This window comes from Exiguobacterium sp. s50 (genome assembly GCF_018618175.1).
Taxonomy (GTDB): Bacteria; Bacillota; Bacilli; order Exiguobacteriales; family Exiguobacteriaceae; genus Exiguobacterium; species Exiguobacterium chiriqhucha.
In genome coordinates, this window is record NZ_JACSLP010000003.1 from 56,626 (window position 1) to 113,947 (window position 57,322).

Genomic DNA, 57,322 nt, shown 5'->3' on the forward strand with positions numbered 1-57,322 from the left:
GAAATTGGTGCTTCTCGCCATTCCGCCTCTCGCGCTGATTGTGACGCAACCAGACTTAGGCACAGGGCTCGTGTTGATCACGATGCTCGGAGCGATTATCATCGTGTCTGGTATCGGGTGGAAGTGGTTGCTCGGATTGTTCAGCGCCGCTGCCTTAACGATCGGTGGCTTCATGTATTTGTTCTTCTCGCATTTCGAGTTGTTACAAAGTTTCGTGCCAGGCCACGCCTTGAATCGATTCCAAGCTTGGATTTACCCGTATGAGTATTCCGATGACCTGGCGTTCCAGTTAATCAAATCGCTTCAAGCGATTGGGTCTGGCCAAATGTTCGGGGCCGGCTATGGACAAGGGCTCGTCTATCTTCCTGAGTCGCAAACCGACTTCATCTTCGCCGTCATCGCCGAGCATTATGGCTTTATCGGGGCAGCGATCGTGATTATCGTTTTCTTCTTGTTCTTGTACCGAATGATTCATATCGCCCTCGAAGCGAGCAGTCCGTTCGGAAGCTACATCGTCACGGCCGTCATCGCCATGTTCACGTTCCAAATTTTCCAAAACATCGGGATGACGATCGGCGTCCTCCCGATCACCGGTCTGACGTTACCGTTCATCAGTTATGGTGGGACCGGGATCATCATGAACATGATCGCCATCGGGCTCGTCATGAACGTCGCCTCTAAATCAAAAACGTATATGTTCGACGACGACTAAACAATAGTCCCGCACTCATCCGAGTGCGGGACTATTGTTGTTACAGGATGAATTGGAAATCAGTCGGGTCAGGGGCTTGGATGAACAGCTTCTCGCCGGTCAATGGATGATTAAACGCCGCCGAAGCGCTATGGAGCGCATGACGGTCGAGAACAGTCTTGCCACCGTACATCGTATCCCCGAGCAACGGATGGCCGATATGGCGCAGATGGACCCGGATTTGATGCGTCCGACCGGTCTCAAGGGCAATCGATAGTGCCGTATATGCGCCATGCGCCTCCGCTTCGAGAATATGTGTGACAGCATGCTGTCCGTCCGCTGTCACGATTCGCTCCATAATCGAATCGGGGGCGCGGCCGATTGGGGCATCGATCGTCTGTGGTTCAAGCGGCCCTTCGACTAACGCGAGATACGTCCGCGACAAGCCGCCAGTCTGTTGCAACTCGCTAAAGCGATGATGCACGTATGCATATTTTGCGAACAGGACGACCCCGCTTGTGTCACGGTCGAGCCGGTTGATGACGTGAATCGCCGACTGCAATCCAATCTGTTCATAATAGCCGAGCACGGCGTTGGCGAGTGTATCATCCGGATGGAGCCGGGACGGGATTGTCGCAATGCCTGCCGGTTTGTCGACCGCGAGCAAATAGTCATCCTCAAATAGGATCGTGAGCGGCCGCTTGGAACGGACCATCGTCTCTGCGGGCTGTTCGACCGGGAAGTGGACGGTCACTGCCTCCCCTGCTCGGATGTCATAGCGGACGGTGCGAGGCTTGCCATCGACGAGGATGAGGCCACCTTGTTTGATTTGGGTCAACATCTTTCGTGAGATGCCACAGTCTGTCATTAAAAAGTCGCGCAACGGGACGGTTGTCTCCGCGACGCGACGCAATGTAAATCCGTACATCGGTTACTTCCCTTCTTCAATGAACGATTCGCGGACCCGTCGCCAAAATGGGAACGGCCGGAACCGGGCAAACGTCACTTTTTCTTTCGCGACCGCACAGCGGATGGAGCGCACGTTCGACCACGACAACGCTTCTTGATGATCGAACGCAAGTTCAAACTCGGTTTTCGTGTGCGGAGCAATCTTCACTTGATGATGTTTCGGCAATAAGAGCGGTGACCCGATCGTGCGGTACACCAAGTTGTTAATCGACGCCATCTCCGTCACTTGAATTGCCTCGATGGACGGATGGACGATGGCCCCGCCGAGCGCTTTGTTATAGGCCGTCGACCCGGACGGCGTCGAGATACACAACCCGTCGCCCCGGAACGTCTCGAAGTAATCATCGCGAATCGATAAGTCACAGACGAGTGTGCGCTTATAGTTTTTAATCGTACATTCGTTCATGGCGAGCTGTCGATCGGTCGTCCCATCCTCGTAATCGATGAGTACCTCGACAAGCGGGTATGACACCGGTTCGAACGACTCGCTTGTAATCATCTCCGTCAACTCATCGAGTTCATCCGGTTGCCAGTCGGCGTAAAATCCGAGATGGCCTGTGTGGATGCCGACGAGCAACGTCTGATCGAGCCGGTCGATATACTCGTGGAACGCCTGCAGCATCGTCCCGTCGCCTCCGACTGAGACGACAATGCGTGGCTCTTTCGAAACCGAATGCCCCGCTTCGGTCAATTTATTCGTCAACTCTTGCGCGATGTCAGCCGACCGCGCGTCTCCCCGTGCTACAATCGCAAACTGCATGCCGTGGCCCCCTAGTCTTGGTCCGTCTGGACGTTCATTTCTTTATCCCGGAACACTTGCTGTGCATCTTGAATCTCGACGCGAAGCTGGCTCATCTCGGCATCCAGCAAGAACGCCGCCTCGGCCGCTCGCCGCAGACGCTCTTGAACTTCGAGCGGCATATCCCCGTCGTATTTATAGTTAAGCGAATGCTCGATTGTTGCCCAGAAGTTCATCGCGAGCGTCCGTACTTGGACCTCGACGAGTGTCGGGAACTCGCCATGAATCGTTTGCACCGGGTACTCGAGAATCAAATGGTACGAGCGATAGCCCGATTCCTTTTGGTTCGTGATATAGTTACGTTCCTCGACGATTTTAAAGTCGGTCCGATGATGGAGCAGTTCGAGGACGTGGACGATATCGTCCACGAATTGGCACATGATGCGGAGTCCGGCGATATCTTGCATCTCCGTCGACAATTTATCATAAGGAATCTGCTTTCGCTTCGCCTTCTCGAGGATGCTGCCGACCGGTTTCACTCTTCCGGTGACAAACTCAATGGGAGAATGGTCATTTTGAGATTTATATTGCTTTCGAATCGCCTTGAATTTCACTTTCAGTTCATCGACCGCGATTTGATACGGCACTAAATATTGATCCCAATCCATGGATTGCATATGCTGTCACCACTTTCGTTCGTATCGGAAAGCCCTGCTTTTTCCGTATGTATCCGATTGTATGGTATCATAAACCAACAATTGTTCATAGAATGGAGCGATGATTTATGACCCAAGAAGTGGAAATTGAATTTAAATCGATGTTGACAAAAGACGAGTACGAAATGTTGCTCGCCGCCTACGATTTGACAGACGAAGTGAAATGGCAAGCCAACGACTACTTTGACACGCCGACGTTCGAACTGAAGAACCATGGTGCCGCCCTTCGCATCCGTGAGAAAAAGAACGGCCAAGTGCTGACACTGAAGCAGCCGCATGAAGTCGGCTTGCTCGAGACGCACGCCGCCATCAACGAAGAGGAAGCCGAGAACTTGTTCAAATACGGCATCATCCACGATGATCAAATGACGGCCGCGCTCGCTCCATTCAACTTGTCTGGACCGCTCGAACACCTCGGCCGTCTCGAGACGAAACGGGCCGAAATCGCGACACCGGACGGCCTACTCGTCCTTGATGAAAGTCATTATTTGGAGATTCACGACTACGAAATAGAATTTGAAGTGACCGACGAGGCGAGAGGGAAAATCGCTTTCGAACAGCTCCTTCGCGAGCATGGCATTCCTCTTCGTCCCGCTAAAAATAAAATCGTTCGATTCATGGAAGAAAAGGTGCGTCGAAATCAAGGTTGAGCAGATACGTTGCCAACCTTTTTTTTTCGTTGCTACAATGAGCATACGATATATTTGATTTTTGTTTACGAGAGGAGGCGACACAATGGAACTAGAACAATGTAATGAGTCATCCTGTTCACTGGAAGAATCTCCTATCCAAGCAACCTATAAACCATTAGAGTTATTCTATTTCATGGACATTTCTGATCCAGATGGACTTCATGTGATGACGCTCATTAAAAAGCTCGAACTTGAATACGGGCATTTGATTCGTTTCCGTATGGTTTCGACGGTTCCTAGTTGTGTTGGCGGATGTCAAGAAGAGGTTCGCCTTCTCACGATGATTAAGGCTATGGAGTTACAAGGGAAACGTCATGCGATGCGCTTCTTACGCCATCTGCATATAAACGATATCTTTTTGAAGGATGGCTCTAGCGACAGCGACTTGTGGGAAATTGCCCGCTCGTTCGTCGATTACGGGCTCGACATCGAGGAGTTGGCGGCCGATATCCAATCCAATCAACTGCTCAGCGCTTTAGCTGTTGACCATGAGATCTTAAAAGATTGGGAAATTGAGTCACTTCCTGCTTTGACGTTCGTCACGCGTGACGAAGCACTCAAAATCGAAGGATTGTACCCGTATGACGTCTATCAGGCCGTCATGGCCGAACTGCTCGGTTACGTCCCAACCCGGGAGTCCGAGTGGAACGTCGAGAAAGTATTGGGGCGCTACGATGCCTCGACCATCACCGAGCTCGCCTTCATCTTGGAGCTCGAGAAGCCGGTCATCGAGAGAGAACTGAAAAAACTGTCACTCCAGCAACGGTGCCGACCTGTTCCAGGTTGCAGCGGACAAGCTTGGGCGACGAATAAATGACACAACAAAACCCACGGCCGGGGAGCCGTGGGTTTTTTGCGATGTTCTCCGCGGGGACGGAAAACATCACGACCCGAGTATCTATACAGATCACAGGTTGGGAGAAAGTTTACGGTCAATAAAGGGGTTTGTGATTGATTTCACACTTATAATATACCGAGACGGGCGCCACGTGACAAGCACTTTGTTCATATTGTCACATAATGTTCACGCCATACTTCTTATTGAAATAATAACGTCTCCATTTCGTCGAGGACGGCCTCGAACTGATCGAGTGCTGCGAGCACCGGCGCTTTCGTCGTCATATCGACGCCGGCCGCCTTCAATACTTCAATCGGATAGTCGCTCGAACCGGCCTTCAAGAACTTGTCGATGTAACGACGGACAGCTGGTTCGCCTTCTTCCATGATCTGTTGCGACAACGCGGCCGATGCTGAGATCCCTGTCGCGTACTGATAGACGTAGTAATTGTAATAGAAGTGCGGGATACGGGCCCATTCAAACGCAATCTCACCATCGATAACGAGTTCGTCTCCGAAGTATCGCTTGTTGAGCTCGAGATACGTCTCATTCAAATACTCAGGTGTGAGCGAGACGCCTTCTTGGGCCGCTTTATGAATCATGTGCTCGAACTCGGCGAACATCGTCTGACGGAACAGTGTGCCCCGGAACGTTTCGAGCTGATTGTTCAACAGATAGAGCCGCTCCTGGCGGTCCGTGCGCGTCTTCAACAAATAATCGTTCAAGAGCGCCTCGTTCGTCGTCGAAGCCACTTCAGCCACGAAAATCGAGTAGTCCCCGTACGGATACGGCTGCGTCGCACGCGTATAATGGCTATGGACCGAATGGCCGAACTCATGGGCGAGCGTGAACAAGTTGTTGACGTTGTCCTGCCAGTTCATCAAGATGAACGGTTGCGTGTCGTACGCGCCTGATGAATAGGCGCCACTACGCTTACCACGTGTCTCACGAACGTCGACCCAACGTGAAGCAAGTCCGTCTTTGACGATTTGGACGTACTCGTCTCCGAGCGGCGCGAGCCCCTCGACCATCAAGTCTTTCGCTTCGGCATACGGAATTTTCATGTCCACGTCTTTGACGAGCGGCGTATACAAGTCGTACATATGCAACTCGTCCACACCAAGTGCCCGTTTCCGGAGCGCGACATAACGGTGCAACAAGTCGAGACGTTCGTTCACCGCCTCCACGAGCCCGTCGTATACGGATTCTGGAATGGCATTATGATGAAGCGCCGCTTGGCGGGCGCTCTCGAACTTGCGGACCGTCGCATAGAAGTTGTCTTTTTTCACGCTACCTGACAACGTCGAGGCGAACGTGTTCAAATATTGCTCGTACGTCCCGTACATCGCCTTGAATGCGCCTTCGCGGACGCTGCGGTCACTTGATTCGAGGAAGGTGATATAGCGGCCATGCGTCAATTCGACGTCTTCGCCTTTCTCGTTCTTCACTTTCGGGAACTTCAAGTCGGCGTTGTTGAGCATGCCGAACGTCGAGCTCGACTGCCCGAGGACGTCACCGGCTTGGGCGAGAATCGCCTCTTCCGCTTCCGTCAACACGTGTGGACGTTCTTGTGCCAACTCGTCGAACGCGTGGCGATAGACGTTGAGTGACTCGTGCTCACTCATGAACGCCTCGATTTGGCTTTCGTCGATGGCGAGCAGCTCTGGCGTCATGAACGCGAGCTGAGCCGAGATTTGGGCGGCGAGAGAACCGGCACGGTCGTTCAGTGCCTGATAATGGCTGTTCGACGTATCCTCGTCGTAGCGCATATGGGCGTATGTATACAGCTTATGCAATTGACGCGAAATGTCGTCGCGCAGTTGCAGACCTGCGAATAAAGAAGCCGCTGATTCTCCGAGTTTCCCTTTGAACTCGACCAAGGCCGGTACGCTTGCTTTTAGCGCCTCAAAATCTTGTTCCCAAGCTTGATCGTCTGCATAAATCGTCTCTAAGTTCCACGTCTCCTCGACGGGTACTTGTTGTCGTGTAAGTACTTCTGACATATGTCCACTTCCTTTTCTTAGTTTGTATACGATTTCGCCATGAATCGCTGAAACCCTTGAAAGTATCGAAAATCGTGAAGCAACGCCGTGTCTAACGTCTTAGGCACGTGCCAATCGCGCACCGCCTCCGTCACGTCGAATACGTTCAACAGCTGTCTCCATTGTACTTCAAACGCTTGCAGAAAGTCGCTTGTCGGGGTCACGTCGAACTGGCGGCACGTCTTCTCGATGCTCCAATTGACGGAGTCTCCGGGGCAATCCCGTCGATTCAAGTAGAGCACCGTCTGGAACATGAACGGATGGACATGGACCCCCCACAGTGACGGCAACGGCAAATAACAGTAGCTCGGTAACAACGAGGGCAACATCCCGAGCGGATACAGTCGGTTCAAGATGAGGCGGCGATACTGTGGCGTCGGATAAGGTGGCGTCATCCGCCTCCGCCGAATGACTTGGGTCCAACGATGGGCATCGAAGCCATAATATGCCGCGAACGGCGAGACATCGAACGAGGTCGCGACCTGCCATTGCCCGACGCCCGCTCGGATGGAGACCGGAAAGCCGACGAAGCGGTATAACGCCTGTCCGGTCGGGACGACCAGGCTATGTCGTCGGGCCAGTTCGGCCCGCATCCACGGTTTGAACGTTGTCACACCCCCGGGCTGCAGCCCGCTCGCCAGCCAGACGACGTCAAGTCCATTGTCGCGATAATGTTTCGTCCGGTCGACGTAAGACTCGATTGAGAGCGTGGACGCCTGGATTTCGACGACGAGCCGTGTATCGTCGCGTACTGCCACCAAATCGGCACGACGTGCGCCGATGACGACTTCTTGCTCGACTTCATACCCTTGCCCTTGAAGCCATTGCCGCACTCCCCATTTGTCTTCATGGTGTCCGGTCGACTCGCCGCATCCGCAAGGATTGACGTGGGCGAAATGGAGACGCCGTTTCACACCTTGCCTGACGATGACCCGTTCCCCGCATTCTGGGCACGAAAAAGGGGCAAACGGTTCAATCCGCCCCCGACTCAACGTAAGGGCATCCACATACCCTCCAGTTCGACCGATGGCAAATCGCATCCCGCTTCCCCCTCATAATAGTGGTGAAAACATTCGGGCCAATGATTCGACGAGTTTGATGAAGTAGGATCGTTCCGAGAACGCCCGAATCTCCAACTCGTGTGACCCTTCAAAGTCTTTATACAAATCTTGTTTGAGCTGATGGACGGAGTTCGTGTTATACAAGAGCGCGTTCACCTCGAAATTGAGGTGGAAACTTCTGAAGTCCATATTCGCCGTTCCGATTGTCGCCAACCCATCGTCGACGACGATGACTTTCGAATGCATGAACCCTTCCTCATACAAGTAAATCTTGACCCCGGCGCTGAGTAGTTCCTCAAAATATGAGCGACTCGCATAAAAGACAATTTTATGGTCCGGATAGCTCGGAAGCACGATACGGACATCGATACCTGATAACGAAGCGGTCTTGAGCGCGCTCATGATGTCCTCGTCTGGAATCAAGTACGGGGACGAGATGTATACCGACTTCTTCGCCGCATTGATCAGCGCGAAATAAATCGATTTCATCGTCTCGTACGGCTCATCCGGTCCGCTCGCCACAATCTGTACGCCGCCACTCGCACTTCGCACCGTCTCGAGCGGCTCTAGATAGAACGGCGTGAATAGACGCTCACCCGTCATGTAGTACCAGTCCTGCAAGAAGATGAGCTGGAGTTCCGACACCCCTTCCCCTCTGACGTATAGATGCGTGTCACGCCAAAAACCGAACTTCGAATGCTCGCCCAAATATTCATCTCCGACATTCAACCCGCCTGTGAACGCCTCTGTTCCATCGATGACGACGATTTTCCGATGGTTCCGATAGTTCGTCTTACTCGAAACGAGCGGCAGGACGACCGGGAAGAACGCTTTGACATGGACACCTGCTTGGCGCATCTCGTCAAAGAACGTCCCGCTCGTATGAATCGAGCCGACCGCGTCATATAGAAAGCGCACCTCGACCCCGGCCTTCGCCTTCTGAATCAAAATCCGTTGAATTTCCCGAGAAATACGATCTTCCCGGAAAATATAATATTCGAGATGGATGTGGCGGGTCGCCCCTTTCAAAGCGGGCAACAACTTCGAGAACTTCTGTTGTCCGTTCGTCAGCACTTGCGTATACGTGTTTGACGAAACGGGTAATTGATTCAGAGACGACGTCAAATGGAGCAACTTCTCATAATCGTCATGGGAGAACATGAGCGACGGCGACAACGTCATCGCCTTCTGTCGATAAGCGAGGTACGTCTCTTCGTCCAACATGGCCTTCTCTTTGAACATGCGCTTCCGGCGATAGTTCTGTCCGAACACAAAATAGGCGAACAGCCCGACGACCGGGAAGCCGAGCATGACGATGGCCCAAATGAGCGTCCGCTGCGGATTTCGATTCTCGAGCAGGATGACGAGCAGGATGCTGAACGTCGTCAAAAAGACGAGCACCGAGAACAACCCGATCACTTGCGAGCTCCAGTAATACGATAATACGGCAATGAGACCTGCGAGCAAAATCAGGGATAAAAGTACTTGTATGCGTCGCAACATATTATAAACTGACCTCGTTTCTGTCTTGTATTATCATAATTATACAACTTAACACCATCTTTTGAGGGGAGCGAACAAAATATGGGCACATTTTTGGTTACAGGAGCGACGAGCGGGATTGGACGGGCCGTCGCCCTTCGTTTGGCTGAGGACGGACATGACGTCATCGGCATCGGCCGCGACGAGACACGAGGTGCCGCACTCGAAGACGCCTCACCACGCATCACTTTCCTTACATGTGATTTAGCCGAATCCGAGCAAGTTGAAGCATTGATGGACCGCTTGATCGAGGACAAGGTCGTCCTCAACGGATTATTCAACAACGCCGCGACGTTCGGTCGTCCCGGGACACCGGAGCGGTTGCCGGCGACCGCGTTTGACGACGTATTCGAACTGAACGTGTTGGCTGTGAACCGGCTTATCCAACGCGCCATCCCGCTGTTGGCGACGGGAGGGAGCGTCGTCAATAACGCTGCAATCGTCGGCCACGTCAAATTTCCGCCGATGCTCGGTCCATACGCCGCCTCGAAAGCGGCCGTCATCGCCTTGACGAAGACGTTCGCCCATCGGATGAAAGGCAAAATACGTTTCAATGCGGTCTGTTTCGGTCCGGTCGATACGCCACTCAGTCATAAACTGTATGGCGGTGAGGCCAAATTCCAAGAGGCGATGACCCATCATTTCCGGGGACATGCCGCCAAACCGGAGGAAGTCGCACCGGTCGTCACATTCCTATTGAGCGAAGCGTCAAGCTATATTAACGGTCAAGCCATCACGGTGGACGGTGGTTATACACTCTCATAAGTACCAAAAGGGAGCGGTCACTCGAGACCCCTCCCTTTTACGTCTGTACTTTTCGGGCACGCATCATCTGATTCGTCAGAAACGCGCGTTCTCTCGGATGCAACTCTTCAAAATCGAGCGACTCCTCGAAATAGTCGATGAACTCCTCGAACGTCTCTTCGTGTGTGGCATGTGCTTCCAGTCGGGCGATTCGGATCGCCTCGAACACGGATGCCATCACAAAGATGTCATGGCTCGCATACGTCTTGATTGGGGTGAGCGCCTCGAACAACGTCGCCTCCATCGGTTTACGTTTGGCGTGCCATTCGCTCTTGTCATTGGAAAATAAGAAATCCCCTTCAGGTAATCGGCTCAGTTCTCGCAAAATGTCGCCGATGTAATGAATGGCGTGAATCGCAGTATTCGGATCGTTAATCCCGGGCGAGATGCCTTTCAACGCGATTTCACTCAATTTCTCGATGACGAAGGCCGGGTCTTGAATCGAGGAGCGAATCTCCCCAATTTGGAACACGTCGACATCGAGCGCTTCTTCTCCGAGCCAATAGCCGAGCAAGTCTCCTTTCGCCACGAAATCCCCGACGGCCACGACCGACTCGAAATCGACATCATGGCTTTCTTGTTTCTCGCTTGCGAACAATTGGATATAGCCGGTGCGCGGCGCATAGATGGCCTGGCCCTCGAACGTGTGGACCGAACGTTCGGGAACGATGTGCATCTTTCCGTCCTCCACCGCTTGCTGTTGCGTCTCGATGACGGACAACGCCTCGCGATGCAGGGCTGACAAGAGACGTTCGGCTTGAATTGAGACGCTTATCGTTTGTATGAACTTGACGAACGCCCAGATGGAACTGACGACGAGCAACACGCTGACGCCCGAGGCGAGTACGACATCCTCATCCGACGTCCGAATTAAAAATAAGTTCGTGATCCCGTACACCGTCGTCATGATGAACAAGCCGAGCGTATGTTTCGATGCCGAGTTCGTCAAAAAGTTATTGATTGTTCGTGGTGAGAACTGTGACGAGTACGTCGTCAAGACGACGAGAATCGTTGAGAAACTAAACGTCATCATCGTCATCAGACTCGTAAAGGACGAGGACAGCACGGTTGCTGCCGAATCCTTATCTAAATAGACGATTTCGGGCAACAGTTCCCGAAAGAAGTTTCCGAAGTATTGGGTCAGGAACGTCAAGGCAATCCCCCCGACCCCATATAAAAACGGGACAAACCAGGCACTATCGGCCAACATCAACTGCAAACGCTTGAACATCACGACACCTCGTTTATGTATTAGTTAGAAAAAAATCGCCTGTCCATATGAACAGGCGATTGGGGTTTAGAAATAGTGACGGACTTTAGCGAAGACATCCCCATCGAGGATAAGCTTACCGTATTCTTCGAGCATCGCTAACGTCTGCGTACTGAACGTCAAATACTCGGCCAAGAGACTCAATACGTTCTCTTCTTCCTCTGGTTCCACCTCTTCCGGGAAATCGATCCACAAGTAATACTTCTGATCGTAGTGGAACAGTTTGAGGTCGACGTTGCTTAACGTCTCTCCCGCCCGTTTGCTGAGCGAGATGATCGCCTCAAAGTCATCCGTTTCCATAGCGAGCGGAGCCCACGCCTCCTGCTCGGTTTCTTCATCGAGTTCACTCAACTGGTCGAGCACCGATTGTTGATCGCGTGCCTCATCGATTGCCGAGCGTAGGAGTGATCCGAGCTCAGAATCGTCTTCGGCGCCAATCACGTTTTTCGCGATCGTCACGGTCACTTCGAGTCCTTTTTCAAAAGCTTGTACTTGTATCCATAGTGGACCATCAAACGAGATATCTTCTCGTTCGTGCGCTTCGTCCATCATCTGCCAGAACAGCTGCTCACCACGTTCTCGGTTATACCAGATTTCATCACGAGCGAAACCGCGTTTTTCGATATCGACATACGTAATGAAAAATTTGACGGTATTGTCATTGATGCGCTCAATTTTCACGATTGTCCACTCCCTTCTCACCTCACTCCTACTTCAACAATTAAGGAGGAGAGGGGAAATTGTCTTGTTATCATAGTACCCTTTTTTTAACGTGTCAATCTATTGATGATGGGGTTGTTACTATTATTTTATCGGAAAAACGGAATAATAAAAAGCACACTGCTTAGACAGTATGCTTCCTCACTCGTTGACGAGTCGTTGCGCTTCTTGAAGTTGGAACGTCCGGACCTTGCGCGGCAAGAATCGACGAATCTCATCTTCGTTATACCCGACTTGAAGACGTTTTTCATCAATCAAGATTGGACGGCGAAGCAATCCAGGATACTCTTGAATCAAATCGTATAGTTGTTGAAGCGAGAGCGCATCGACCGATACGTCGATTTTAGAGAAAACTTTAGACCGGGTCGAGATGATTTCATCCGTCCCGTCCTCTGTCATACGTAGGATTTGTTTGATCTCATTAAGTGAGAGTGGTTCTGAAAATATATTTCGTTCCGTAAATGGGATATCATGCTCTTCAAGCCAAGCCCGTGCTTTTCGGCACGATGTGCAGCTCGGAGACGTGTAAAGTGTGACCATTTTCGTTCCTCCCTGATCAAATGTTCGTTCATCTTTTTCAAGTGACTCTATTTGTATACCCAAAAAATCGTTCACTTAATTATAATAATTCTTATCAATTGAAACTTCAATGATAACTTTTCTCACTCGGGTAAGAAAAGAGGACGCATTCTCGAGAATGCGACCCTTGATCGACCGTTCTAGGACGCCGGCATTCGAGAAACCGGTTGTGATACCGTCTCTTTGCCTGGCTTCACTTGCAAGTCTTTCAATTTCTTCTTGAGGACTTCTTTCAGAAGTTTCTTTTTCTGTTCCAATACTTTGTTACGTTCTTTCATGGTCTCTCACCCCCAACGCTAAAAGGACCGGACCGACCGTTACTGAATCTGAAAATCTTGAACTTGCACTAATCTACAATTAAATTATAGCACATTCTTATGAAAATGGTTGAACAATTTCCAAGTTTTTCATCATTTCACACGTTCCAGATTTGCTTTTCCTATTTGATTCCCGTATAGTTAATAGAAATAACCTTTGAAATCACCAAGGAGGAGAGCGATGATGAGAATTACGTTAGAGACGATTATGCAGCACCCGGTCACCCAAAAATACTTGACCCGTTCTGGCTTGAAACACGCCGTCGATGTGTGTGAACGCGCTCTCGAATTGGCGACGCGACGAGGCCTCGATACGGATTTGGCGACGAAAGCCGCCCTGCTCCATGACATCGGTCATTATGAATGGTACACCGAAGGGAAATGGAATTATGATTTGTATCGTCAAAACGATATCCATGCCATTAAAGGCGCCGAACGCGCCCACAAGCTGTTGATTCGCCTTGGCGAAGATCCAGCCCGCGCGAAAGAAATCTCGGTCATGATTTTACTTCACACCGACTCCTACTTGCCGCCCAACCGGATTCAACGGACGCCGCTCCAACAACTCGTGCATGATGCGGACACGTACGTCGAACAACCTGGCGGACTGCACCATTATGAGACGATGGACATCGAAGACGCCCTGGCCCGCGTCCGCTTGATCGATGCAGTCGTCGACCGGCTTTCGAATTTGCCACGTATCTCAAACGCCTGACACCGTCATCCTAGACGGTGTTTTTATTTGCCCAAAAAAGTCCCGCATCCGGTTGGATGCGGGACTTTTGAATTACACGAGTTGTGCTTTGTACGCTTCGTACTCTTCGTCTGTCAATGAGACGTAATGGCCTGGCTCGACTTCACGGAGTGGCGGGATGCTTGAATCCTCATCCGAACGTCCGACGGCACCGAGTGACTTCGACTCATACACGATCCGTTTACGTGTCCGCTCATGCTCTGGATCCGGAAGTGGGATCGCCGAGAGGAGTGACTTCGTATAGGCGTGGAGCGGGTTCTCGTACAAACGCGCTGCAGGAGCGAGCTCGACGAGGTGACCTTGATACATTACTCCGATTCGGTCCGAGATATACTTGACCATCGACAAGTCGTGGGCGATGAACAAGTACGTGAGATCACGGTCGCGTTGCAATTCTTTCATCAAGTTGACGACCTGGGCTTGAATCGATACGTCGAGAGCTGAAATCGGCTCATCGGCGATGATGAAGTCCGGTTCGACCGCGAGAGCGCGGGCAATCCCGATTCGCTGACGCTGACCGCCCGAGAATTCGTGCGGGTAACGGCTCGCGTGCTCTTTCGTAAGACCAACTGTCTCGAGAAGGTCATAGACGCGGTTCATCCGGTCTTCTTTCGTCTTGGCAAGACCGTGGATATCGATGCCTTCGGCGATGATATCAGCGACGGTCATACGCGGGTTGAGGGATGCATATGGGTCTTGGAAAATCATTTGCATCGCCCGGTTAAACTTCAACTTATCGGCGCTGCTCTTCTTGCCGTGGACGTTCTCACCTTTGAAGATGACGTCCCCGTCTGTTGCATCGTAAAGTCCGATGATGGTACGACCTGTCGTCGATTTCCCACATCCAGACTCACCTACGAGTCCGAGCACTTCACCTTTATAAATATCGAACGAGATGCCGTCGACAGCTTTGACGACGCGGCCTCGGCCAATTTTAAAGTGCTGCTTCAGGTCTTTTACTTCGAGTAATTTCTCGCGTTCCATTATTCAGCACCACCTTTCAAAATCGATTTCGCGAACGCGCTGTCCGGACGATACTTGAGCGCAAGGTCACGGATCGCTTTCGGCGGGCTCACTTGCGGGGCTTGTGGGTGCAATAACCAGCTCGCCGCATAGTGTGTGTCGCTAATTTGGAACATCGGTGGTTCTTTTTCAAAGTCGATTTTCATCGCATACGGGTTACGTGGTGCGAAGGCATCGCCTTTAGGTGGGTTGAGCAAGTTTGGCGGTGTACCCGGGATGGCCGGGAGCGCCTCGTTCGGGTCATCGGTCGGACGCGGCATCGATCCGAGCAAGCCCCATGCGTATGGGTGACGTGGCTCGTAGAAGATTTCGTCGACCGTCCCTTTCTCAACGATTTTACCAGCGTACATGACGGCAACGCGGTCTGCCATGTTCGCAACGACACCGAGGTCGTGCGTGATGAAGATGATCGCTGTGCCCGTCTTTTGCTGGATATCTTTCAACAGCTCTAAAATCTGAGCTTGAATCGTTACGTCGAGTGCCGTCGTCGGCTCATCGGCGATTAATACTTTCGGGTTACATGCGAGCGCGATCGCGATAACGATCCGCTGACGCATCCCACCTGACAATTGGTGCGGATATTGCTTCAGACGTGCCTCTGGGTTTGGAATCCCAACGAGTGTGAGCAATTCAAGCGTACGCTTCTTCGCATCCTCACCCGTGAGTCCTTGGTGTTGCTTCAAACCTTCGGCAATCTGTTTGTAAATCGTCATCGTCGGGTTGAGCGATGTCATCGGATCTTGGAAGATCATCGCGATATCGCGCCCACGAATTTTAAGCATTTCTTTTTCCGACAACTTCGCCAAGTCTTTTCCTTCGAACAAGATTTCTCCGTTCGTGATTTCACCTGGCGGGTTTGGAATGAGACGCATAATCGCTTTCGATGTGACGGATTTACCAGAACCCGATTCCCCAACGATGGCGAGCGTCTCGCCTTTTTTCAAATCAAACGATACGTTGCGAACGGCTTGTACCGTTCCAGCATACGTATGGAACGAGACCGCTAAGTCTCGGACAGATAAAATCGTTTCCATGCACGAGTCCCCCTGTTTCTATAATTATTTACGCATTTTCGGGTCGAACGCATCACGCAAGCCATCGGCGAGCAAGTTGAAGCTGACCATGAGCAAGACGATGATGACTGACGGGATGACGAGCAAGTACGGGAATGTCCGTAACTCTTTGTATCCGTCGTTAATCAACGTACCAAGTGATGCTTGTGGCGGTTGAAGTCCGATCCCGATGAAACTAAGGAATGCCTCGAAGAAGATGGCAGCTGGAATCGTGAACATAAGTGTGATGATGATGGCGCCGAGTGTGTTCGGAATCAAGTGTTTGAAAATCAAACGAGTACTTGAGGCACCGAGCGTACGGGCAGCCAAGACGAACTCTTGGTTTTTCAATTTCAAGATTTGACCGCGGACGAGTCGACTCATCCCGATCCAGCCGGTGATGGTCATCGCCAAGATGATGGTGAAGACACCTGGGTCAAAGATCAAGATGAACAAGATAATCAAAATCAAGTTAGGAACACCAGTCAAAATCTCAACGATCCGCTGCATGATGTTATCCGTACGGCCACCGAAGTAAGCCGAGATCCCACCGTAAGCGACACCGATGACCGTATCAACGATAGCGGCCATTAAACCGATGAAGAGCGAGATACGTGTCCCTTCCCAAATACGTGACCAAAGATCACGGCCGAGGTAGTCCGTACCGAACCAGAAGTTCTCTTCGACGTTCTTTTGTTCATAGAAGTCGATATCACGGCCACCGAGGTTGGCCATCCCGTCAAACCCAGCCCACTCAAGTCCTGTGACTTTAGGCGGGAGTTTGGCTTGTGAGATGTTTTGCGTATAAGCGTCACGGCCAGACAACATCGGGCCGAATAGCGCGAGCAAGACAAGAATGACGATAATCGATAACGACAAGATGGCTGCTTTGTTTTTCTTTAAGCGCATCCATGCATCTTGCCAGAAGTTCAAGCTTTTACCGGAAATACGTTCAGCGAGCTGTTCGTTCATCTCGACACGTTGGAACATGTCTTGGTCGAACTGCTCGAAATTCTTTTTGTTTTCAATCATCAGTTATTCCCCCCAAGACGAATACGTGGGTCAACGACTCCGTAGAGCAAGTCGACTAGTAGAATGATAATAATGAACAGGCCAGAGAAGAAGAGCGTCGTGCCCATGATGACCGAGTAATCATTCAACGTAATAGATGTGACGAACAATTCTCCGAGTCCAGGTACCGCAAAGATTTTTTCGATGACGAACGTACCAGTCAATAGACCGGCCGTCATTGGTCCAAGGATTGTGATGGCAGGAATCATCGCGTTACGCACCATGTGCTTCCAAACGATGGCATTCCCGGTCAACCCTTTCGCTTTCGCGAGCGTGACGTAATCTTGTCCGGTAACTTCTAGCATCTCGGTCCGGACGAAACGGGCAATCGATGCCGTGACCCCGAGCGAGAGCGAGATGGTCGGTAAAATCGTATGCGCCGGAGAATCCCAGAACGCAACAGGGAGTAATTGCAACTTAACCCCAACATAGTACTGAAGAAGGGCTGCAAAGACGAATGATGGGACAGAAATCCCGATTACCGATACGAACATTGAACCATAGTCAATGTACGTGTTATGACGAATGGCTGCCACGATTCCGAGCAACAATCCGACAAACGTCCCAAGCACAAGGGCTTGGATCCCTAATTGAGCTGAAGGTCCGATTCGTTCCATAATCAATTCCGTCACTGGCCGGTTGGCCGTACGGAATGATACACCAAGGTCCCCTTGCACAAGGTTTCCTAAGTATGTCGCATAACGAACTGGAAGCGGATCATTGAGTCCGTAACGGTCGTTCAAGAGCTGAATTTGTGTCTCTGTCAGTTTCTCCTGGTTTTGATAAGGCGAACCTGGAAGCAGGTCCATCAGGAAAAACGTGAACGTCGCAATCAAGAAGAACGTGATGAGGCCGTAAGTCAGCCGCTGAAGAATATAACGTCCCATAAATAAATACCCCCTGTTTTTCTAATGTGTCTATGCTTGCACCAACAGCATCACTATGACATATTTTCCTTTTCATGAATTCACAAAATGAAAGGAATTTTCTGAAAGAATAGGTCAAACGTCATCTCAAGGCTCTTAGCACAGCACATGAAAATTGAAGAATGCTTAGTTTGTAAAGTATTCTGAATTTTCACTGTTACTACATTATACTTTACCAACAAAACTTTTGAATAGTTTTTTCTCTGATTTCTAATTTTTTTTTAGAAAAGGGGGGACATGCATGGTGCATGCCCCCTTCTCATTTAGTTGATATCGACGTATTTGTACTGGTAGTCAGCACCGAATAGTTGACGGTTGAAGTTTTCGACGTTCGGACGGAGCAAGTAAGCGACACCCGCTTGGTAAAGCGGCATGATGGCTTGGTCTTGTTCAATCAAGAGCGTTTCTGCTTCTTTAAACTTGTCATAACGCGCATCGATCGCTGTTTCAGCTGATGCTTCATCAATCAATTTGTCGTATGCTGCCGACTTGTAGTTGATGTCGTTCTGACCGTTGTCAGATGTGAAGATGCCAAGGTTTGTGAGCGGATCTTGATAGTCAGGTCCCCAAAGGGCGAATGACATCTGATACTCTCCGTTCGCTTCGAGTTCGAGCTTGTTGTTGAACGGTTGTTGTGAAATGTTCACGGTCACGTTCGGCAAGTTCGATTCGAGTTGGCCTTTCATGTACTCTGAGATTTGTTTCGCTACTTCGCTATCGAATGAGAGAAGTTCGATTGTGACAGCTTCGCCGCCAGTCGCCTCTTCCCAAAGTGATGCTGCTTCGTCAGCGTTCGTCTCAAAGTGTGTCACGCCTTCTGCATAATCCGTTCCGTCTTCATACTTGATGAATTCTTTAGGGACAAACGAAGTCGTTGCGATTGAGCCGTTGTTCAAGAGTTGATCGATAATCCCGGTTGGATCGACCGCACGAGCAACTGCTTTACGGGCGTTGACGTCAGCAAAGAGTTCATCTTCGTGGTTGAACTTGAAGTACCCGACTGTTGAACGAAGACCTGTGCTGTAGTCATCGTTCTCTTGGAACGCGGCAACTTGTTCAGACGAGAGGCCGGCGTAGTCGACTTCTCCTGCTTCATACAAGTTGACGACTGTCGATGTGTCTTTGACGACACGAACGTCGACTTTCTCTAAAGCTACATTCTCTGCATCCCAGTATGATTCGTTTTTCGCCAACACGTATCCTTGCTCGCGATCCCACTCCGACCATGTGAATGGGCCGTTGTAGATGTGGTTTTCTGGTGACGTTGAGAAGTCCGCACCTTTTTCAGTGGCGAACGCTTCGTTGATTGGTGTGAACGTACCGAACGATGTGAGCGAGATGAACGATGGGTCTGGACGCTCGAGTGTGACTTCAAGTGTCTTCTCATCGATTGCCTTCACACCGAGCTCTTCTTTTGGAAGCTCTCCCGTGTTGATGGCTTCGGCATTTTTAACCGTGTTCATGATGTACGCATATTGTGAACCTGTTTCAGGATCCACAGCGCGTTGCCAAGCGTAGACGAAGTCGTTCGCTGTGACAGGTTCGCCGTTTGACCATTCCGCGTCACGAAGTGTGAACGTGTAGACCGTTTCGTCTGCACTCACTTCTGGTTCTCCTGCGGCGATAGCTGGAACGGCATTTCCGTCTTGGTCAAGACGATAGAGACCTTCCATCGTGTTGGCGATCAAGTTGAACGCCACAGCGTCCGTCGCGAGCGCCGGGTCAGCTGTTGTAATGTCAGACGTGTCCGTCAAGCGGAGAATCTTTTCTCCGTTCGAAGACGAACCGCCGTCAGAGTCTCCGCCAGTCGAGCAAGCGGCGAGCACTGAACCGAGTGCCAAGATGAGTGTCATCATGAGCAAAATCGATTTTTTCTTCATTGCGATGTCCCCTTTCTGTATCGTGAAGCATGGCGTTTTGTCGGACCGTAACATCTTACTTTTTCTTTAATTTTCTGAATATTTCATTTTGTATCCGACACAAGAACGTTAGGGCTATTGTAAAAAATTTTTAATCAAACTGTCAACTCCCCAATAAACCGCTGTCATTTTTGACACGAACTTCTCGCCATATATACCGAACAACGGGTATCATAGAGCCAAAGGGCGGATGACTCGAAGAAGCGCATCCACATTGAAAGGAGTTTGTCACATTGAAAAATTTTAGAAGTATATTAATCGTTTGGGGAATTGTCACAATTGCCTATACGATTTGGTCCACTGTCTCCTACTATCAAGACGAGACGTTCTGGTTCCATTTGAGCGGCGGCTTGTTCGTGGCCGGCATCCTCGTCTTCGCCGTCGGTATGTTTTCTCATATGGGTGCCACCGGGTTATTCGACGGATTCATGTACGGGTTCAAACGCAATCGCCGGGCCAAGCTGAAAGAAATCGATCCGGACTACGAGGAAGACGAAGAAGCGTCACCGGAAGAACGAGCCGACCAAAGACGATCGGCGTGGCGTTGGGTGTACGTCGGTGTCGCGAGCGTCATTCTTTCCTACGTGATCACGCTCGTTTGACCTTCCGATTTCGCGGTCGATATGCTACACTATGGCTAGAACAATAGGAAACACAAGGAAGAAGACAAGTACCTCGAATCCCCTTTCCCCCAGAGAGTCTACGTTGCTGCGAGTAGATGGAAAGCGTCGAGCGAATGGACTTCGGAGTGGCTCGCCTGAAAGAGAGTACGGCGAGACGGTCACGCCCGTTAACGCGATCAAGTGGCATGAGTTTCATGCAAATTTGGGTGGCACCGCGGTTATTCGTCCCGATTTATCGGGCGGGGAACCGTGGTTTTTTATATTCTCTGGAGGTGCAATCATGGCAAAAATCTTTTCTGGCATTAAACCGACCGGCGTCGTGACGCTTGGTAACTACTTAGGCGCGATGAAACAGTTCGTCGAGTTACAAGAAGAACATGAAGCGTTTTACTGTGTCGTCGATCTCCATTCCATCACGGTTCAACTCGACCGCGTCGAGTTAATGGATAACACGCGCAAGCTTGCGGCACTCTATCTTGCTTGCGGACTCGACCCGGAGAAGTCGACGATTTTCGTCCAATCGGAAGTGAAGGCCCACGCCCAACTCGGATGGATGTTGACATGTATCGCCGGCATGGGTGAACTGAGCCGGATGACACAGTATAAAGACAAATCACAGAACAGTGAAAACATCGGCGCTGGCCTGTTCGTCTACCCAACATTGATGGCGGCCGACATTCTCTTGTACGGCACGGAACTCGTCCCGGTCGGCGATGACCAAAAACAACACGTCGAATTGACGCGTGATTTAGCCGAACGCTTCAACAAGCGATACTATGAGACGTTCACGATTCCTGAGCCGCTCATTCAAAAAGAAGGCGCACGCATCATGAGTTTGACGAACCCCGTCAAAAAGATGTCGAAGTCAGATGCGAATGTGAAAGGATTCATCTCGATGCTCGATGAGCCGAACCTCATCCGTAAGAAAATCAAGAGCGCGGTCACGGACTCGAGCGGTGTCATCAGCTTCGACCGCGAGAATAAACCGGGCATCTCGAACTTGCTTGAGATTTACTCGCTTTCGACTGATACCCCAATTGATGAACTCGTCGAGCGTTACAAAGATTCGAATTATGGAACGTTCAAGCAAGACGTCGCCGAAGCGGTCGTCGCCATGCTCGAGCCGATTCAGAATCGCTATCACGAACTCGTTGACTCAGCTGAGCTCGACGCCATCCTCGATGCGGGACGTGAGAAAGCAGAAGCCGTCGCCAACAAAAACCTCGCCAAAATCGAGAAAGCGATGGGGCTCACCCGGAAACGGGCCAAAGTGAAGAAATAACATGAAGCCGCCTTTTATAATCAAAGGGCGGCTTTTTTGTGCAAAGTGGCTCAAATTGAAGGCACAAAAAAAGAGACAGGCGTCCCCGTCTCTTTTTTTGTATGCTTGTTGTTTCTTATTGCTCTTTGCCTTCGATGTAAGCCCACTTGTACGAGTAGTCAGCGCCGAACGCGTGCTCAACGATTCCTTTAACGTATGGCTTCGTGAGGCGAGCCGATCCACGTTGGTAAACTGGTGAGATCGCGTTCTCTTCAAGAACGATTTTCTCTGCAGCTTGAAGGTCAGCCCAACGCTGTTCAGCATCTGTGCTTGATTTCGCAGATTCGATGAGTTTGTCGAATTCTTCGTTCGACCACTTACCACGGTTGTATGGTCCGTCAGTGACGAAGAGGTCAACGAATGTCATTGGATCCTGGTAGTCAGGGCCCCATCCAGCGAATGTCAACTCGAACTCACCTTTGTTCTCAAGGTCAAGTTTGTTGTTGAACGGTTGTTGCTTGATTGTAAGCGTAATGCCTGGAAGGTTCTTCTCAAGTTCACCTTTGATGAACTCACCGATTTGCTTCGCAGATTCTGAGTCATAGTTGAGGAGCTCGATTTCGACAGAGTCTTGACCGATTTCTTCAAGTCCTTTTTCCCAAAGTTCTTTCGCTTTGTCCACATCGTAGCCGCCGATGTCGCCGTTCGCTTCACGGAAGTCTGCGCCGTCTGGTCCAGTTACGAAGTCTTTTGGTACGAGGAAGTTGGCAGGGATTGAACCGTTCGCAAGGAGCGTTTCAGAGATCGCTGCTTTATCGTATGCCGCGTCGATCGCGTTACGGATGTTTTGGTTGTCGAGTGCTTCAACCGCAGTGTTGAACTGGAGGTAGAAGAGTGTTGGCTCAAGGACAGTCGAGAAGTCTTCGTGGTCTTGGTATTGAGCAACGAGTTCAGAAGTCAAACCAGTGCGGTCAACGTCGCCGTTTTCGTACAAGTTAACACCTGTTGAAACTTCTTTAACGACTTTAACGTTGATTTCGTCAAGTTTGACGGCTTCAGCATCCCAGTAGTCGTCGTTTTTGACCATTTTCCAGCCTTGCTCGCGCTCCCAGCTTTCGAGTTTGAACGGTCCGTTGTAGAGAGTTGTCTCTGCAGATGTACCGAAGTTCTCGCCTTGCTCTTTGTCGAACGACTCAAGTTTAGGCATGAATACGCCGAAGCTTGTGAGACCGAGGAAGTACTTAGCTGGTGCAGTCAATTTAACTTCAAGTGTCTGCTCATCAGTAGCTTTGACGCCGACAGCGTCCCGCTCACCTTCACCTGTGTTATAGGCTTCAGCACCTTCGATGATTGACATAACGTAAGCGTATTGTGATGCGTTGTCCGGGTTAAGGACTTCTTTCCAAGCGTATTCGAAGTCGTTAGCCGTTACAGGCTCGCCGTTAGACCAAGTTGCGCCTTCACGGATTTTGAACGTGTACGTTTTCCCGTCTTCAGAAACTTCGTGTGACTCCGCGATCCCTGGTGTCGGGTTATCTTCGTCGTCCATACGATAGAGACCTTCGTTAACGTTGTTCAAGACGTTGAATGAAACTGCGTCTGTTGCAAGCGTTGGGTTAAGTGAAGGGATGTCTGAGCTATCGAGCAAGTTGAGGACTTGCGCTTCATCAGTATTTTCTGATGCATTATTATCAGTTGTTGCTCCCTCTTCCTCACCTGTCGAACATGCCGCTAGGAATGCGCTAGATAGAAGTGTTACCGACGTTGCTAAAGCAAAACCTTTTTTCTTATTCATTGCGATGACCCCCTGATTTTTTTCGTTTTAACGAAATGAACGATGGTAGAAAATTCTGATAGTTCACTTTACAAAATTTGTTACCACAATCCCGTTGAAGCAATAATACAATATTCTGATAATTTTGCAAAGTGTTTATTTTGATTTTTCTAAAAAATTTTTACTATAGGCTAAAAGCCCGCCTACAGAGACGAGCTTTTAGCTCATTTTTCATAAACTTTAGAAAATGTTAGGACGTACGAAGGACCGATGACCGGAAAGCCGATTTCCGCATATTTGGAATCGACCGTGTAAGATCTTCCAGCTTGGTAGATTGGAATAACGACAGCTTCTTCCAACAGTCGTTTTTCCGCCTCGCGATACACGTCGTTGCGGGCTTCAAGCTCTTCGGTCGAACGGGCCTGATTCATCAATCGATCAAACGTTCGGTCGGCAAATCCGCTCGAATTCAAATAATTATCTGTCTCGTATTGGGTCAAATAGGCACTGAATGCCGGATAGTCCGGTTGCCATCCAGAAAGGGACAACGCATATTCGCCTGCGACTTCTTTCCTAACCTTGTCCCCGAGAGGGAGTTCGACGACGTTCACTTGCAGACCCGGAAGTTGTTCAAGTTCCGTTTCAATCGTCTGGGCGATTTGTCGCGCTTCATCATCGACAAAACTGAGCAACTCGATTTCAATCTCGTCTTCCTCGAGCCGCTCGAGCACTTCCTCGAACAGCGCGGCCGCTTCCCCATCGAGTGAAGGATTGAGTTCCGCTTCATCGGTGACGAGCAATCGTTCGGTCGTCACTTCGGCCCGGGCGAGCGAATCGTCCAAGGTTTCCCGATTTAAAGCGAGCGCGAGCGAGCGCCGGAAATCGGCATCATCGAACGGATACTCATCCACATTCGGTTTCAAATAGAAGACGCCGCTCCGCGGGACGTCGACGAGCTTTCCTTCAAGCGAATCGATGGTCGCTTCGTCCGTGCCGTACGGAATCGGATGGATGCCATCCGGTTCTGAATCCAATCCTTCATCCGCCAACAGCATAATCTTTTCAAGCGTGACACGGTCGGCATCATAATACGCCACGTTTTTCGTCAGTGTGATTTGGGCCGCATCCAACGATTCGATTTGAAACGGTCCGTTCGCATCAAGCTCTTGCCATTCGCCGACCATCGTCTGCGGCAGAAAGGCCGGCATCGCCAAAATCTGCTCGAACCCTTCCATCGGACGTTCGAGTGTCAACTCGAGTGTCCGCGCATCGACCGCCTTCACGCCGAGCGTCTCTGGTTCTTTCGTCCCGAGACTGATCGCTTTCCCGTTCAGAACGTCTTCCAAAAGGAAACTGAACGGAGAGTTCGTGTCGTCATCAGCGAGCATCCGGAAATGATCGACGAACGTCTCGGCCGTGACCGTATTCCCGTTCACGGTACGACTTTCTTTCAACTTGAACGTGTATGTCGCGCCGTCTTCCGATCGGGTCATCGTCTCGACGAGTCCCGTTTCGATTTCCCCGTCCGCACCGAAGCGATACAATCCTTCATAAATATGCGATAACACGGTCTGTGAGCTCGGGTCGATGGCGAGCAGCGTATTCGGTTGCTCCGGTAATATCTCCCCATGAATCGTCACGATTTGTTCTTCAGGTGGTACTAATTCTCGTGCCTGCTCTCGTTGTCCGTACCATATAACGAAAAAAAGGATAAGGACTGAACTCAACAAGGCGGCACCGATGAAAAATCGTTTCATCTGGCATTCTCCTCTCTGTTAGCTCAACCCTTATACCCTACCCGTTTTTGCCACTTTTTTCTACTATTAGTCGTTTACTTTTGCGAACGCGAGCGTCGCGTTATGGCCTCCGAAGCCAAGTGAGTTGCTGAGTGCGTACTGGATATCAAGTTCCCGATTTCCGTCACGGACATAATCTAAATCACAATCGTCTGCCGGTGTCTCACAGTTGATCGTTGGGTGAATCCGTCCCTCATGAATCGATAGCGCTGTAATGACGGCCTCGACTCCGCCGGCGGCACCAAGCAAGTGCCCGATCATCGATTTTGATGAGTTGACGGCCAAGTTATGAGCATGGTCACCGAAGACGTTGTGGATGGCTTTCGTCTCCAACATATCGTTGAGCGGTGTGCTCGTCCCGTGAGCGTTGATGTATTGCACATCTTCCGGACGAATCCCCGCGTCCCGAAGCGCCTCGTTCATCGCTTTCGATCCGCCTTCCGCTTCTGGTGACGGCGCCGTGATATGGTAGGCGTCCGAACTCATGCCGTAACCGACAACTTCCGCATACATTTTGGCACCGCGCGCTTTCGCATGCTCGTATTCCTCGAGAACGAGCACGCCCGCACCTTCACCCATGATGAAGCCGTCACGGTTCGCATCGAACGGTCGGCATGCCGTGTTCGGATCCGGATTCGTCGATAGCGCCTTGTTGGCACAGAATCCTGAGAACGAGAGCGGTGTGATTGGCGCCTCGGCCCCACCCGCGAACATGGCGAGCGCATCGCCGCGTTGAATGACTTTGAACGCTTCCCCGATTGAGTTCGTCCCAGAGGCACAAGCTGTGACCGAACAGTTGCTTGGCCCTTTCGCCCCGAGATAAATCGAGACTTGACCGCTCGCCATGTTCGGAATCATCATCGGGATGAAGAACGGGCTGATGCGGCGTGGTCCCCGCTCATGCAAGATGCTCGCTTGTTTGTCGATCGTCTCGACCCCACCGATTCCACTTCCGATCCAAATCCCGACTTCGTCCGCGATTGCTTTCACATCTAGACCGCTATCTCGATGCGCGGCGTCAGCGGCTAAAATCGAGTATTGGATGAACGAATCCATCTTGCGCGCCTCTTTCGGCTCGACCAAGTGATCGATGTTCCATTCCTTGACTTCTGCCCCGACTTTGGCCGGATATTGGCTAATATCAATCTTCGTTAACGTATCGACTGCATTGTCCCCGTTCAACAGTCGCTCCCACATTACCGTAACATCGTTCCCGAGCGGGGATACGACTCCTAATCCTGTGATGACTACTCGTTTCATGCGTTAATCTCCTCCGTGATGTTAGCGTTATTCCATGTTAGACAACTCGCTCCCCATGTGAGCCCGGCGCCGAATCCGGCGACGACGACCGTCTGACCGTTTGAAATCTTCCCGTGCTTGACCGCTTCAGCCAAAGCGAGCGGAATCGAAGCGGCTGACGTGTTCGCATGGTCTTGAATCGTGACGACAACTTTTTCTTCTTGAAGCCCTAACCGTTCAATCGCAGCGTCGATGATGCGACGGTTGGCTTGGTGCGGCACAAGGACGTCCAGGTCATCAATCGATTTCCCGGCTCCTTCTAATGCCTCGAGCACGATATCCGGCATTTTACGAACAGCGAACTTGAAGACTTCGCGTCCGTTCATGACGATTTTACCTTCTTCGTTCTCATATAAGAACTTTCCGCCGGTCCCGTCGCTGCCGAGTACGATGGAATCGATGGCGGCGACGTCGTCTTCACCGAGGACGACGGCACCTGCCCCATCACCGAACAAGACGGCCGTCGAGCGATCGTCCCAGTCGATGAGGTTCCCCATCTTCTCGGCCCCGATGACGAGCGTCCGTTTCAAGCCTTTCGCCTGCATCATGCTCTTCGCCGTATCCATTGCGAAGATGAAGCCGCTACAGGCGGCACTGACGTCGAAAGCGACCGCTCGCTTGGCTCCGAGGTTGGCCTGAACGAGACACGCTGTCGCCGGGAACGAGGGCGCCGTCGCCGTCGCACAAATAATCGCGTCGATATCTTCAATTGAGACGCCTGCGCTTTGGAGCGCCCGCTCGGCAGCATGTGTGGCCATATCGGCGACCGAGAGATCAGCGTCGGCCAAATGTCGCGCCTCGATCCCGGTGCGGGTCCGAATCCATTCATCGCTCGTATCCATTCGTTTTTCCAAATCGATGTTCGTGACCCGATGCTCCGGAAGGAACGAACCGATTCCAATGATTCCAATGTTCATATTGATGACCCCTATTCTTAGTATCTGGTACTAATATAAGGGAATAAAAAAGGGATGTCAACGCATCCCTCTCGATTATTCACTTTGACCGAGTCGTTTCGTGACGGCCATGACCATTTTTGCCGAGTTGATTGATGCCGTCTCTAAAAATTCGTCGAACGACAAGTTTGCTTCTTCGTCGGCACTGTCCGAGATTGAACGGGTCACGACGAACGGAATCCCGAACTGATAGCACGTCTGCGCAATCGGTGCGGCTTCCATCTCGACGGCCGCGACGCCTTCGAAATGCCCGAGGATGTCGGCGACACGTTTCGAGTCGTTGATGAACGAGTCACCAGTCACGATGAGACCCGTATGCACGTTCACATCATGGAGGCTCTCAATCACTTCTTTACAGACATCCATCAGATGAGCATCAGCTTTGTACGCTGCCGGCATGCCTGGCACTTGGCCATACTCGTAGCCGAACGCGGTCACGTCAACATCGTGATGACGGACTTCGGTCGAGACGACGACATCTCCGACTTTCATTCCTTTTTTGAAGCCACCCGCCGAACCGGTATTGATGACGACATCTGGTTTGAACTTATCAATAAGAAGCGTCGTGCCGATGGCCGCGTTCACTTTTCCGATCCCTGACTTCAAAATGACGACTTCGACGTTGCCGAGGTACCCTTCGTAGAAGTGATAGTTAGCGATTTCCGTGTCCGTCCGTTCTGTCAATTCGTTGCGGAGCAAGTTCACTTCTTCTTCCATTGCTCCAATGATTCCAATTTTCATTATAAGTGCCTCCTCAGAAAGAGAGCGACATCCATGTGGAAGTCGCTCATTTGTGTTACTTGATTTCCTTGATTTCGACGACCATGTCGCCGCCTGGCGTTTGCACGTTGACGACATCTCCGACCGTACGGCCGAGAAGTGCTTTTGCAATCGGTGATTCGTTCGAGATTTTCCCTGTGAACGGGTCAGCCTCAGCGCCACCGACGATTGTGTACGTCTCGTTCTCGTTATCTTCTTGAATGAAGAACGTCACGGTCTTTCCGATTGCGACCATCGAGTTATCAGCCACATCGTCTTGGATGATGACTGCGTTACGAAGCATCTCTTCGAGTTGAGCGATCCGTCCTTCGACCATTGCCTGCTCTTCTTTCGCTGCATCGTATTCAGCGTTCTCAGACAAGTCTCCGAAATCGCGGGCAATCTTAATATTCTCAACGACTTCTTTACGGCGCACCGTCTTCAGTTCGTTCAATTCATTTTCGATTTTCGCTTTTCCGTCTAACGTCATGTAATGTTGTTTTTCAGCCATTTCTGTCACTCCTTCATTGTCTCCTAGTATATTACAGAATTTACGAACGGGAAAGCCCATATCCGACACATCCCGTTTTTAAACATGGGATAAACGTGAGTTCGGACGTTCTCCATATCCGACATTCGGTTAAATCTATCGCATAGACACATACAAGTCTCTAAAACACCTTTGTCCACCGACCTTTGAAAATCGAGTCCGGCAGCAGACCGATGATACGATGCTTGTCGTCATGCTAAAGACGCTAAAACATCAAGTAGGCACACCTGTAACGACCTGTGGTAGATGGTCACAGTCCACCAACCTGGGGACCTATAGAGTCTATCTCGGTAGAGGTGATGGCACACTCTCATTTGAAGGCTTGAACAAAACAAAAATGAACTGCGTTCGCACAAGCACTTCAGAATCCCACGGTTTCAATGGTGAGAGTGTCAAAGCTCTTTTAACTAAATTTGGCGAGAATTCTCCCACCTCTAAACGTCGAATAGGGAAGGCCCAGCGTAGGTGGAAGATGAACCGCCTGCTTGCAAATCCTTTGGATATCCCTGTGACAGATATAACGAACGAAGGTTCGTGATTCTGTCAGATTCTCTCGCCCCCACCGCGGGTATCGGAATGGGACGAGACTCATCCTGACACCGCCCAAAGGAGGGACGGACATGCTGAAGGGCTACAAATACCGGCTCCACCCGACGGCGGCACAGGCCGAGTTCCTGATCCGGACGATCGGCTGCGCCCGGTTCATCTACAACAAGCTGCTCGAGGACCGTATCACCATCCACGAGGAGGCGAAGGCGGGCGGTGGGCCGAGACGGAAACCGCCGACACCCGCCTCCTACAAGCCACTGTTCCCGTTCCTGTGCGAGGCGGACAGCCTCGCGCTCGCGAACGCGAAGCTGCACCTCGATGCGGCGTTCGCGAAGTTCTTCGCCGGGACGGCCGGCTTCCCGGTGTTCAAGTCGAGACGGAAGGCGCACGCGTCCTACACGACGAACAACCAGCACGGAACAATCCGCATCGAGGGAGACCGGGTACGGCTCCCGAAGATCGGGTTCATCCGGTTCACACAGCACCGCAGTTTCAACGGGAAGATCCGATCGGCGACCGTGTCGATGACGAAGACGGGCACGTTCTTCGTGTCGCTCCTCGTCGAACAGGACGACGAGCCGTGGGTCCCCGCCGAGCACAAGGTCGGGATCGACCTCGGCCTCGGGCACTTCGCCGTCACGACGAACGACGCGCTCGTCACGGAGAAGATTGCGAACCCGCGCAACCTGCGAAAGGCCGAGGCGCGGCTGAAACGGGCGCAACGCGCGCTCTCCCACAAGAAGCCGGGCAGCAAGAACCGCGAGAAGGCCCGGCTCCTCCTCGCGAGGAAGCATGAGCAGGTCAGGAACCGGCGCAACGACTTCCTCCACAAGCTGTCGCGACGCATCGTCGACGAGAACCAAGTCGTCGTGGTCGAGACGCTGAAACCGAGGGAGATGATGCAAAACCGCCGCCTGGCGAAATCGATCGGGGACGCCGGGTGGGGCGAGTTCGTCCGCCAACTCGAATATAAATGCAGGTTCTACGGCCGGACGCTGATCAAGGCCGACCCATGGTTCGCCTCGACCCAAGTCTGTTCGAACTGTGGCGAGAACGACGGCAGGAAGGGACTAGACATCCGGGAGTGGACATGCGGCACGTGCGGCGCGCACCACGACCGCGACGTCAACGCGAGCCTCAACCTGTTGCGCCTCGCTGACCGAAACATCCCAGGGCAGGGACTGCCCGACGAGCTTGGTCCATAACCGCGGCTAGTAAAAGCACGGTCTTCCCAAGAAACTCCCACTTCAAGTTGCGAAACAAGCAAGTGGTGAGTAGTTCACATTGAAAACGATTTATTTCCCTTACGCGCGGTTACGTTCTGTCAGCACCCAGCGAATCTTCGTCACGAGCAAATCGATGGCGACAAAGTTCTCTCCGCCTTCAGGGACGATGATATCCGCGTAGCGTTTCGTCGGCTCACAAAATTGAAGATGCATCGGCCGGACGACGTTCGTATACTGGGCGACAACCGAGTCGATTGACCGGCCCCGCTCATTCAAATCACGTTGCATCCGGCGTAAAATCCGCACGTCCGCGTCCGTGTCGACGAATACTTTAATATCCATCAAATCACGGAGACGGTCGTCCTCGAGCGCCAAAATACCTTCGACGATGACGACATCGACCGGTTCAATCAAAATCGTCTGATCCGAACGTGTGTGTGCGGCATAATCATATACCGGCTTCTCAACCGCCTTATGTTCTTGTAACTGTTTGATATGTTCAATCAATAAATCGTTATCGAATGCGAACGGATGATCATAGTTCGTCTTATACCGTTCTTCCATCGTCATCTCTGACTGGTCTTTATAATACGCGTCTTGCTCGATCATGACGACCGATTGTCCTTTGAACGCATCCACGAGCGCGCGGGCCACGGTCGTCTTGCCTGATCCGGTGCCCCCGGCCACGCCGATAATGACGGGTTTATGTTGCATCAAAGTTAAATCCTCCTCATCGTAATTTACGACTGATTGCTAGGCCATCACCAAGGGGCAAAATTGCAGTATGATAATCGGTCCGTGCCATCAATTGCTCAGTAAACTCTTTTACGAGACGGACGAGCCGGCGGCGACGGCGGTCAAGCACTGACACGTCTTCGAGCAGGACGTCCCCTCGTAAAAATAAATTATCGCTGTAAATCGTACCACCAATTGGTACTAAAGCGCCATACCCATCAAAGAATTTTTGATACTGGCCTTTGGCCGCATCGATAAAGACCGCATCGAATTCTCCTTCAATCGTCCCAATCAATTCGACCGCATCTCCATGGATGACGGTGATTCGGTCCGACACGTCCGAGCGTCCGATAAAGCCGAGCGCCTCTTCGTGACGTCGCGCATTCCGCTCGATTGTGACGATTTCAGCGTCCGGTAACAGCTCGGCCATCCGAATCGCGCTATAGCCGATGGCTGTCCCGACCTCGAGGATGCGGGCCGGGCGCTGCAACGCCAGAAGCGACAGCAACACTTCTGAACCGGTCAAGTCCATGATTGGCACGTGGTGTTCTTTCGCGAACGCCTCCATCTCCGCCAAGAGCGGGGACCGCGGCGTGACCAAGTTTTCCACGTAACCTTCATAGGATGAATGTTCCACGTCGTACACCTCTTACTCTCTATTCATTCAAACGACCGGAAGCCTAGGCTTCCGGTCGCATATCCGTCAATTGTTGTTTGCTTCTTCGAACGCTTCCCACTCCGGACGGTACTTGTTGACGTTTTGTTGGTGCGCCTCATATTCCACTTCGAACAAGACTTCCCCGTTCGGGAATCCTTCACGTGGTGGTCGGGCGTAGAAATAAACGTTATCCGTATCGTTCGGGTTGAGTGTGGCGACGAACGCGTCACGACTGACCGAAGCGATCGGCCCAATCGGGATGCCTTCATAGCGGTACGTGTTGTAGAGCGAATCGTTTTGAAGGTCGTTAAACGACGTGAAGATTGACGTCTCCCCGGTGCCGTACCAGACGGTCGGGTCAGACTGCAATTTCATGCCATCGGCCAAACGATTTTCAAACACGCCGGCAATCTCTTGTCGGTCTTCCGTCGACACGGCCTCTTTCTCGACGACCGAGGCGAGCGCGAGCGTCTCATGGAACGTGCGCCCTGAAGCTTCGACTTCACTTTGATACTCGGCATAGAGCTGTTCGGTCGGCTTCAACATCTCATCGATGATTTGTGTGAGTGTGACACCTTTGTCGAACTCATACGTGGCCGGGAACAAGTACCCCTCGAGTGGATGATAAATCCCATCGGCGAGTACTTCGTCGGTCAACATCTCATGCTCATTGACGAGCGAGCGGATATACTCCTCGTCGCTCAGCTGGGCCGAAATCTCTTCTTTCGGAATCTCCGCTTCTTTAGCGAGACGTGAGATGACCTGGTCAATCGTAAAGCCTTCCGGAATCACCAATTTGATGTCCGGGACGACGATGACTTTCCCGGTCTTCAGCGTAGCAATCAACTCGTCAAGCGACTGTGACGGAGACAATGTATACGTCCCCGCTTGGAACGATGATTCATTTTTAAATCGTGTATAAAAACGGAAAATCGTGCTATTCCTCACGAGCCCATTCTCTTCGAGTAGTTCGCCAATGTACCCTGAACCTGCACCGAGCGGGACCTCGACCTCGACCGATTCGGTCGAAGACGGGTCGACGGGTTCGAGCGATCGTTTCACGAACGCATACGACACCGCGGCACCTGTGGCGATAACTAGAAGAAAGACAGCAAGGATGATGACCGTAATTCGCCGAACGATCCGGTTACGTGCACGCTTCTCATCAAACATCGATGGATGGTTCATGCGCATTTCTCCCCTGTTCTTCTGTTATGAAGATGGGCGACGAGGGTTTCCCCTAGCCGCCCGCCCACGTATTAGTCTAATCCTACTTCGTCATTGACGATATCGAACGCTTCCATGACTTCCTCGAAGTCAGCGTCGTCTTCGACGATCTTCAAGACGAACTCTTCGTCTTCAAGTTCTTCGATTTCGAACGCGTATACTTCGATTGTGTCTTCATCTTCCGTTTCCGGGTTACCGACCGGCTCAAGAACGACAAACGTCTTGTTCGTGCGGTCACTCGTCATACGGAAAATTTCTGCGAATAAATGCTCGTCTCCATTTTCATCTGGAATACGGTACATTTCTTCTTCGTTACGGCTAAGTTCTGCCATACGTAATTCCTCCTTATTTGCCTGCGCGATCCAGGTAGTTTTGTAAAATCATGACGGCTGCCATCTTATCGATGACGGCCTTTCTCTTTTTTCGGCTGACGTCTGCTGAAATCAGCATCCGCTCCGCTTGCATCGTCGTCAAACGCTCGTCGACGAGAATCGTCGGCAAACCGGTCGCCTCGGTGAGGGCTGCGGCAAACGCCTGTGACGCCTCGCCCCGAGGTCCGATCGTCGCGTTCATGTTCTTCGGTAGACCAACGACGACTTCTTTCACATCGTACTGCTCAATAATCGGTTGAAGCAGACGGACAGCTTCTTCAAAATCCGGCTCGGTCCAGTAGACCGTCTCCACACCTTGCGCCGTCCATCCCATGAGATCGCTCACAGCGACCCCAATCGTCTTCGAACCGACATCGAGCCCCATGACTCGCTTCATATTAATCCTCTCTACGATCGTTCAAATACGATTTGACCAGCTCTTCGAGCAGTTCATCTCGTTCGATTTTGCGAATTAAGTTTCGCGCATCGTTATGACGCGGGATGTAGGCAGGGTCACCTGACAACAAGTATCCGACGATTTGATTGATCGGTTGGTAGCCTTTCTCCTCGAGTGCTTGATACACCGTGATCAGCGTTTCCCGAGTGTTGGCTCGATTATCATCTTCTGGAAAATTGAATTGCATCGTGCGATCCATTTGGCTCACAAGAATCCACCTCTTTCCGTTTGCACTTCACATTCTATTATGCCAGTGATTGAACGTAATGTGAAGCAAACTTCAATGCTTCGTCCAGTTTTGTCGCGTCACGGCCTCCGGCTTGTGCCATGTCAGGACGGCCTCCACCGCCACCGCCGCAACGTGTTGCCACTTCTTTAATCAATTTCCCGGCATGGAAGCCACGGTCGTTCAAGTCTTTCGTCACCCCTGCGACGAGGTTAACCTTGTCGCCGTTCGCCGAACCGAGCAAGATGACGGCTGAACCGAGCTTGCCTTTCAATTCGTCGACCATGCCACGGAGCGCGTCCATGTCTTGTCCGTCGACGCGTTTGGCAATCAATTGGACATCGCCGAACGTTTCGATGGCGTCAGTGAGGGACGACGCTTCGATGTTCGCAAGCTTCGCTTTGAGCGATTCGCTCGCGCGTTCGAGTTCTTTCATTTCAGCTTGAAGCGCTTGGACACGTGTCGGCACTTCGAGCGGTTTTGTCTTGAGCAGTTTCGCTGCCGTCTCGAGCGTCTCAATATGCTGGTTCATCACTTCGTAAGCCCCAGCGCCTGTGACCGCCTCGATGCGACGTGTACCGGCCCCGATTCCTGACTCCGACAAGATTTTGAAGAGTCCGATTTCAGCCGTGTTGCCGACGTGACAACCACCGCAAAGCTCGACCGAGTCACCGGCCGCGACGACGCGGACGACGTCCCCATACTTCTCACCGAAGAGCGCCATCGCACCTTTCGCTTTCGCGTCGGCGATGTTCATCTCTTCGATATCAACAGCGATTGACGCCCAGATGCGTTCGTTCACTTGACGCTCGATCGACTGAAGCTCTTCAGCTGTCACTTGACCGAAGTGCGAGAAGTCGAAGCGGAGGCGATCCGGTGTCACGAGTGAACCCGCTTGGTTGACGTGCTCACCGAGCGTGTCTTTCAACGCGCGATGCAACAAATGCGTCGCCGTGTGGTTTTTGATAATCGCTTGACGTGAGTCGAAGTCGACCGTTGCCGTCACCGCGACCTCTGCCTTGGCGACACCCGATGTGACCGTGACCGTATGCAAGTTTTGGCCGTTCGGTGCTTTCGAGACGTCTTTCACGTGAAGGACGAAGTCCGACCCGACGATTTGGCCTTTGTCACCGATTTGTCCGCCGCTCTCTGCATAGAATGGCGTCTGGTCGAGGATGACTTGCGCTTCTTCGCCTGCTGCGACGACGTCGACGAGCTCACCATCGTGAATCAAGCTGATAATTTTTGCTTCCGTGCCGAGGTTCGTGTAACCGACGAATGATGACGCGAGCGTGATGTCTGCGAGTACGCCTGACTGGATTTGCATCGACTCGACGTCGGCGCGGGCTGTCCGGGCACGTTCGCGCTGGGCGTTCATCGCTTGTTTGAAGCCGTCCTCGTCGACTGAGAGGTTATGGTCTTCAGCATACTCAATCGTCAACTCGAGCGGGAAACCGTACGTATCGTAAAGACGGAATGCATCTTCTCCGCTGATGACGTTCGAACCGGCTGCTTTCTGTGCTTTCGCGACTTCGTTCAAAATGGCAAGACCGTCATGAAGCGTCTCGTGGAAACGCTCTTCTTCGTTCTTGACGACCTTCTTGATGAAGTCTTTCTTCTCACGGACTTCCGGATAGAAGTCGACCATGATGTCACCGACGACGTCGACGAGCTCATACATGAACGGACGTTCGATCCCTAGCATCTTCGCATAGCGAACGGCACGGCGGAGCAGACGACGAAGGACGTAGCCACGGCCTTCATTCGATGGGAGGGCCCCGTCACCAATCGCGAACGATACGGTCCGGATATGGTCGGCGATGACTTTGAACGCCACATCTTTGCTGTTGTCGGCGCGATACGCCTCGCCGCTGATTTTTTCTGTCTCACGGATAATCGGCATGAACAGATCGGTATCGAAGTTCGTCGGCACGTCTTGCATGACGCTCGCCATCCGCTCGAGACCCATCCCTGTATCAATGTTTTTCCGTGGGAGCTCGGTGTAGTTCCCGTGCCCGTCATGGTTGAACTGACTGAAGACGATGTTCCAGATTTCAAGGTAGCGTTCGTTCTCGCCGCCTGGGTATAGTTCCGGATCCGTCGGGTCGTCGCCGAACGCCGGTCCGCGGTCGAAGAAGATTTCCGTGTTCGGGCCAGACGGGCCTTCCCCGATTTCCCAGAAGTTCTCTTCAAGTGGGATGATGCGGTCAGCCGGAACGCCTAGTGCGAGCCAGATTTGTTTCGCTTCTTCATCTTCCGGGTGAATCGTCACCGACAGGCGGTCCGGATCGAGTCCGTACCACTCATCGCTCGTGAGGAGTTCCCAGCCCCATTTAATCGCATCTTCGCGGAAGTAGTCCCCGACCGAGAAGTTTCCGAGCATCTCGAAGAACGTATGGTGACGAGCCGTCTTCCCGACGTTCTCGATGTCGTTCGTCCGAATCGACTTCTGCGCATTGACGATGCGGGGGTTGGCAGGAATGACGCGGCCATCGAAGTATTTTTTAAGCGTCGCGACACCTGAGTTGATCCAAAGAAGCGTCGGATCCTCGACCGGTACGAGCGAGGCACTCGGCTCGACACTGTGTCCTTTTGATTTGAAGAAATCTAAATACATTTGGCGAATCTGTGCGCCAGTTAATGGTTTGAGCGGTTTCATCAATAATTCCTCCTTCAGTTTAAACGAAACGAAAAAAAGCGATGCTCATCCCTGTGGAAAGGGACGAAAGCATCGCTTCGTGGTACCACCCTCGTTCGCACGGCAAAGCCGTGCCTCGAACATCCGATAACGCGGATGAGGCGCCCAGGGTGAGTGGGGACTCCAGACTAGCTTCGGTCGACCGGACCCCCATCTTCTCTCAGCCTAGGAAGATGTCTCTGGTGAGGCGGTTACGACGTACTCATTTCCTTCATCGTCTTTAATCGTTTCAGTTTTCTATTGGTCATTATCACACGTCAATCGGGAGACGTCAAGACTTGCCGCCTAGCCGCTCGACGAGTTTCGTCCGCCGCACCGGTTCCTCTTCCCGTGTCGCCGCCTCGAGCGCACGCACGTCCCCGAACAAGAGCAGGCTCTTCTTCGCCCGCGTGACGGCCGTATAAATCAAGTTGCGCGACGAGCGGAAGCCGCCGTTGAAGAAGACGGGCATGAGCACGATCGGGAACTCGGACCCTTGCGACTTATGGATGGTGATGGCATAGGCGTGGGTGAACTGGTCCCATTCGCTCCGGTTATACTCGACCTCGGTTTGATCGAAACGGATATAGATTTTATCGACCTTGTCGACGTTCTCTTTGGCGTAAAAGATATTCGTGATTTCGCCGATGTCGCCGTTGTAGACGTTCTCCTCGGCGTTATTGACGAGTTGGAGCACTTTGTCCCCGTTTCGATACGTCCGGTTGCCGTGCTTCACTTCCCGGGCCGCCGATTTCGGATTGAACACGTTTTGAAGTGCCTCGTTCAAGCCGTCGATGCCGCATACCCCGCGGTACGTCGGCGCGAGCACTTGGATATCGAACGGTGAATAGCCTTTTCGTAGCGCGGCCCCTGCCATTTGGCAGATGGCTTGAAGTGCCGTCTCTTGGTTGGCCGTATAGAAACGGCGGTCCGGCAGCGCCGCGAGCAAATCGTCCGGCATCTGTTTCGCGTTGAGCGCGTGCGCCAGGCGCAGGATGCTCGACTCGGACGCTTGCCGATGGACGACATCAAGGCGGACGACCGGGATGCCGTCGGTCGCCATCAAATCGGCGAGCACTTGGCCCGGTCCGACCGAAGGCAATTGATCACGGTCCCCGACGAAGAGAATCTTCATCCCGTTCGGCACGGCCCGGAGCAGACTTCGGAACAAGAAGATATCGATCATCGACGCCTCATCGACGATGAGCACTTTTCCGACGAGCGGATTCGTGTCATCGACTTGAAACGAGCTGCCATCAAACTTTAAGAGACGGTGAATCGTCGAGGCCGGCAAGCCCGTCGACTCACTGAGCCGTTTCGCAGCTCGTCCGGTCGGTGCGGCGAGCACGAACGGGAACGGTTGGTTCTGTACCGGTTCAAGCTTCCAGTCGAACACGTCGCTGAGCGCGTGGATGATACCGCGGACGACGGTCGTTTTACCGGTCCCGGGTCCGCCTGTCAGCACCATGAGCGGCGACTTCAAGGCAAGTTCGATCGCTTCTCGTTGTTGCTTGGCATACTCGATCGAGAACATCTCCTCGACGCGACCGACCGCATCAAAGATCGTCGTCATATCGACGTCTTTCGTCGTCGATGTCGACATGATGCGCGCGAGTTCCTCGGCCGCTTTTTGTTCGGCCCGGTACACGCGTGGATGATAGACGACCCCGTCTTCGACAATGACACGTTCATCGTTCGCGAGCGTCTCGAGCGCCGAGACGAGCGCCTCGCCCGGGTCGCCGCCGATGATGCGCGGCATCTCATTCGCGAGCTGATCGGCCGTGACGAACAAGTGCCCGTTCCCTTGCTCGAGCTCGAGCACGTACAACACGGCCGCCGCGATCCGTTCCGGGTGAATCCCTTGAATCCCGAAATGGGCGGCGATGGCGTCGGCCGTCTTAAAGCCGATGCCTTGAACGTCATACATGAGGGCGTATGGATTTTTCTCGATCGTCTCCATCGCCCGACCTTCATACTCTTTATGAATCTTCGAGGCGAGTCGTGGTGTGACGTCGAACGGCGCCAAAAACAACAGCAACTGATCGACCCCATACAAGATGTTCAACCGTTCGGTGATGACACGGGCCTGCTTTTCTTTCAAGCCGTCGACGTTCGACAAGATACTCGGATGCTTGACGATTTGGTCGATGCAGTCGTCTCCGAGTGCGTCAGCAATCTTCTGGGCCGTCTTTTGTCCGATTCCCGGGAAAGAGCCGTTCGTCAAAAACCGGACGGCCGCGCGTTTTGTCATCGGGACGACACGGCGGATCCATTCCGCTTTCATCTGTTTCCCGAATCGGGGATGGTCGACGAGACGCCCGTGCGCTTTATACGTCTCTCCTTTTTCGATGCCGACGCCGACACCGGCGATGACCATCTCGGTCTCGTCTGTCTCAAAGTTCTTTTCTTTTATACGTACGAGCGCGATCGTGTGCGCTTCTTCTTCCGATTGAAACAGGACGCGGATGACTTTTCCTGTCAACTCGTAAGGTGCTGCCATCATTCGAGCCACCTCCAGCTAGTTTTCCATCCCCCATTATAGCCCGAGTTGAAACGATAGGACAAATCGCCTAACTGAACAGGTTCAAGATGCGCTCAAGTTGATCGAGGTCGACCCGTTCCAAGATTTGAATGAGTTGATCGAGATCGATTCGGTTCAAGATCCGTTCAAGTTGATCTAAGTCCACGGTTTCAAGCAACCGTTCGAACCGTTCCAACTCGCCCGAATTGACATACCCTTCGAGCCGCTCGAACAGTTCGGTCCGCTCGATGCGGAACAATTGCTCCAAAGATGGCCGCTGAATCAACAACACGAGACCTGCGGCAACGACATGGACGCCCCAGTTGAGCACGACATGACCGAGCCGCACCGTCTGTCCGACGAACGGGATGAGCGGGATGAACGACAACTGCAACACGATGATGGCGAGCTGGATGTATGGATTTGGGATGAACCAAGCCACAATCGCGAGCAGGGCTGGTACGACCCAGGCCACCCCGACCGTCCCGAGCGTTACGGACCAAGAGCGATGAGTCGACAACACCCAATGCATGATGATACCGAGCACGAAGAACGTCGCGAATAAGACTAACAGGACGGTCGACGCCCGCTCCGACTCGACGACGACCCGGAACAACAGATTGTTTGTCCATTCGCCCGTCGCTAAACGTTCGTCGATGGCGGCAAACAGACGACCGAGCATAAACCATTCGATGATAGAAAAAACAAGGACACTGACCAGACTGATCAATCGCATACACTTCTCCCCTCTCAATTGTTATTCCATTTCCCGAACAATTGGACGGCTATGCACGTTTTTCGTCGAATCAAAGCGGGAACTGTTCGAGTGAACCTATGAAGGAGGGACTATGTATGACGAAACGTATTCCAATCAGTGGCCTGTGTGAACTCGTGTTAGAAGTGACCGATATGGCGGAGGCCGTCGACTTTTGGCACGGCAAGCTCGGACTTCCCGTCGTCGAACAATGGGTCGGTGACGATGCCGAGCCGAGCGAAGCACAGGAACAGGCGGACGAACCATGGGCGACGTGGCTCTATGTCGGGGGGAACACCCGTCTCGGCCTCTGGCTGAAACGTGATTTCACATCGGAAGAAGAATCGAATCGGCAAGAAGAGGTGACCGAGTGGGATACGCTCTATGATGAGGGCGGCGCCCACGTCCACTGCGCGTTCTATGTGCCGATGGACTCGTTCGACCAAGCGCTCGAGGTATTAGAGGCGTCAAACATCCCGACGAAGCTCCGGACGTGGGACGAAGACGAGACGGTCAACGGCAAAGAGCGCTCGGCCTACTTTAAAGACCCGAGCAAGAACGTCATCGAGCTGTATACGAAAAACATGGACGAGGCGTACGAGAAGTTCGGTGGCGAGCCCGTAAAAATCACGACGAAGCAACTCTGATTCACGTATACGCTCGACAACCCCACATGATACGATGAGAGAAAATGGAAAAGGTTGTGTTTTATGCGTTTCTTCCCACTTCTGATCATGACTGGGTTAACCGTTCTCACGCTCGGACTCTATTTCGTGTTCGATGCGTTTCCTACGCTCGACCGGCCGACTTCGTTTGCCGCCTTATCGTTTTTGTCATTCGGCGCCATGTTGCTCATCTTAACGGATGGGGTACGCCGGACCAAATCAGGAACGGGCGTCGTGTGGAGCTATATCGCGCTCACCGGCGCGTTGTTCGTGACGATTTTTAATGTTTCGGTTTGGATCATCGGGGAGGTGGCGTCATGACGCTCATCTTACCAGAATGCATCACCGGCTTTTCATACGGCGACTGCCCCGCCCCCGAGTTCGATGATCAATCGTTCCGAACGGTTTGTTTCGATTACGCCCGTCGTAAAGGTGGGACGTGTAGCATCATCCTCGGGGACTCGGTCACCCCGAACTATGACCAAGCGACCATCACCATCCGTGGACGTAGCATCTATGTGCTGCTCAGCAGAGTTTATCCCGTCATCGGCATCTCAAAATATGAACCGTTTCAGTACGAGTATATCGATGTGCCCGAACTGACCGATTTGTTTCCTGATTTATATCAAATCCCATCAGCGGCGGAGTTGAATGAGCGGTTCGATTTGTCGCTACAGCCGTTTCTGAACAAGGCGGAACGCGGAGAAATCGAATATTGGGAACCAGAAACAATTGGTAACGTCATCTTCCATTATTGGGACTAACAAAAAGCGCCTCTCGCAAACACTGCGAGAAGCGCTTTATTGATTTAGTTACCGAGCAGCTCATCCATTTTCGCTTTCGCGTCATACGCGAGCGCATGGTCCGGTTGCAACTCGAGCACGCGTTCAAGCTCGGCGTACGTCTTGTCTTGTTCTCCGAGGAACGCGTAAGCAATCGCCAAGTTGTAGCGGGCGTCCGTATGGCTCGCGTCGAGGTCGAGCGTATGCTCGAGCGCTTCAACGGCCATATCGAGCTGTTCGTTCTGTGCGAGCGCGAGCCCGTACTGGAACGAAATCTCGACGTCTTCTGGCGCCTGCTTCATCGCCTCGCGAAGACGTGGCAACGCCCGGACGAAATCGCCCATCGCCTTGTACGTCAAGCCGAGCATGAAATGAAGGTCGGCGTCGTTCATCCCGGCAAGGAGCGCCTGACGAAGCGAAGCCTCCGCCAAGTCGAGCTGTTCGAGCTCATAGGCGAGCGCTCCCTTCGCATAATGCGCCGCGCCGAACGCGTTGTCGAGTTCGAGCGCCTTATCGTAAAAGACGATGGCCCGTTCATGGTCACCGATCGCTTGCAGGAGCGTACCCATATTGACGTAACCAGTCGGGTCGGTTGAGTCCGCTTCGATGGCAGCGTTGAACTGCTTGGCCGCCTGTTCGAACTCACCTTGTTGCATCGCTTGGATGCCTAATTCGTTTGCGTTCAAAATCATCACCTCATCCGATATAGTCGAGTCGTTTTCCGTTTCGATACGCTTCGTCAATCGTCGCACCGCCGAGGCAGATGTCGCCATCATAGAAGACGACCGCTTGGCCTGGTGTGATGGCGCGTTGCGGCTCATCAAATTTCACGAGCACTTCGCCATTTTCAAGTGGTGCGATCGTCACGGGTACGTCTTGTTGACGGTAGCGGAATTTCGCCGTAGCCCGGAACTCACCTGTTGGGACGGCACCTGTCCATGACAACTTCGAGGCGAGCAGCGCGTCCGAATAGAGCGCGTCATGATGGAACCCTTGGCCGACGTAGAGGATATTTTCTTCGACGTTCTTGCCGACGACGAACCATGGGTCCCCGTCGCCGCCGATGCCGAGACCGTGGCGTTGACCGAGCGTGTAATACATGAGCCCGTCATGGTTTCCTTTTTGTTCCCCCTCGAGCGTCTGCATGATGCCTGGTTGTGATGGCAAATACTCCGAGAGGAACTCTTTGAAGTTTCGCTCTCCGATAAAGCAGATGCCCGTCGAATCTTTTTTCTTCGCTGTCGCGAGTCCCGCTTCTTCGGCGATGACACGGACGTCTTTCTTGTCCATATGACCAATCGGGAACATCGTCCGCGCGAGTTGGTCTTGTGACAACTGGTTCAAGAAGTACGTTTGGTCTTTATTGTCATCTTTCCCACGAAGGAGTCGATGCTCACCGTCGACATACTCGACCCGTGCGTAGTGCCCGGTTGCGACAAAGTCGGCACCGAGACGAAGCGCGTGATCGAGGAACGCCTTAAACTTGATTTCCTTGTTACACATGACGTCCGGGTTCGGCGTCCGTCCGAGACGGTACTCGGCCAAGAAGTATTCGAATACGCGGTCCCAATATTCTTTCTCAAAGTTGACCGCATAATAAGGGATTCCGATTTGGTTCGCGACCGCGATGACATCTTCATAGTCTTCGGTCGCCGTACAGACACCGTTCTCGTCCGTATCATCCCAGTTTTTCATAAAGATTCCGATGACGTTATAGCCCTGCTCTTTCAGCAGATGGGCCGTCACCGATGAATCGACGCCGCCTGACATCCCGACGACGACCGTCGTCTCAGCAGGGGTTTTTGTGCGTAAGTTCATTCGTTATCTCACTCCGTTCGTGAATGTCGAGACGACCTCAGAGAGTCGTTCGGCGAGCCGTTCCACGTCTTCGACCGAGTTGCCGTGTCCAAAGCTGATGCGGACGGACTGTTTCGTCCGTTCCGACGTCCCGAACATCGCCGTCAATACGTGTGACGGTTCGATCGACCCGGCCGTGCAGGCACTGCCGCTCGAGATGGCAAAACCGCGCATGTCCATCATGATCAGGAACGGTTCGAGCTCGATGCCCGGGAGATACAAGTTGACGATGTGCGGCAAGCGATTCGCCCCGTTCACGTCATACTCGACTCCAAGTTCATCGAGTCGCCCGAAGAGCGCCTCAGCCATTTGCTGATACGTGCTCACCCGTTCGGCCTGTTCGATTTTGGCCAGTTCGGCCGCTTGTTGGAACCCGACGGCACCCGGAACGTTTTCCGTGCCGGCTCGACGTTTCCGTTCTTGTTGTCCTCCAAAAGAACGCGTCGCTAATTTTACACCTGTTTTCATAAAAAGAAAACCGATACCTTTCGGGCCGTTGATTTTATGGGCCGAGGCCGACAATAAATCGACACCGAGCGCCTTAACGTCAATCGTTTCCGTGCCGAGCGCTTGGACCGCGTCCGTATGGAAATAGGCCTGATGGTCGGCGAGGAGCGCCCCGATTTCCGCAATCGGTTGCAATGTGCCGACCTCGTTGTTGCCGTACATGACCGAGACGAGAATCGTATCGTCCCTGAGCGCAGCACGAACGGAGTCAAGCGTCACCGCACCCGTCGCGTCGACATCGAGATACGTCACATCAAAGCCTTCCCGTTCGAGTTGCTTCATCGCGTGCAAGACGGCGTGGTGTTCGACTTTCGTCGTAATCAAATGTTTGCCTTTATGTTGATTCGCGTACGCCGCGCCGAACAACGCATAGTTGTCCGACTCGGTCCCACCCGACGTGAAGACGATCTCGTTCGAGGTCGCCCCGATCCACGTGGCGAGTGTCCGGCGTGAAGCGTCTAACGCGGCGCGGGCCGTCCGTCCGATGCCGTGGATGCTCGACGGATTACCGTATTGTTCGAGCAAATACGGCGTCATCGCCTCGAGCACCTCCGGACGCATCGGCGTCGTTGCGGCATGATCAAAGTAGTTCATATTCGTTCACCTCACCTTTAAATATAGAACATATAGCCGTCTGAATCTTCTTCAGCAAGATCGGCAAGTGTCGTCTCTTCGAGCACTTTCTCGATTGCGGCTTTGATTTTATCCCATAGCTTCCGTTTCACGGCGTCATCTGCCTCTGAATCTTCGACAATCGTGAGCGGGCCTTCGAGCAGACGGATGATTTCTCCCGCCGTGATGTCCGTCGCCGGTTTGACGAGCTGATAGCCGCCATACGCCCCGCGCACGCTCTTGACGAGACCACCGTTGCGGAGTGGACCGATCAATTGCTCTAAGTAATGTTCCGGCAGTTCATGCCGGGCCGCAATCTTTTTCAAGCTGAGCGGTTTGTTGTCCGTTTCCCGAGCCAGTGCGATCATGATCGTCAATCCATAACGACCTTTTGTAGATATTTTCATCTTCATGTCTCCTTCTGCTATACTAATCGAACAAACGTTTGTCGAAAGGAATGTGTACGTATGAGTGATTTATTTCAGCAATCGAATAGCGGCCCACTCGCCAATCGGATGCGGCCGGAAACGTTAGACGAAGTCATCGGTCAACGCCACATCATCGGCGAAGGCAAATTGTTGCGCCGGGCCATCGAGGCCGACCGTCTCGGCACGATCATCCTGTATGGACCGCCGGGAACGGGCAAGACGACGCTCGCCCGCGTCATTTCAAATTATACGAAAGCGACGTTCGTCCAATTGAACGCCGTCACGGCCAAACTTGATGAACTACGAAGTGTCATCCGTGAGGCCGAGTCCCGGTTCGACTTCGAACAAGAACGAACGATTTTATTTTTAGACGAGATTCATCGTTTCAATAAATTGCAGCAAGACGCCCTGCTCCCGGCACTCGAGGCCGGAAAGCTCATCTTGATCGGGGCGACGACCGAAAACCCGAGTTTCGAGGTCAACGCGGCGTTGCTGTCGCGCGCGACCGTGTTTCGGCTCGAACCGCCTGGACCAGACGAACTTCGTGTCGTTTTGGAACGGGCTCTAGCTGATCAAAAGGGACTTGGCAATTATCCGGTCAAGATTGAGGAAGCCGCCGTGGAGCATTATATCAAAATGGCGGACGGTGACTACCGCGTGCTGTTGAACGCACTCGAACTGGCCGTGTTGACGACACCCGAGATTGACGGCAAAATCGACATCACGCTCGAAGTCGCCGAAGAGTCGATTCAACAAAAAGCAATCAAGTACGACAAGACGGGCGACCGGCATTATGACGTCATCTCGGCGTTCATCAAGTCGATTCGTGGCTCAGACCCGGACGCGGCTCTATACTGGCTCGCCGTCATGATCGAGGCCGGTGAATCACCGCGCTTCATCATGCGCCGGCTCTACGTCCATGCGGCCGAAGATATCGGGCTCAGTGACCCGAACGCGCTCGTCATCGTCGATGCGGCCGCCCGCGCGAGCGAACATGTCGGTTTCCCGGAAGCGCGCATCCCGATGGCACAGGCCGTCCTTTATCTTGCGACGGCACCGAAATCGAACGCGGTCATCACCGCCATCGACAAGGCGATTCATCACGTCCGTACCGTCGAGGGCGGTCCGGTCCCGGTCCATCTCCGCGACGCCCATAGCCCGGGTGCCCGTGAGCTCGGCAACGGTGCCGGCTACAAATACCCGCACGACGAGAAAGATGGCTACGTCCCGCAAAACTATTGGCCAGAGAATCTGGCCCGGAAACGTCCTAAATATTATACGCCGACGAGCCGTGGCTTCGAGCAACAGCTGCAAAAACGGCTCGACTATTGGGAAAAACGACGCTGACTCTGATGAGCCGGCGTCGTTTTTTCATTTCTGGATGCGGTTGATCTCGACACCCGCTGTCTCGAGCATTTGATTGATGACATAGCCCGCAGCGACGAGGCCTGCGACCGACGGGACGAACGCGTTCGAACTCGGCGGCATCTTCGCTTTACGGATCGGGGCATCTTTCTTCCCGACGACCTCGTTCACGTCTTCGCGTGTCACGATCGGTGACTCGTCCGAGAAGACGACCGGGACGCCTTTATGGATACGCTCTTTACGGAGACGTGTCCGGACCATCTTGGCGATCGGGTCGTACGTCGTATCCTTGATGTCGACGACTTTGATGCGCGTCGGGTCCATCTTGTTGGCCATGCCCATGCTCGAGATGACCGGGATGCCCCGGCGTTTGCACTCGACGATCAAATGAATCTTATAGATAATCGTATCCGAGGCGTCGATGACGAAATCGAGGTCTTGGGCGAAGAATTCTTCGAACGTCTCTTCTGTATAGAACATTTTCAGTTTGACGAGCTCGAGCTCCGGGTTGATGTCGAGGAGACGTGTTCCCATCGCTTCGACTTTCGGTTGCCCGACCGTCGACAAGAGCGCGTGGATTTGGCGGTTGACGTTCGTGATGTCGATGTCATCCTTATCGACGAGGACGATGCGTCCGACTCCGCTCCGGGCAAGTGCCTCGGCCGCGAACGACCCGACACCGCCGACACCGAGGATGGCGACCGTCTTCCCTTTTAATGCTTCTAAACCTTCTTGACCGATGGCCAACTCATTACGTGAAAACTGGTGTAACATACTCTTCCTCCAAATGAATCCTATTTTCTCACACTATTTTACTCGGAATTATAATCAAAAAAAAGACGTCTAGCGACGTTTTTACAATAAAATCGATGGGACCCGGAGTGCCGTGACGATGCCCTGCTTTTGAACCTGCTTAAGCAGGTGGGTGACCTAGCGTCCCCTTCACAAGTCCTCCTGCACGTGATGAGGCAGTTGATCTGGATGGCAGTTCGGTCTCCCGTATTCAAAGTGTTGGCTCAAAATAACGAAGGCGGCTCTCGTACACCTCAGGTATCCCATCTGTTGCCCTTACTATAGCACTGTCTGTAAAAAGAAGTCAATCAGAAACGACGACTTCTTATGACAGTTTCGTCACAACCAGCTGTTACGAAACGCACCGGTCGGGTCGTACGTATCTTGTTGCCGCGTGACGTTGAAACGGCGATCTCTCGAGTCGTTGCCGACGCCGGCCTGGTACGCCCAATTGCCGGTATTGCTGGCAACATCATAGTCGATCAGCATCGATTCGAAATACGACGCGCCGATACGCCAGTCCTGCCCGAGCTCTTTCGCAAAATAGCTCGCGACGATTTGACGCCCCCGGTTTGACATCCATCCCGTCGCGTTCAATTCGCGCATGAACGCATCGACGAAGTCGACGCCCGTCTCTCCCGCTTGCCAACGCCCGATGACGTCATCGTCCACGCGCCATGTCTTCTGTTTCGAACGGATGCCTTGGGCGCGGAACAGTCGTTTCCCTTGCTCGAGGGCGACCCATTGGAAGAACTCGCGCCAGAGCAGCTCGAAATAGAGCCAATACGTCGACTCGTTCGCCCCGTGTGACCGCTCATGTTGCTCGAGCTCGTGCAGCACCCGGCGCGGTGACAACGAGCCGTTGGCAAGATAAGCCGACAGTTTCGATGAGTCGTCGACCCCGAAGCCGTTCCGTGTTTCTTTATACGTCCGGACCGGACCGGCCAAATATGCCGCGAGTCGCTCTCGCCCCGCCCGTTCCCCGCCTCGAAACGGAAACGCAGTCCGTGCGTCATATCGCGGCTGTTCATAAGCGACCGGAAAATCGACGGCATACGGTTCCTTCGCAGGTGAGCGCTCAATCAAGTGGTCCGGTCTTGCTTCAGCCTCTACTGCCTTCCGAAACTCTGTGAAGAGGAATGGCAATTTCTCGAACGGAATCTCGTCCCGTGGATAGAGGGTGAACCCGTCGAACGCTTGACAATCACCCCGCCACGCGTTCATGACCTCACGTTCGCGCCTCCGTTCGTTATAGCCGATCGACCGTTGGAACAACAAGCGGTCAGTCGGTTCGAACATGTCGAGCGGATGACCGACATGGACGAAGAGCGGGATGCCGAGCGCTGCGAGCGAACCGGCCAAGTCGTCGAGTGCCTCGTTCAAAAACTGAAGTCGCCGCGGTCCGAGCGGAATATGGCCGAACCGGTTTTCAATGAGCTCTTCTTGTGGAATGATGTAGTGACCTTCAATCGGATCGTCATGACGGAGCGCCTCCTCGAGCGGACGATGGTCATCGACCCCTAAATCGTTTTGATACCAGATAATCGTCTTCACCTTTTTCGCCTCCTCCCCCCATTATGGGACATGGCTGCCGGTGTTCGCTTAGACGAAACTGTATGAAATATGTTTTCATTTCTGGAACAGGTGGAATATACATCATTAGAACAGAAAGGGGTGCAGCAACATGGCTAGAAAAGGTAAATTTGGTACACTCATTAAAGTCGCGACGGCGGTCGCACCGTTTGTCTACGATTACTATAAAAAGAACAAAGCAAAAAAAGCATCGACACCTAAAAAGTGAGCCAAGCGCTTCGGACCTCGTCCGAGGCGTTTTTTTCTTGTCGTGAAACCAGATATGATATGATGATGGAACATTTTAGGGAATCGAGGCGACCATCATGCACGCGGTATGGGTACAATCTTTACGAATCAGTTTGAAGTGGGCGTTATTCATGGGTGGCCTGTTCTTGCTCGCCCTCGGGTCTTCGATGATGATTACGGCCGACCTCGGCGTATCGACATGGGACGTGCTCCATCTCGGGCTCGCCCGGCACACCCCGATTTCCGTCGGGACGATCATCTTGCTCGTCGGTCTCTTGCTCGTCCTCTGCAAGTACATACTGGACCGGATTCGGCCCCAGTTCGGGACGCTCGTCAACGCCGTCTTCGTCGGCGTATTCATGAACCTGATTCTCGACCATCATTGGTTGCCGCAACTTGACGGCATCGCACTCAACATCGCCTGGCTCATTCTCGGCATCTTCGTCATCGGGATGGGTGCCGGCTTGTACGTCGCCATCGGCTATGGGGCCGGCCCACGTGACGGGTTGACACTCGCCTTGGCCGACCGGTTCAACACGTCGGTCCGCATGATGCGGACGTGGATGGAACTGACGGCTTGCCTCATCGGCTGGGTGCTCGGCGGACCGGTCTTTTTCGGAACGGTGCTGTCGATTTTCCTGATCGGCCCGTTCTTCCAGTTTTGGCTTGAACAGTTCCGGCGCCTCGTCTCAGTCATCGACCGGGCGAAAGTGGCCGCTTGAACTACCCCCACCTACGCTTCGCTTGGAGGTGGAGGATTCCTGGGTGATCCGGTCTGACGACCGGAACCTGATCAGGCTAGCCCCGTCGTCCCGACGGTTGAGGAGGCCAGGATGCGCTCGGCCTCGCGTTTGAGGTTCAGTCCTGCGTTCACATCGCGGTCGTGATGGGTCCCGCAACCCGGGCATGTCCACTCGCGCAGACCGAGATGCTTCACGTCCTTGTGTTGATGGCCGCAACTCGAACAGAGCTGGCTCGAGGCGAACGTTTTCCCGACCTTCACGACGGTCTTGCCGTACCAGTCCGCCTTGTATGCGAGCATGCGGAAGAACTCCGACCAACTGACGTCAGAGATGGACTTGCTCAACTTGCGGTCCTGCTGCATGTGCTTCACCTGCAGGGTCTCGATGCCGATGACGTCGTGGCTTTTGACGATCTCGGTCGACACCTTGTGCAGGAAGTCGGTGCGCTTGTTGGCGATCTTCTCATGGATGCGGGCGACCTTCCGCTTCTGCTTCTGGTAGTTCTTGGCCTCGGACAGCTTGATGTTCCGGTTCAGGGCGATGAGCCGACGCCGGGAGAGCTTGCTTTGCTCGCGCGCCAGTCTCTTCTCGAGCGAACGGAAGTAGCGGTCGTTTTGGTACACCGTGCCGTCGGACAGGACGGCGAAATGCTTCAGGCCGACGTCGACGCCGACCGAGGAGCCGGTCTTCGGCAGCTCGTCGATCACCTGCTCGACGCAGAGGGAGACGAAGTGTTTGCCCGTCGCGTTCCGGCGGATCGTCGCGTTCAAGATGCGGCCCTCGACCTTCCTCGAGTTGGCGAACCGGACCCACTTCAGCTTCGGGAGTTTGAGCTTGTTCCCGACGATCGACACCTCAGGAAGTTGAGACTTGCCTTGGATGTTCGTCTTGTAGGATTGGACCGGGTTCCGTTTCGACTTGAACCGGGGCCGTCCGTTCTGCTTCTCGAAGAAGCGGTCATACGCCTCGGCCAGGTGCTTGACGCTCGCTTGGACAGAGGTGCTATCGACCTCCCTCAGCCAGTCGAACTCTTGCTTCAAGGCAGGGATTTCTTTCGAACAGGAACCGTAGGACAGTCCTTCTCCTGTCGCCTCGTAGGTCTCTTCCCACTTCGCTAGAAAATGGTTGAAGACGAAGCGGGAACAGCCGATCGTCTTGGCGATCAGGATCTCCTGCTCCGTTGTCGGGTAGATCCGGAATCGATACGCTTTTTGCTTCAACATAATGTTCACCTCCTCTAGGTATTTATACCCAAAAGAGAGGGTGGCGATTCATTGCCCACTTTCACTGGGGCTTCGCCCGTCACGTTTAGAAGTGGGCGTATTCTCGCCTAATTTTGATAAAAAAGAGAGGAAATCGGACACAGTCCGGTTTCCTCTCTTTTCGTTATGGCACGAGGACAATTTTCCCGAATTTGCCCCGTTGTTTGAAATACGTTTGGGCGTCCCGCGCCTCAGCAAGCGGGAACATCCGATCGACGAGTGGCCGAATCTTCCCGGCTTCAATCGCCTCGAGCATCGCTTGGAACTCGGCCCGCGTACCGAGCACGGAGCCGTACATGGTGATATGTTTCAAATACATCGTCCGGAAGTCGAGGTTCGTCTGTTGTCCCCCGGCCGAACCGGAAATACAGAACTTGCCGCCATTTTTCAATACCTTGAGCGACATCGCGAACAAGGCGTCACCGACGACATCGAGCACGGCATCGACCGGTCCCCCGTTCGCTTCAAGAATCTCTTCGGCGAGCGTCTCGGACCGGTATGAAAAGACTCGGCTCGCTCCGAGTTCTTTCATTCGCTTCATCTTTCAAATCGCCGACGATGGCGAATACGTTCGCGCCATGCACGTTCGCCGCGATTTGGACGTTGAACGAACCGACCCCACCGCTCGCACCGGTGACGACAATCGTCTGCCCCGGCTGAATCTCAATCTGTTCATTCATATGCCACGCTGTCAACCCGCTCACCGTGAAGACGGCGCTATCGACGAAACTGTCGAGCGGCATATCGTAACAGAGTGCGGCCGGCCAAGCGACATATTCGGCATAACCGCCATCGTACTCGGAACCGATGAACGACATATCGTCAGCGATATGCTCTTCCCCGTCCTGCCCGCTCGATGTGAACGGGAACAGGATGACGCGACGTCCTACCATCGTCTCCTCGACCCCGCTGCCGACCTTCACGACTTCACCCGTGATATCTGAACCCGGGACCCGTGGGAACTGGACCCCTTCCGGCCGCCAGCCGGACTCTTTGTCCGTCCCATACGCCCCTTCTCGCATCCAAATCTCGGTATTGTTAATTCCGCACGCCTTCACGCGCACGAGCACTTCTCCTTGTTTTAGGCTCGGAATCGCGACATCGACGACTTGTAATTGATCGACGTCACCGTAACCGATGACCTGTATTGCTTTCATCACTTGTTTTCCTCCTCATCACAACTATATTCCTGTCTATACCCCACTAACGCACGACAGCCACCAAAAATTATTGGTGGCTGCCCATTCCTTATAGTTGTTGGCGTCTGAGCAATCCGGCGAACACGCCGCCTTTCATGCTCAATTCATCGTGCGTCCCGTCCTCGACGATGCCGTCAGCGGTGACGACGAGGATACGGTCGGCATTTTTCACCGTCGCTAAGCGGTGGGCGATGATGAGCGTCGTCCGGTCGGCCGCGAGTTCATTGAGCGAGTCTTGAATGATCGCTTCCGTCTCCGTGTCGAGCGCGGACGTCGCCTCGTCCAAAATCAAAATCGGTGGATTTTTGAGGAACATCCGGGCGATGGCAATCCGTTGTTTCTGTCCGCCCGACAGCTTCAAGCCCCGTTCCCCGATTTGCGTATCGAGGCCGTACTGCAACTCTTCGACGAGCGAGTTCAGATGTGCTTTCTCGACCGCATGCATAATTTCCGCGTCGGTCGCGTCCAGCTTCCCGTAAGCGATATTCTCACGGAGTGTTCCCGCGAACAAGAACACGTCCTGTTGCACGATTCCGATTTGGCGTCGCAGACTCTCTTTCGTCATATCGCGGATGTCCATACCGTCAATTGTGATGGCGCCACTCGTCACGTCATAGAAACGCGGGATGAGCGAACAAATCGTCGTCTTCCCGGCCCCGCTCGTCCCGACGAGGGCGACCGTCGTACCCGACTTGATGTCGAGGTCGATGTCGGTCAACACTTGGCGATAGTTCGAGTAGCCGAACGAGACGTTTTGGAAGGCGATGTCGCCTTTCAGTGCCGTGACGTCGACGGCGTCCGGACGGTTCTCGATGTCCGGCGCCTCGTCCAATAGTTGCGTGAATCGTTTGAAGCCGGCCATCCCTTTCGGATACATCTCGAGGAGGGCTGTGATTTTCTCGATCGGCTTGATGAGCAAGTTCATATAGAGGATGAACCCGACGAGCTGCCCGTAAGACAGTTGACCTTGATACGTCAAATAGGCGCCGTAAACGAGTACGAGCAGCGTCATGAGCCGCGTCGTAATATAAATGCCCGCAAGCGATTTACTCATGACTCGATACGCCTCGATTTTCGAGCCGCGGTAGAAGTTATTGTCTTTCTGGAATCGGTTGATTTCGAACGTCTCGTTCGTGAACGATTGGACGACACGCGCGCCGGAGACGCTGTCCTCGACACGGGCGTTCACTTCACCGATATTCGTATACATCTTTTGCCACGCCTTGTTCATGTTTTTGTTGGCGTACGTGATCATGATGACAAGGAATGGCACGGCGACGACCGTCACGAGCGCGAGTTGCGGGTCGATCGAGAACATGATTCCGAACGCACCGAGCAGTGTCATGATGGCGATGAAGAAATCTTCAGGACCATGGTGCGCCACTTCGCCGATATCGAACAAGTCGTTCGTCACCCGACTCATCAGATGGCCGGTCTTATGATTATCGAAGAACCGGAACGACTGTTTATGGATGTGGGTGAACAGCTCTTCCCGCATATCGGTCTCGATATTGATGCCGAGCTTATGCCCCCAATAGTTGACGACGTACTGCATCATCATGGCGAGTATGTAAAGAATCAATAGGCCGATGCTGATGATGATAATCCAATTCCATTCCCCACCCGGCAACAGGTCGTCGATGAACCATTGTACGGCGAGCGGAAAACCGAGCTCGAGCAGGCCGACGAGGATGGCGAACGAGAAATCGAGGATGAATAACTTCTTATGTGGACGGTAATAACTAAAAAAACGTGAGATCATGTCGTTTCCCCCTTCTAAACAAATAGTTTACGCCTTTTTGCAGGAAGTGGAAAACGGGAAGCACGTCTTTTTCAATCTTTTTTCCAGCGAGGTATAATAGAGTTAAGGAGTGATACACATGAACGTACAGATTACAGAACGCGCTCAGGCGCGGATTGATGCCTTAAAAGGCGACCGTGACGGACAAATGCACTTGTTTTATGAGACGGAAGGTTGCGGCTGTGGCAATAGCGGCATCTTCGAGATTCGCTACGTGACCGAGACGACACCAGAAGATGTCGAGATTGATTCGAACGTCGGCCCGATTCTCATTAAGAACTGGACGAAAATCTTTTTGGACGAGGACATGATCATTGACTATCGTGACGATAAACGGACGCTTGTCTTGAAGAGTAACGGCCAAGTGTTCAACTCGAACTTACTCGTGACCGATGGGACCGGTTGCCAGTTGAACGTCCCGAGCCGATGAAGCAGGCGTTACGCGACCATCCGAGCCTCTGGCTTTGGTTTATCCTCAGCTTCGGGCTCGGCCTGTTCGGCATTTACCTGGCGTTCGCGGACTCGGTCTACACGATGACGGCCGTGATCGCCTCGCTGTTCGCCTTCGGATTCGCGCTTCAGCGAACGGCGAAAAAGATGAATGACCAAGAGGAAAACTAACAACAGATAAAGAAATGAAGAGAAGGTGTCGGACAATTCGGTCGACCCTTCTTTTTTAATACATACGATTTGGAGGAATTTGAAATTGAAACGCTATATGATTCATTGCCAGGACATCGATGTCCGCGTCACCGAATGGGGCGAACGCGACAAGCCAGTCATCTTTTGTTTGCGCGGCCTCGGCAGTACAGCACTCAGTTTCATCGAAGTTGCGGACAAACTACAACACCACTTCCGCATCCTTGCGATTGATGCACCGGGTCATGGGATGTCCCAATCTTTTCAGGATGACCATGCATACGACTTCCCTCGCTTTTGTGAGTGGCTGAATCAAGTGCTCGACATGCTTGATGTGAACCGTTTTTATTTCCTCTCCCATTCCTGGGGGTCTTTCATCCACCTCTACTATTTGATCGATCAAGGCGACCGCGTCGACGGTTCAATTTTGATCGATGGTGGGTATCAAAGTAAGCGGCTGCGCGGACGCTCTTCAGAGAAAGAGGCGGCGTATTACGAAACAGATTTTGAAGTTTTTTGTGAGACTTGGGGCGAATTCGAATCGATGGCGGTCTACGATGGGATCTCGAGACGTTCCCCACTCCTAGATTTGGCCGCGCAAGACCTTGCCGTACATAGAGACAACCGCTACTATTGGCACGCTCGCGGAAAAACTGGTGCAGCCATCATTCGATCGATGTATCGCGATGAGGTGCTCGATTTTTCAAGCCGGGTGCAATCGAACTCGATCATCCTGTTGCGGGCGACGCTTCCAGAAGCAGATGAGCCATTTAAAATCGATGCATCGAATCAAATCGCCGAATTGACCGGTGCCGTCGTCAAACCCGTCCCATCCGCTTCACACATGCTCCATTGGGAAAATCCAGATCGTGTCGTTCAAGAAGTCAAAGAAAACTGGGTCACATCTGTTTCCGTGTAAGTAAAAGGAGGTTCGCCGCGGCGAACCTCCTTTTGATTGCTTATTTCTTCTCTTTCAATGCGGTACGAATCGACAACTCTTGGAGTTGCGCGTCCGCGACCGGGCTTGGTGCTTGTGTGAGCAAGTCGCTCGCCGACGCCGTTTTCGGGAAGGCAATCGTGTCACGAAGGTTCGAACGACCCGCGAGGATCATGACGAGACGGTCGAGACCGAGCGCGATACCCGCGTGTGGCGGTGTGCCATATTCGAACGCTTCGAGCAAGAAGCCGAACTGGTCGACTGCTTCTTGTTCTGTGAAGCCGAGCAATTTGAACATGCGCTCTTGAATGTCACGCTCATAAATCCGTTGCGATCCGCCACCGAGCTCATAGCCGTTCAAGACGAGGTCATAGGCAAGGGCGCGTACACTCGCTGGATCCGTCTCAAGCAAGTGGAGGTCTTCACGGTTTGGCATCGTGAACGGGTGGTGGTTGGCGTAGAAACGTCCGTCTTCTTCTTCGAACGTGACGAGCGGGAAGTCCGTCACCCAAAGGAAGTTGAATTTCGACTCGTCGATGAGCCCGAGCTCATGACCGAGTTTGACGCGAAGCGCGCCGAGGCTGTCGGCGACGACTGTCGGTTTTGACGCCACAAAGAGGAGCAGGTCGCCCGCTTCTGCGTTCGTCGCTTCCATCAACTTCTGAGCATACGTCTCGTCGAAGAACTTGGCGATCGGTCCGTTCAAGCCTTCTGGCGTCACTTTGAGCCAAGCGAGACCTTTCGCGCCGTAGACGGCCGTGAACTCTTGAAGCTTGTCGATGTCTTTACGCGAGAACTTGTCCGCTTCACCTTTGACGTTGATCGCTTTGACTTGTCCGTTTGACTCGAGCGCCATGTCGAACACTTTGAAGCCGGCACCTGTGACAGCGTCCGCGACGTCGATGAGCTCAAGACCGAAACGTGTGTCCGGTTTGTCTGAACCGAAACGGCGCATCGCCTCTTCGTGCGTCATCCGCTCGAACTTGGCCGGTGTGTCCGTGCGACCGAGCGTCGCTTCCATGACTTGGCCCATCATCGATTCCATCATCGCCATCAAGTCTTCGACGTCCATGAAGCTCGTCTCGATATCGACTTGCGTGAATTCCGGTTGACGGTCGGCCCGAAGGTCTTCGTCACGGAAGCAGCGTGCGATTTGGAAGTAACGGTCGAATCCAGCCACCATGAGGAGCTGCTTGAACAACTGCGGTGATTGCGGGAGCGCGTAGAATTCGCCGCCGTGAACACGGCTTGGGACGAGATAGTCACGCGCGCCTTCTGGTGTCGACTTCGTCAAAATCGGTGTCTCGACTTCGAGGAACTCCTCTTCCGTCAAGAAGTTACGGATCGTGTTCGACGCCTTCGAGCGGAGACGGAACGTCTCTTGGAGCGCCGGACGACGGAGGTCGAGGTAACGGTATTTAAGACGGAGGTCTTCCGATACGTTCTCGGCCTCGTCACCGATTGGAATCGGCGTCATCTTCGCCGCGTTCAAGATGTTGATTTCAGAGGCGATGACTTCGATGTTCCCGGTCGGCATATTCGGATTCTTGTTCTCACGTTCGAGGACAGTTCCCTTAATATCAAGTACGTATTCGCTGCGGATCGACTCGGCGAGCTTGTGCACCGCTTCGTTTTCTGGGCGAACGACGACTTGGACGATGCCTGTGCGGTCACGAAGGTCGATGAAGATGAGGCCTCCGAGGTCGCGACGTTTTTGTACCCATCCTTTCAATTGTACGTCTTGGCCGATGAGTGATTCTGTCACGCG

General features: G+C 52.8%; 55 protein-coding genes, 1 other RNA gene, 1 pseudogene and 1 other annotated feature (2 of these 58 running past the window's edge). Of the genes and pseudogenes, 16 read left to right on the forward strand and 41 right to left on the reverse strand.

Annotated features, from left to right (window positions below; translation table 11 throughout):
• A protein-coding gene (locus KNP68_RS04815; RefSeq protein ID WP_021066962.1) for an FtsW/RodA/SpoVE family cell cycle protein crosses the window boundary here: on the forward strand, window positions 1–712 show its 3' portion. Its footprint begins 455 nt before the window's first position; only the last 712 of its 1,167 coding nucleotides appear in the window; its start codon lies off the left edge, out of view; its stop codon occupies window positions 710–712.
• 40 nt (window positions 713–752) lie between these two features.
• Here the strand turns inward: KNP68_RS04815 and KNP68_RS04820 are convergent, their stop codons facing one another.
• The 3 genes from KNP68_RS04820 to yjbM are packed head-to-tail and all read right to left on the reverse strand — an operon-like array spanning window position 753 to window position 3,076.
• On the reverse strand, window positions 753–1,619 hold the full coding sequence (locus tag KNP68_RS04820) for an RluA family pseudouridine synthase (protein ID WP_214713872.1): 867 nt from the start codon (window positions 1,617–1,619) through the stop codon (window positions 753–755).
• Between the two features lie 3 nt (window positions 1,620–1,622).
• The gene (locus KNP68_RS04825; protein ID WP_021066960.1) at window positions 1,623–2,420 is read right to left on the reverse strand and encodes an NAD kinase; all 798 of its coding nucleotides are present in this window, start codon (window positions 2,418–2,420) and stop codon (window positions 1,623–1,625) included.
• A gap of 11 nt (window positions 2,421–2,431) precedes the next feature.
• Window positions 2,432–3,076 carry a GTP diphosphokinase gene (gene yjbM, locus KNP68_RS04830; protein ID WP_021066959.1) on the reverse strand — a complete coding sequence of 215 codons (645 nt, stop codon included), beginning with the start codon at window positions 3,074–3,076 and terminating at the stop codon, window positions 2,432–2,434.
• Window positions 3,077–3,183: 107 nt separating this feature from the next.
• Between yjbM and KNP68_RS04835 the strand changes: the two genes are divergently transcribed.
• Window positions 3,184–3,765 carry a CYTH domain-containing protein gene (locus tag KNP68_RS04835; RefSeq protein ID WP_214713874.1) on the forward strand — a complete coding sequence of 194 codons (582 nt, stop codon included), beginning with the start codon at window positions 3,184–3,186 and terminating at the stop codon, window positions 3,763–3,765.
• 322 nt (window positions 3,766–4,087) lie between these two features.
• Window positions 4,088–4,624 (forward strand): DsbA family protein, encoded by a 537-nt coding sequence (locus tag KNP68_RS04840; protein ID WP_236355671.1) that lies wholly within the window; start codon window positions 4,088–4,090, stop codon window positions 4,622–4,624.
• Window positions 4,625–4,845: 221 nt separating this feature from the next.
• On the opposite strand, the gene pepF is transcribed toward KNP68_RS04840, so the two are convergent.
• The 3 genes from pepF to cls are packed head-to-tail and all read right to left on the reverse strand — an operon-like array spanning window position 4,846 to window position 9,251.
• The gene (pepF, locus tag KNP68_RS04845; protein WP_131471117.1) at window positions 4,846–6,648 is read right to left on the reverse strand and encodes an oligoendopeptidase F; all 1,803 of its coding nucleotides are present in this window, start codon (window positions 6,646–6,648) and stop codon (window positions 4,846–4,848) included.
• Window positions 6,649–6,665: 17 nt separating this feature from the next.
• Complete coding sequence (locus KNP68_RS04850) at window positions 6,666–7,727, reverse strand: competence protein CoiA (protein WP_214713876.1); 1,062 nt, start codon at window positions 7,725–7,727, stop codon at window positions 6,666–6,668.
• A 12-nt stretch (window positions 7,728–7,739) separates the two neighbouring features.
• On the reverse strand, window positions 7,740–9,251 hold the full coding sequence (gene cls, locus KNP68_RS04855; protein WP_029595781.1) for a cardiolipin synthase: 1,512 nt from the start codon (window positions 9,249–9,251) through the stop codon (window positions 7,740–7,742).
• Between the two features lie 81 nt (window positions 9,252–9,332).
• Here cls and KNP68_RS04860 point away from each other — a divergent pair, with 81 nt between their 5' ends.
• Window positions 9,333–10,055 carry an SDR family NAD(P)-dependent oxidoreductase gene (locus tag KNP68_RS04860; RefSeq protein ID WP_021066953.1) on the forward strand — a complete coding sequence of 241 codons (723 nt, stop codon included), beginning with the start codon at window positions 9,333–9,335 and terminating at the stop codon, window positions 10,053–10,055.
• A gap of 37 nt (window positions 10,056–10,092) precedes the next feature.
• On the opposite strand, the gene KNP68_RS04865 is transcribed toward KNP68_RS04860, so the two are convergent.
• From KNP68_RS04865 to KNP68_RS04880, 4 genes are all read right to left on the reverse strand, one after another.
• Window positions 10,093–11,325 (reverse strand): DUF2254 domain-containing protein, encoded by a 1,233-nt coding sequence (locus tag KNP68_RS04865; protein WP_214755759.1) that lies wholly within the window; start codon window positions 11,323–11,325, stop codon window positions 10,093–10,095.
• A 66-nt stretch (window positions 11,326–11,391) separates the two neighbouring features.
• Window positions 11,392–12,045, reverse strand: a complete 654-nt coding sequence (gene mecA, locus KNP68_RS04870; RefSeq protein WP_214798920.1) for an adaptor protein MecA — start codon at window positions 12,043–12,045, stop codon at window positions 11,392–11,394.
• A gap of 180 nt (window positions 12,046–12,225) precedes the next feature.
• A complete protein-coding gene (gene spxA, locus KNP68_RS04875; RefSeq protein ID WP_015881217.1) occupies window positions 12,226–12,624 on the reverse strand; it encodes a transcriptional regulator SpxA in 399 nt (132 codons plus the stop codon).
• Window positions 12,625–12,803: 179 nt separating this feature from the next.
• Window positions 12,804–12,941 carry a hypothetical protein gene (locus KNP68_RS04880; protein ID WP_198922699.1) on the reverse strand — a complete coding sequence of 46 codons (138 nt, stop codon included), beginning with the start codon at window positions 12,939–12,941 and terminating at the stop codon, window positions 12,804–12,806.
• A 220-nt stretch (window positions 12,942–13,161) separates the two neighbouring features.
• Here KNP68_RS04880 and KNP68_RS04885 point away from each other — a divergent pair, with 220 nt between their 5' ends.
• The gene (locus tag KNP68_RS04885) at window positions 13,162–13,695 is read left to right on the forward strand and encodes an HD domain-containing protein (protein WP_021066949.1); all 534 of its coding nucleotides are present in this window, start codon (window positions 13,162–13,164) and stop codon (window positions 13,693–13,695) included.
• Between the two features lie 72 nt (window positions 13,696–13,767).
• Here the strand turns inward: KNP68_RS04885 and KNP68_RS04890 are convergent, their stop codons facing one another.
• The 5 genes from KNP68_RS04890 to KNP68_RS04910 form a co-directional block, all read right to left on the reverse strand.
• On the reverse strand, window positions 13,768–14,718 hold the full coding sequence (locus tag KNP68_RS04890; protein ID WP_214798923.1) for an ABC transporter ATP-binding protein: 951 nt from the start codon (window positions 14,716–14,718) through the stop codon (window positions 13,768–13,770).
• Window positions 14,718–15,791, reverse strand: coding sequence for an ABC transporter ATP-binding protein (locus tag KNP68_RS04895; RefSeq protein WP_114165401.1), 1,074 nt, complete (start codon window positions 15,789–15,791; stop codon window positions 14,718–14,720). The genes KNP68_RS04890 and KNP68_RS04895 overlap by 1 nt, the downstream gene beginning before the upstream one ends.
• A 24-nt stretch (window positions 15,792–15,815) precedes the next feature.
• Window positions 15,816–16,841, reverse strand: coding sequence for an oligopeptide ABC transporter permease (opp3C, locus tag KNP68_RS04900; RefSeq protein WP_305796976.1), 1,026 nt, complete (start codon window positions 16,839–16,841; stop codon window positions 15,816–15,818).
• Window positions 16,841–17,767: an oligopeptide ABC transporter permease gene (opp3b, locus tag KNP68_RS04905; RefSeq protein ID WP_214798926.1), complete on the reverse strand. Its 927-nt coding sequence runs from the start codon at window positions 17,765–17,767 to the stop codon at window positions 16,841–16,843. Before opp3b ends, opp3C begins: the two co-directional genes overlap by 1 nt.
• Before the next feature lie 302 nt (window positions 17,768–18,069).
• Window positions 18,070–19,686: a peptide ABC transporter substrate-binding protein gene (locus KNP68_RS04910; RefSeq protein ID WP_214798929.1), complete on the reverse strand. Its 1,617-nt coding sequence runs from the start codon at window positions 19,684–19,686 to the stop codon at window positions 18,070–18,072.
• A gap of 272 nt (window positions 19,687–19,958) precedes the next feature.
• Between KNP68_RS04910 and KNP68_RS04915 the strand changes: the two genes are divergently transcribed.
• Together KNP68_RS04915 and trpS are read left to right on the forward strand one after the other, a co-directional pair.
• Entirely contained in the window at window positions 19,959–20,327 is a 369-nt protein-coding gene (locus KNP68_RS04915) for a DUF3899 domain-containing protein (protein ID WP_214798932.1), read from the forward strand.
• Between the two features lie 46 nt (window positions 20,328–20,373).
• Window positions 20,374–20,581 (forward strand) — a binding site (T-box leader).
• 47 nt (window positions 20,582–20,628) lie between these two features.
• The gene (trpS, locus tag KNP68_RS04920) at window positions 20,629–21,630 is read left to right on the forward strand and encodes a tryptophan--tRNA ligase (protein ID WP_214798935.1); all 1,002 of its coding nucleotides are present in this window, start codon (window positions 20,629–20,631) and stop codon (window positions 21,628–21,630) included.
• 115 nt (window positions 21,631–21,745) lie between these two features.
• Here trpS and KNP68_RS04925 read toward each other — a convergent pair whose 3' ends face one another.
• The 6 genes from KNP68_RS04925 to greA form a co-directional block, all read right to left on the reverse strand.
• Window positions 21,746–23,404 (reverse strand): peptide ABC transporter substrate-binding protein, encoded by a 1,659-nt coding sequence (locus tag KNP68_RS04925; protein WP_214798939.1) that lies wholly within the window; start codon window positions 23,402–23,404, stop codon window positions 21,746–21,748.
• 203 nt (window positions 23,405–23,607) lie between these two features.
• Window positions 23,608–25,140, reverse strand: a complete 1,533-nt coding sequence (locus tag KNP68_RS04930; RefSeq protein ID WP_214798942.1) for a peptide ABC transporter substrate-binding protein — start codon at window positions 25,138–25,140, stop codon at window positions 23,608–23,610.
• A gap of 66 nt (window positions 25,141–25,206) precedes the next feature.
• Entirely contained in the window at window positions 25,207–26,439 is a 1,233-nt protein-coding gene (gene fabF / locus KNP68_RS04935) for a beta-ketoacyl-ACP synthase II (RefSeq protein ID WP_214798945.1), read from the reverse strand.
• Window positions 26,436–27,395: a beta-ketoacyl-ACP synthase III gene (locus KNP68_RS04940; RefSeq protein ID WP_214752778.1), complete on the reverse strand. Its 960-nt coding sequence runs from the start codon at window positions 27,393–27,395 to the stop codon at window positions 26,436–26,438. The genes fabF and KNP68_RS04940 overlap by 4 nt, the downstream gene beginning before the upstream one ends.
• 75 nt (window positions 27,396–27,470) lie before the next feature.
• A complete protein-coding gene (gene mtnN, locus KNP68_RS04945; RefSeq protein WP_214752776.1) occupies window positions 27,471–28,175 on the reverse strand; it encodes a 5'-methylthioadenosine/S-adenosylhomocysteine nucleosidase in 705 nt (234 codons plus the stop codon).
• Window positions 28,176–28,230: 55 nt separating this feature from the next.
• Window positions 28,231–28,704, reverse strand: a complete 474-nt coding sequence (gene greA, locus KNP68_RS04950; protein ID WP_138859707.1) for a transcription elongation factor GreA — start codon at window positions 28,702–28,704, stop codon at window positions 28,231–28,233.
• Between the two features lie 659 nt (window positions 28,705–29,363).
• Here greA and KNP68_RS04955 point away from each other — a divergent pair.
• Window positions 29,364–30,497 (forward strand): RNA-guided endonuclease TnpB family protein, encoded by a 1,134-nt coding sequence (locus KNP68_RS04955; RefSeq protein WP_214798947.1) that lies wholly within the window; start codon window positions 29,364–29,366, stop codon window positions 30,495–30,497.
• Window positions 30,498–30,596: 99 nt separating this feature from the next.
• On the opposite strand, the gene udk is transcribed toward KNP68_RS04955, so the two are convergent.
• From udk to KNP68_RS05000, 9 genes are all read right to left on the reverse strand, one after another.
• Window positions 30,597–31,232, reverse strand: a complete 636-nt coding sequence (gene udk / locus KNP68_RS04960; RefSeq protein WP_214719530.1) for a uridine kinase — start codon at window positions 31,230–31,232, stop codon at window positions 30,597–30,599.
• Window positions 31,233–31,248: 16 nt separating this feature from the next.
• Entirely contained in the window at window positions 31,249–31,890 is a 642-nt protein-coding gene (locus tag KNP68_RS04965; RefSeq protein WP_214719531.1) for an O-methyltransferase, read from the reverse strand.
• Window positions 31,891–31,956: 66 nt separating this feature from the next.
• Complete coding sequence (mltG, locus tag KNP68_RS04970) at window positions 31,957–33,099, reverse strand: endolytic transglycosylase MltG (protein ID WP_214798950.1); 1,143 nt, start codon at window positions 33,097–33,099, stop codon at window positions 31,957–31,959.
• A gap of 71 nt (window positions 33,100–33,170) precedes the next feature.
• On the reverse strand, window positions 33,171–33,470 hold the full coding sequence (locus KNP68_RS04975; protein ID WP_021066932.1) for a DUF1292 domain-containing protein: 300 nt from the start codon (window positions 33,468–33,470) through the stop codon (window positions 33,171–33,173).
• 13 nt (window positions 33,471–33,483) lie between these two features.
• The gene (gene ruvX, locus KNP68_RS04980; RefSeq protein ID WP_214752772.1) at window positions 33,484–33,906 is read right to left on the reverse strand and encodes a Holliday junction resolvase RuvX; all 423 of its coding nucleotides are present in this window, start codon (window positions 33,904–33,906) and stop codon (window positions 33,484–33,486) included.
• A gap of 1 nt (window position 33,907) precedes the next feature.
• Entirely contained in the window at window positions 33,908–34,174 is a 267-nt protein-coding gene (locus KNP68_RS04985) for an IreB family regulatory phosphoprotein (RefSeq protein ID WP_029595797.1), read from the reverse strand.
• A 37-nt stretch (window positions 34,175–34,211) separates the two neighbouring features.
• On the reverse strand, window positions 34,212–36,851 hold the full coding sequence (gene alaS, locus KNP68_RS04990; protein ID WP_029595798.1) for an alanine--tRNA ligase: 2,640 nt from the start codon (window positions 36,849–36,851) through the stop codon (window positions 34,212–34,214).
• Between the two features lie 310 nt (window positions 36,852–37,161).
• Complete coding sequence (recD2, locus tag KNP68_RS04995) at window positions 37,162–39,369, reverse strand: SF1B family DNA helicase RecD2 (protein ID WP_251131462.1); 2,208 nt, start codon at window positions 39,367–39,369, stop codon at window positions 37,162–37,164.
• A gap of 70 nt (window positions 39,370–39,439) precedes the next feature.
• The gene (locus tag KNP68_RS05000) at window positions 39,440–40,126 is read right to left on the reverse strand and encodes a magnesium and cobalt transport protein CorA (protein WP_214798956.1); all 687 of its coding nucleotides are present in this window, start codon (window positions 40,124–40,126) and stop codon (window positions 39,440–39,442) included.
• A gap of 116 nt (window positions 40,127–40,242) precedes the next feature.
• Here KNP68_RS05000 and KNP68_RS05005 point away from each other — a divergent pair, with 116 nt between their 5' ends.
• From KNP68_RS05005 to KNP68_RS05015, 3 genes are all read left to right on the forward strand, one after another.
• Window positions 40,243–40,791, forward strand: coding sequence for a VOC family protein (locus KNP68_RS05005; RefSeq protein ID WP_021066926.1), 549 nt, complete (start codon window positions 40,243–40,245; stop codon window positions 40,789–40,791).
• A 63-nt stretch (window positions 40,792–40,854) separates the two neighbouring features.
• The gene (locus KNP68_RS05010) at window positions 40,855–41,130 is read left to right on the forward strand and encodes a hypothetical protein (protein ID WP_021066925.1); all 276 of its coding nucleotides are present in this window, start codon (window positions 40,855–40,857) and stop codon (window positions 41,128–41,130) included.
• Window positions 41,127–41,573: a hypothetical protein gene (locus KNP68_RS05015; RefSeq protein WP_021066924.1), complete on the forward strand. Its 447-nt coding sequence runs from the start codon at window positions 41,127–41,129 to the stop codon at window positions 41,571–41,573. Before KNP68_RS05010 ends, KNP68_RS05015 begins: the two co-directional genes overlap by 4 nt.
• Window positions 41,574–41,617: 44 nt before the next feature.
• On the opposite strand, the gene KNP68_RS05020 is transcribed toward KNP68_RS05015, so the two are convergent.
• The 4 genes from KNP68_RS05020 to cymR are packed head-to-tail and all read right to left on the reverse strand — an operon-like array spanning window position 41,618 to window position 44,974.
• On the reverse strand, window positions 41,618–42,283 hold the full coding sequence (locus tag KNP68_RS05020) for a tetratricopeptide repeat protein (protein ID WP_214713886.1): 666 nt from the start codon (window positions 42,281–42,283) through the stop codon (window positions 41,618–41,620).
• A gap of 4 nt (window positions 42,284–42,287) precedes the next feature.
• Window positions 42,288–43,409 (reverse strand): tRNA 2-thiouridine(34) synthase MnmA, encoded by a 1,122-nt coding sequence (mnmA, locus tag KNP68_RS05025; protein WP_214713888.1) that lies wholly within the window; start codon window positions 43,407–43,409, stop codon window positions 42,288–42,290.
• Window positions 43,410–43,412: 3 nt separating this feature from the next.
• The gene (locus KNP68_RS05030) at window positions 43,413–44,549 is read right to left on the reverse strand and encodes a cysteine desulfurase family protein (protein ID WP_214713890.1); all 1,137 of its coding nucleotides are present in this window, start codon (window positions 44,547–44,549) and stop codon (window positions 43,413–43,415) included.
• 17 nt (window positions 44,550–44,566) lie between these two features.
• Window positions 44,567–44,974, reverse strand: coding sequence for a cysteine metabolism transcriptional regulator CymR (cymR, locus tag KNP68_RS05035; RefSeq protein WP_058763254.1), 408 nt, complete (start codon window positions 44,972–44,974; stop codon window positions 44,567–44,569).
• Window positions 44,975–45,034: 60 nt separating this feature from the next.
• On the opposite strand from cymR, the gene KNP68_RS05040 reads away from it, so the two are divergent.
• The gene (locus KNP68_RS05040) at window positions 45,035–46,342 is read left to right on the forward strand and encodes a replication-associated recombination protein A (protein WP_058763253.1); all 1,308 of its coding nucleotides are present in this window, start codon (window positions 45,035–45,037) and stop codon (window positions 46,340–46,342) included.
• A gap of 24 nt (window positions 46,343–46,366) precedes the next feature.
• Here the strand turns inward: KNP68_RS05040 and KNP68_RS05045 are convergent, their stop codons facing one another.
• The 3 genes from KNP68_RS05045 to KNP68_RS05055 all read right to left on the reverse strand — a co-directional run bounded on the left by KNP68_RS05045 (window position 46,367) and on the right by KNP68_RS05055 (window position 48,706).
• Window positions 46,367–47,134: a tRNA threonylcarbamoyladenosine dehydratase gene (locus KNP68_RS05045; protein WP_021066918.1), complete on the reverse strand. Its 768-nt coding sequence runs from the start codon at window positions 47,132–47,134 to the stop codon at window positions 46,367–46,369.
• A gap of 95 nt (window positions 47,135–47,229) precedes the next feature.
• Window positions 47,230–47,416: non-coding RNA, 6S RNA (ssrS, locus tag KNP68_RS05050), on the reverse strand.
• 75 nt (window positions 47,417–47,491) lie between these two features.
• Window positions 47,492–48,706, reverse strand: a complete 1,215-nt coding sequence (locus tag KNP68_RS05055; RefSeq protein ID WP_131471109.1) for a DASH family cryptochrome — start codon at window positions 48,704–48,706, stop codon at window positions 47,492–47,494.
• A gap of 344 nt (window positions 48,707–49,050) precedes the next feature.
• On the opposite strand from KNP68_RS05055, the gene KNP68_RS05060 reads away from it, so the two are divergent.
• Complete coding sequence (locus tag KNP68_RS05060) at window positions 49,051–49,695, forward strand: YczE/YyaS/YitT family protein (RefSeq protein ID WP_214752749.1); 645 nt, start codon at window positions 49,051–49,053, stop codon at window positions 49,693–49,695.
• A gap of 71 nt (window positions 49,696–49,766) precedes the next feature.
• Here the strand turns inward: KNP68_RS05060 and tnpB are convergent, their stop codons facing one another.
• From tnpB to KNP68_RS05075, 3 genes and pseudogenes are all read right to left on the reverse strand, one after another.
• A complete protein-coding gene (gene tnpB, locus KNP68_RS05065) occupies window positions 49,767–50,939 on the reverse strand; it encodes an IS200/IS605 family element RNA-guided endonuclease TnpB (RefSeq protein WP_214755751.1) in 1,173 nt (390 codons plus the stop codon).
• 163 nt (window positions 50,940–51,102) lie between these two features.
• Window positions 51,103–52,135, reverse strand: a pseudogene (locus tag KNP68_RS05070) (zinc-binding dehydrogenase).
• Between the two features lie 91 nt (window positions 52,136–52,226).
• Window positions 52,227–53,939, reverse strand: coding sequence for an ABC transporter ATP-binding protein (locus KNP68_RS05075; protein WP_214798959.1), 1,713 nt, complete (start codon window positions 53,937–53,939; stop codon window positions 52,227–52,229).
• A 118-nt stretch (window positions 53,940–54,057) separates the two neighbouring features.
• On the opposite strand from KNP68_RS05075, the gene KNP68_RS05080 reads away from it, so the two are divergent.
• The 3 genes from KNP68_RS05080 to KNP68_RS05090 all read left to right on the forward strand — a co-directional run bounded on the left by KNP68_RS05080 (window position 54,058) and on the right by KNP68_RS05090 (window position 55,536).
• On the forward strand, window positions 54,058–54,408 hold the full coding sequence (locus tag KNP68_RS05080; RefSeq protein WP_021066911.1) for an iron-sulfur cluster biosynthesis family protein: 351 nt from the start codon (window positions 54,058–54,060) through the stop codon (window positions 54,406–54,408).
• A complete protein-coding gene (locus KNP68_RS05085) occupies window positions 54,381–54,599 on the forward strand; it encodes a hypothetical protein (protein ID WP_125318019.1) in 219 nt (72 codons plus the stop codon). Before KNP68_RS05080 ends, KNP68_RS05085 begins: the two co-directional genes overlap by 28 nt.
• Before the next feature lie 85 nt (window positions 54,600–54,684).
• Entirely contained in the window at window positions 54,685–55,536 is an 852-nt protein-coding gene (locus KNP68_RS05090) for an alpha/beta fold hydrolase (protein WP_251131463.1), read from the forward strand.
• Window positions 55,537–55,576: 40 nt separating this feature from the next.
• On the opposite strand, the gene aspS is transcribed toward KNP68_RS05090, so the two are convergent.
• Window positions 55,577–57,322, reverse strand: the 3' portion of a protein-coding gene (aspS, locus tag KNP68_RS05095) for an aspartate--tRNA ligase (RefSeq protein ID WP_131471105.1). It continues 27 nt past the right edge of the window; the window shows 1,746 of its 1,773 coding nt (coding positions 28–1,773); the start codon falls outside the window, past its right edge; it ends in the stop codon at window positions 55,577–55,579.

Bases quoted from the DNA above. Each gene is read 5' to 3' on its own strand.
- KNP68_RS04840 (WP_236355671.1), top strand. From the start codon at position 4,088: ATGATTAAGGCTATGGAGTTACAAGGGAAACGTCATGCGATGCGCTTC.
- KNP68_RS04835 (WP_214713874.1), top strand. From the start codon at position 3,184: ATGACCCAAGAAGTGGAAATTGAATTTAAATCGATGTTGACAAAAGAC.
- cls (WP_029595781.1), bottom strand. From the start codon at position 9,251: ATGTTGCGACGCATACAAGTACTTTTATCCCTGATTTTGCTCGCAGGT.
- mtnN (WP_214752776.1), bottom strand. From the start codon at position 28,175: ATGAAAATTGGAATCATTGGAGCAATGGAAGAAGAAGTGAACTTGCTC.
- KNP68_RS04885 (WP_021066949.1), top strand. From the start codon at position 13,162: ATGATGAGAATTACGTTAGAGACGATTATGCAGCACCCGGTCACCCAA.
- KNP68_RS05045 (WP_021066918.1), bottom strand. From the start codon at position 47,134: ATGTTACACCAGTTTTCACGTAATGAGTTGGCCATCGGTCAAGAAGGT.
- ruvX (WP_214752772.1), bottom strand. From the start codon at position 33,906: ATGAAGCGAGTCATGGGGCTCGATGTCGGTTCGAAGACGATTGGGGTC.
- tnpB (WP_214755751.1), bottom strand. From the start codon at position 50,939: ATGTTGAAGCAAAAAGCGTATCGATTCCGGATCTACCCGACAACGGAG.
- KNP68_RS04825 (WP_021066960.1), bottom strand. From the start codon at position 2,420: ATGCAGTTTGCGATTGTAGCACGGGGAGACGCGCGGTCGGCTGACATC.
- KNP68_RS04865 (WP_214755759.1), bottom strand. From the start codon at position 11,325: ATGTTCAAGCGTTTGCAGTTGATGTTGGCCGATAGTGCCTGGTTTGTC.
- yjbM (WP_021066959.1), bottom strand. From the start codon at position 3,076: ATGCAATCCATGGATTGGGATCAATATTTAGTGCCGTATCAAATCGCG.
- KNP68_RS05020 (WP_214713886.1), bottom strand. From the start codon at position 42,283: ATGATTTTGAACGCAAACGAATTAGGCATCCAAGCGATGCAACAAGGT.
- KNP68_RS04925 (WP_214798939.1), bottom strand. From the start codon at position 23,404: ATGAATAAGAAAAAAGGTTTTGCTTTAGCAACGTCGGTAACACTTCTA.
- KNP68_RS05040 (WP_058763253.1), top strand. From the start codon at position 45,035: ATGAGTGATTTATTTCAGCAATCGAATAGCGGCCCACTCGCCAATCGG.
- KNP68_RS04820 (WP_214713872.1), bottom strand. From the start codon at position 1,619: ATGTACGGATTTACATTGCGTCGCGTCGCGGAGACAACCGTCCCGTTG.
- pepF (WP_131471117.1), bottom strand. From the start codon at position 6,648: ATGTCAGAAGTACTTACACGACAACAAGTACCCGTCGAGGAGACGTGG.
- opp3C (WP_305796976.1), bottom strand. From the start codon at position 16,841: ATGATTGAAAACAAAAAGAATTTCGAGCAGTTCGACCAAGACATGTTC.
- KNP68_RS04890 (WP_214798923.1), bottom strand. From the start codon at position 14,718: ATGGAACGCGAGAAATTACTCGAAGTAAAAGACCTGAAGCAGCACTTT.
- KNP68_RS05000 (WP_214798956.1), bottom strand. From the start codon at position 40,126: ATGCGATTGATCAGTCTGGTCAGTGTCCTTGTTTTTTCTATCATCGAA.
- KNP68_RS04930 (WP_214798942.1), bottom strand. From the start codon at position 25,140: ATGAAACGATTTTTCATCGGTGCCGCCTTGTTGAGTTCAGTCCTTATC.
- KNP68_RS05075 (WP_214798959.1), bottom strand. From the start codon at position 53,939: ATGATCTCACGTTTTTTTAGTTATTACCGTCCACATAAGAAGTTATTC.
- mnmA (WP_214713888.1), bottom strand. From the start codon at position 43,409: ATGAACTTACGCACAAAAACCCCTGCTGAGACGACGGTCGTCGTCGGG.
- KNP68_RS05010 (WP_021066925.1), top strand. From the start codon at position 40,855: ATGCGTTTCTTCCCACTTCTGATCATGACTGGGTTAACCGTTCTCACG.
- KNP68_RS04850 (WP_214713876.1), bottom strand. From the start codon at position 7,727: ATGCGATTTGCCATCGGTCGAACTGGAGGGTATGTGGATGCCCTTACG.
- KNP68_RS04860 (WP_021066953.1), top strand. From the start codon at position 9,333: ATGGGCACATTTTTGGTTACAGGAGCGACGAGCGGGATTGGACGGGCC.
- spxA (WP_015881217.1), bottom strand. From the start codon at position 12,624: ATGGTCACACTTTACACGTCTCCGAGCTGCACATCGTGCCGAAAAGCA.
- alaS (WP_029595798.1), bottom strand. From the start codon at position 36,851: ATGAAACCGCTCAAACCATTAACTGGCGCACAGATTCGCCAAATGTAT.
- KNP68_RS05060 (WP_214752749.1), top strand. From the start codon at position 49,051: ATGCACGCGGTATGGGTACAATCTTTACGAATCAGTTTGAAGTGGGCG.
- KNP68_RS05015 (WP_021066924.1), top strand. From the start codon at position 41,127: ATGACGCTCATCTTACCAGAATGCATCACCGGCTTTTCATACGGCGAC.
- fabF (WP_214798945.1), bottom strand. From the start codon at position 26,439: ATGAAACGAGTAGTCATCACAGGATTAGGAGTCGTATCCCCGCTCGGG.
- trpS (WP_214798935.1), top strand. From the start codon at position 20,629: ATGGCAAAAATCTTTTCTGGCATTAAACCGACCGGCGTCGTGACGCTT.
- greA (WP_138859707.1), bottom strand. From the start codon at position 28,704: ATGGCTGAAAAACAACATTACATGACGTTAGACGGAAAAGCGAAAATC.
- KNP68_RS04955 (WP_214798947.1), top strand. From the start codon at position 29,364: ATGCTGAAGGGCTACAAATACCGGCTCCACCCGACGGCGGCACAGGCC.
- KNP68_RS05080 (WP_021066911.1), top strand. From the start codon at position 54,058: ATGAACGTACAGATTACAGAACGCGCTCAGGCGCGGATTGATGCCTTA.
- KNP68_RS04880 (WP_198922699.1), bottom strand. From the start codon at position 12,941: ATGAAAGAACGTAACAAAGTATTGGAACAGAAAAAGAAACTTCTGAAA.
- udk (WP_214719530.1), bottom strand. From the start codon at position 31,232: ATGCAACATAAACCCGTCATTATCGGCGTGGCCGGGGGCACCGGATCA.
- KNP68_RS05030 (WP_214713890.1), bottom strand. From the start codon at position 44,549: ATGAACTACTTTGATCATGCCGCAACGACGCCGATGCGTCCGGAGGTG.
- cymR (WP_058763254.1), bottom strand. From the start codon at position 44,974: ATGAAAATATCTACAAAAGGTCGTTATGGATTGACGATCATGATCGCA.
- KNP68_RS04895 (WP_114165401.1), bottom strand. From the start codon at position 15,791: ATGGAAACGATTTTATCTGTCCGAGACTTAGCGGTCTCGTTCCATACG.
- KNP68_RS04975 (WP_021066932.1), bottom strand. From the start codon at position 33,470: ATGGCAGAACTTAGCCGTAACGAAGAAGAAATGTACCGTATTCCAGAT.
- KNP68_RS05005 (WP_021066926.1), top strand. From the start codon at position 40,243: ATGACGAAACGTATTCCAATCAGTGGCCTGTGTGAACTCGTGTTAGAA.
- recD2 (WP_251131462.1), bottom strand. From the start codon at position 39,369: ATGGCAGCACCTTACGAGTTGACAGGAAAAGTCATCCGCGTCCTGTTT.
- opp3b (WP_214798926.1), bottom strand. From the start codon at position 17,767: ATGGGACGTTATATTCTTCAGCGGCTGACTTACGGCCTCATCACGTTC.
- KNP68_RS04910 (WP_214798929.1), bottom strand. From the start codon at position 19,686: ATGAAGAAAAAATCGATTTTGCTCATGATGACACTCATCTTGGCACTC.
- KNP68_RS04940 (WP_214752778.1), bottom strand. From the start codon at position 27,395: ATGAACATTGGAATCATTGGAATCGGTTCGTTCCTTCCGGAGCATCGG.
- mltG (WP_214798950.1), bottom strand. From the start codon at position 33,099: ATGAACCATCCATCGATGTTTGATGAGAAGCGTGCACGTAACCGGATC.